Here is a 57671-nt window from a genome sequence, read left to right as displayed (position 1 = left end):
CATGAGAATCAGCACGGCGAGCGCGAGCACGATGACCGCGGGGAAGATCAGGACAGGCACGCCGACCCAGGACAGGCCCACGATGCCGAACGAGAACAGGAACGTCCACGCGTACATGAACAGCACCGAACGCCGGTGCGAGTGGCCGATGTCCATCAGCCGGTGGTGCAGGTGACCGCGGTCGGGAGCGAAGGGCGACAGGCCCTGCGACGTGCGCCGCACGACCGCGGTTATCAGGTCGACGAGCGGCAGCACCAGCACAGCCGCGGGGATCAGCATCGGGACCACCACCGGGAACTCGTTCATCTCCACGATGGCCGTGGTGTCGAGCGGCGTCACGGTGACGATCGAGGAGGCGAGCACCAGCCCGATCAGCATGGCCCCGGTGTCGCCCATGAAGATCTTCGCCGGGTGGAAGTTGTGCGGGAGGAAGCCCAGGCACGTGCCGATGAGGACGGCGGCGATGGCCGCCGTGGCGGTGATGTTACTTCCGGAGATCGTCTGCGAGATGATGATCGAATAGAGCCACGTGGCCATGCCCGAGATGCACACGATCCCGGCCGCGAGCCCGTCGAGCCCGTCGACGAAGTTGACCGCGTTGATCGTCACGACCACGACCAGGATGGTGATGATCGTGCTGAGTGTGAGGTCGACGCTGGTCGGGCCGCCCCAGGCCTCCGGCAGCGGGATGGAGGTCAGCCGCATCCCGAAGAAGACCAGCACCCCGGCCGCCGCGATCTGACCGGCGAGCTTGATGAAGGGGTCCATGCCCCACCAGTCGTCGAGGAAGCCCGTGAACGTAATGAGCCCGCCCGCGATGATCAAGGCGGGCACGGGCTTGGCACCGGTGCCCGCCAGCGCCTCGCTCGAGTGGGTGAGCTGGTCGGCCAGCAACAGGCCCACGACCAGCCCGCCGTACATGGCCAGGCCACCCAGCCTGGGCGTCGGCGTGGTGTGCACGTCCCGATCGCGAATCTCCGGCATGGCGCCGATGCGGATGGCAAAGCGGCGCACCAGCGGAACCAGCAGGTAGGTGACCGCTGCCGATATGAGCGCCATGAACAGGTATTCGCGCACGGACCTAGTTTCCCGGATCCTCCGACCTGCTGGGGCCGGAAAACAACACAGACCAGCTTAATATTCGCTGAGATATGGCTGATGGATGGCCAGAAGCGCCGAGACTCTTGCCCCGATCTCCCTGACCCGCCCCGGCTGGCGCACCGCTCTGGTCACCAGAGTCCCCACCTCTTTCAACTCCTGGGGCCCCATGCCCTGGGTGGTCACGCACGGCGTGCCGACGCGGATCCCGGACGTGATCGCCGCCGGTTCAGGATCGTACGGGATCACGTTGCGGTTGAGCGTGATCCCCGCCGCGGCGCACCTGCGCTCCGCCTCGGCGCCGGACACGTCGAGGTCACGCAGGTCGATCAGCGCCAGATGGGTGTCCGTGCCGCCGGAGACGGGCCGCATACCCTCCCCCGCCAGCGCTTCCGTCAGCGCCTGCGCGTTCGCGATCACGCGCCTGGCGTAGTCGGCGAACTCCGGTCGCATCGCCTCCGCGAACGCCACCGCCTTGGCCGCCACCACGTGCATCATCGGCCCGCCCTGGATGAACGGGTACACCGCCCGGTCGATCTTCGCGGCCAGCTCCTCCGTGCACAGGATGGCCCCGCCGCGCGGCCCGCGCAGCGCCTTGTGGGTGGTGAGCGTCACGACGTCCGCGTGCGGCACCGCCGACGGGATCACACCGCCCGCCATCAGCCCGCTCGTGTGCGCCACGTCGGCCAGCAGCCACGCCCCCACCTCGTCCGCGATGCCGCGGAAGACGGTGAAGTCGATCAGTCTCGGGTACGCCGTCGCGCCGCACACAATGAGCTTGGGCTGGTGCCGCAGTGCCAGGTCCCTGACTTCGTCGTAGTCGATGAGTTCGGTGTCGCGTCGCACGCCGTACGACACGACGTTGAACCATCTTCCCGAAAAATTCACCTTGGAGCCGTGGGTGAGATGGCCTCCGTGCGGCAGAGCCATGGCCAGCATGGTGTCGCCGGGCTGCAGGAGCGCGGCGTAGGCGGCCAGGTTCGCCGAGGCGCCGGAGTGGGGCTGGACGTTGGCGTGCTCCGCCCCGAACAGCTTGCGCGCCCGCTGCACCGCCAGCCGTTCGGCCCGGTCCACGACCTCGCAGCCGCCGTAGTAGCGCCTGCCCGGGTAACCCTCGGCGTACTTGTTGGTGAGGGTCGAGCCCATGGCGGCCAGAACGGCGGGCGAGGTGAAGTTCTCGCTCGCGACCAGCTGGAGACCGCCCCGCTGCCGGTCCAGCTCGTCGAGCAGCACCTGGGCGAGCTCCGGGTCCTGCCTCCGCAGCAACCCGAAGTCGGGGCCGTAGTAGGGTTCCTCACCCATTTCCCCACTGTACGACCTGATGTCCGTTTCTCCCAGCCGCGGGGTCCCTTTACTGGAACGCGTGCGGCGCGTTGGCCGTCGTCTGGATCCACCTGGGGGTGTCGGCCGCCTCGTCGCTGATCGCCGTCAGCACGTTGTGGCGATAGAGGGCGAGCCTGGTGCGCCACTCGCGGATGTCCTGGACGTAGCGCTCACCCACCGGCGCGTCCCACGTCTGAGGGCTCTTGGCCAGGCCGTACGCCTTGTCCAGTGCCGTTCTGAGGGCCTCCAGCTGGGGCAGGACGGTGTTCCAGGCCACGACCAGGCGTTGGTAGTCGGGGTTGAACTCCCAGGCCCTCTGCGGGTCGTCCAGGGCTCCTGAGGCGCTGACCGGCGGGGTCTCCTTGGGGTCCCTTGGCTTGGGCGCCGGGGGGTCGACGTACATCACGCGCTCCTTTCCGGCGTGCCGGGGTCGATCTCGCCCTGCGGGCCGTCCGGCCGGATGTCCCTGGGCGCCCACTCGCCCTTGCCGTACTCGCCCGGCGGGACCTCGACCGACGGCATGTCGAGAGGCTGGATGTCGCGGTGGTGCTCCACGACCGTCCTCAGCGCGTCCAGGCTGGGCGGGGCGACGTCCACGGAGACGACGTCGCTGCCGTCGCTCGCCCAGGCGTTGACGTTCGATGCCCCGCTTTCCGGGCCGTACGCGATCTGCACCTGGACGGATGGGTTGGTCGGCGGGATCGTGACGGGCGCCCCTTGGCCTCCCGCCCTCTGGTCACCCGTGCCTCCGTCCCCCTGATCACCGGCTCCCCGGCCGCCCGCGTCCTGGCCGTCACCCGCCCCTTGACCTGCGTCGCCGCCCGAGGGCCTGTCGGGTGTGACGTCCACGCCGCCCGGCGTGGTGTCGGCGCGACCCGGCGTGGTGTCGGTGCCACCGGGCCTGGTGTCCATGCCCCCTGGGGTCGTGTCGGTGCCACCGGGCCTGGTGTCGGTACCACCCGGGGTCGTGTCCGTGCCTCCGGGCCTGGTGTCCGTGCCACCCGGAGTCGTGTCCGTGCCGCCCGGCGTGGTGTCCTTGCTGGAGGCGCAGGCGTCGTCGTTCGTGCCTCCGGTGGGGGCCGTGCCGTCCCCGGGCGTGGTGTCGTAGCCGGACGTCTCTGACAGACCCGGCATGTCCAGCGGCGGGATCTCGCGGTGGCGGTCCACCACCGTCTTCAGCGCGTCCAGGTCGGGCGGGGTGGTGTCGGCGGAGACCACGTCGCTCCCGTCGTTGGCCCAGGCGTTGACGTCGGCGGCGTGGGTGGTCGCGGTGTCGGCGGGGAGCTTCGGCATGTCCGCCGGTTGCACCTTGTCGGCGTTCTCGAGCAGGTCTTCCAGTTGCTCGGCCGTGGGCGGGTCGATGGGTATCTGCAGGACCTTGACGCCGTCGACCTCCACGATCTGCGGCTTGCTCACATCCTGGCGGTCCTTGGCCGGGGTGCCGGTCGTGCCGCCGTCCGCCTCGGCGCCGCGGTCGCGCCGGCTGTCCAGGTCGTCGTCCTTGGGCTGGTCAACAGGCTGATCACCGGCCCTGCCGTCGGTCCCGGTGTCCTGGCCGTTCCCGGTGTCCTTGGCGTCGTCGCACGTCTTCCCGTCGCCGTCGGCGTCCGTCTTGCCGTCGGCGTCCGTCCTGGCCTCATCGCCGGTCTTGCCATCGGCGTCGGTCCTGGCCTCATCGCCGGTCTTGCCGTCGGCGTCGGTCCTGGCCTCATCGCCGGTCTTCCCATCGGCGTCGGTCCTGGCCTCATCGCCGGTCTTCCCATCGGCGTCGGTCCTGGCCTCATCGCCGGTCTTGCCATCGGCGTCCGTCTTGGCCCCGTCACCGGTCTTGCCGTCCGCGTCCGTCCGGGTGTCGTCGTTCTTCGGGGGAGTCTCGGCGGCCCGTGGATTGTCGTACTTGTCCTGATCCCCGCGTACGTCCTTGGGCTCGTCGTCCTGCGTGGACCCCGCCCCCGCCTCCGGGACGTCGCCCCGCGGCTGGTCGACCCGCTTCTCCAGCACCCCGAGCCGGACGTTGACGTCCTTGACCATCGCGTCGGCCGCGTCCGCGACCTGGGCGGGGCGGTGGGTGGTCACGGTGGACACCCCGGCCCGGCTCATGGCGAGCCTGACCCGGTCCTCGACCGCACGCATCTGCGTGGCCGCGTGTTTCACCTCGGTCAGCAGGTCGCGGACCAGCTTGGGATCCATGCCGTCGAACTTGCCCATGGGCCACTCCCGGACGTAATCGCCGCTCCGGGCTCACCGTAATGTCGGCCGGAGCGCGATCGCAGCCGGGATAAGCAGACGGTATACGTCAGTCGTCGGTGGCGACGTACCCGATGATGCCGCGCAGCTTCTCCACCGGGATCGCCCCGCGACGCAGCAGCCTGGGCACGGCCGTGGTGAGGTCGAGGATGGTGGAGGGCGTGTTGTCGGTGGTCTTGCCGCCGTCGAGGTAGACCGCGACCGAGTCGCCGAGCTGCTCCTCGGCCTCCTGCGCCGTGGTGGCGGCGGGGGCGCCGGAGCGGTTGGCGCTGGAGACGGCCATGGGGCCGGTCTCCTTGAGCAGGTCGAGCGCCACCGGGTGGAGCGGCATGCGTACGGCCACCGTGCCCTTGGTCTCCCCCAGGTCCCAGGAAAGGGCCCTGTTGGCCTTGCAGACGAGCGTGAGCGGCCCAGGCCAGAAGGCGTCTATCAAGTCCTGCCCGTACGGCCCGAGGTCGTCTATGAGCGCTGTGGCGGCTCTGACGGTGCCCACGAGCACGGGCGGCGGCATCTCGCGGCCCCGGCCCTTGGCGTCGAGCAGCGCGGTGACCGCCGACGACGTGAACGCGTCGGCGCCGATGCCGTAGACGGTGTCGGTCGGCAGCACCACGAGCTCGCCACGGCGCACCACGGCGGCGGCCTCCGTCAGCCCTTCGGTCCGTTGTTCCAGATCGGAGCAGTCAAAGCGTTTTGCCACGATCCTCATCACCTCGCTCGCATGGATCCTAGTCCTGGCCCAGCCGGGCCGTGACGAAGCGGTCCCGTCTGGTGAGGTCCTGGCGGAGGCGCACGTCACGCCAGCCGTTGTCCTCGGGGAACGTCAGATAGACCGCCCTGCCCTGCTCGTCCGCGTGCTCGACGGCCACCCAGCCGCCCGGCCGCAGCAGGCGGCGGGCCGTACGCTCGACCGCGCGCACCTCGCCGAGCCCGTCGTCACCGGAGCCGTACAGCGCCCTGGAGGGGTCGTAGTCGCGCACCTCGGGGTCGCGCGGGATCGCGCCAGGCGGGATGTAGGGCGGGTTGGAGATGACCAGGTCGACCTTGCCGTTGAGCTCGGGCAGCGCCTCCGCGAGGTCCTCGGGGTGCAGGTGGGTGCGGCCCTGGCCGAGCTCGGAGATGTTGCGCTTGGCCCACGTGTACGCCCCGGGGTCGACCTCCACGGCGTGGACCTCGGCCAAGGCCACCTCCTGGGCGATCGACAGCGCGATCGCGCCGGAGCCGGTGCCGAGATCGACCACGAGCGGGGCGGTCACGTCCATCGCGCGCAGGGTCTCGATGGCCCAGCCCGCCACCACCTCGGTCTCGGGCCGCGGCACGAACACGCCGGGCCCGACCGCCAACTCGAGGTAGCGGAAGTAGGCGTGGCCGGTGATGTGCTGCAGCGGCTCGCGGGCCTCGCGCCTGGCGACGCCCTCCCAGAACAGCGCGTCGAAGTCGGCGTCCTTGACCGTGTGGAGCTCGCTCCTGCGCACGCCGTGGACGAATGCCGCGATCTCCTCAGCGTCGGTGCGCGGTGAGGGAACACCTGCCTCGGCCAGCCGGGCAGTGGCTAGGGCGATCTCGTCCAGCAGAAATGTCATGAGTGTTGTGCGAGCTTCTCCGCCATCTCGGCGTCGATGAGGGCCTGGGTGACGGCGTTGAGCTCGCCGTCGAGAACCTGGTCGAGGTTATACGCCTTGAAGCCGACCCGGTGGTCGGAGATGCGGTTTTCCGGGAAGTTGTAGGTGCGTACGCGCTCGGAGCGGTCGACCGTGCGGACCTGCGACTTGCGCTCGGCCTGCGCGGCGGCCTCGGCCTGCTCCTGCGCGATGGCCAGCAGCCGGGCACGCAGGATGCGCAGGGCCGACTCCTTGTTCTGGAGCTGGCTCTTCTCGTTCTGGCACGAGACGACCACGCCGGTGGGCAGGTGGGTGATGCGGACCGCGGAGTCGGTGGTGTTGACGCTCTGGCCGCCGGGTCCGCTGGAGCGGTAGACGTCGACGCGCAGGTCGTTGGGGTCGATCTGGACGTCGACCTCCTCCGCCTCCGGGTAGACGAGCACGCCCGCGGCGCTGGTGTGGATGCGGCCCTGCGACTCGGTCACGGGCACCCGCTGCACGCGGTGGACGCCGCCTTCGTACTTGAGCCTGGACCACACGCCCTCGTCGCCCTTGGCCCTGATGCCGACCGTGACGTCTTTGTAGCCGCCCAGGTCGGAGGGCTGGCTGTCGATGACCTCGGTCTTCCAGCCGAGGCGCTCGGCGTATCTCAGGTACATCCGCAGCAGGTCGCCCGCGAACAGCGCGGACTCCTCGCCGCCCTCGCCCGCCTTGATCTCCATGATGATGTCCTTGTCATCATTGGGATCGCGCGGGATGAGCAGGTGCCTGAGCTTCTCCTCCAGCTGGGGGATGCGCTCCTCGATCTCGGCGGCCTCGGCCGCGAACGCCTCGTCCTCGCCGGCCAGCTCCTTGGCGGCGCTCAGGTCGTCGCGGGCCGCGTCGAGCTCGCGGTAGGTGCCGATGATGGGCGTGAGCTGGGAGTAGCGCCTGCCCAGCGCACGGGCCTTGCCCTGGTCGGCGTGCACGGCGGGGTCGGCGAGCTGCAGCTCCAGCTCGGAATACTCCTTGAGCAACTCGTCGAGGTTCACCGTGGGTCCTTAGTTTGGGTTTCGGCCATTTCACCAACAACGCCGACCCGGCGCACGGAAGTGCGTCCGAGCCGGCGTCGGTGAAGCTACTTGCCCGTGGCCTTCTTGCCGAAGCGCTTCTCGAAGCGAGCCACCCGGCCGCCGGTGTCGAGGATCTTCTGCTTGCCGGTGTAGAACGGGTGGCAGGCAGAGCACACGTCGGCGTGGATGACGCCGTTCTTGGCGGTGCTGCGGGTGGTGAACGTGTTGCCGCAGGAGCAGGACACCTGCGTCACGTGATATTCAGGGTGGATGTCGCGCTTCATCGCTGTCCTTTCGGGGTGCGGCCGCCGGGTCGCCTCACGCACGGCGTGAACCGGAACCGCTAAATGGTCAGCTACCAGTGTGCCAGATCGTCCAACCATCCCAGGCCATCGCGCATTCCCGTCAGCGGCCCAGGTACGTCAGAACGGCGAGCACGCGGCGATGATCCTCCGGCGCCGGGCCGAGTGCCAGTTTGGCAAAAATGCCGGAAATATGCTTCTCCACGGCGCCTTCTGTGACGACCAGCCTGGTGGCGATGGCGGTGTTGGAGCGCCCCTCGGCCATCAGGGCGAGCACCTCGCGCTCGCGGGGCGAGAGCGAGTCGAGCGGGGCGCCGCGGCGCTGGCGGCTCAGTAACTGCACGACGACCTCGGGGTCGATGACCGTGCCGCCGGCCGCCACCTGGCGCACCGCCTCCAGGAACTCGGTCACGTCGGCCACCCGCTCCTTCAGCAGGTAGCCGACGGCCTTGCCGATGAGGTCGCCCGCGTAGCGCTCCTCGACGTACTGGGAGAGGACGAGGATCGGGAAGTCGGGTATGGCCGCGCGCACCTGCAGCGCCGCCCGCAGGCCCTCGTCGGTGTGGGTCGGCGGCATGCGTACGTCGACGATCGCCAGGTCGGGCTCGTGCTCCAGCACCGCGGACACCAGCGCGGACCCGTCCGAGACGGCCGCGACGGTCTCGATGCCGCCGTCTGCGAGCAGGCGCGCGAGCCCCTCGCGCAGCAGTACGGAGTCCTCGGCGATGACCACGCGCATGGCCACATGACTACCACTCGCAGGGGAGTTCCGCACGCACGAGCGTGGGACCGCCCACGGGGCTGTGCAGGACGAGCACGCCGTCGATGGTGGCCGCCCGGTCGGCCAGCCCGGACAGGCCGCCACCCGGGCAGACGACCGCCCCGCCGATGCCGTTGTCCCACACGTCGACGACCACGCCGCGATGGTCCCTGACCACCGTGACCGACGCCTCGGTGGCGCCGGAGTGCTTGGCCATGTTGGTCAGCGTCTCGGCCACGATGAAGTACGCGATGCTCTCGACCGCGGCGGGTGGCCGCTCGCTCAGCTCGACGGAGACGTCCACGCGGATGGGCGCCCGCGCGGCCAGGCCCGACAGGGCCGCGTCCAGGCCGCGGTCGCTCAGGATGGCCGGATGAATGCCCCTGGCCAGGTTGCGCAGCTCGGCGATGGCCGCCTTCGTGCCGGCGTGGGCCTGGGCGATGAGCATCCTGGCCGCCTCGGGTTCGTTGTCGAACTTCGACTGCGCCCGTCCCAGGTCCACCGCCACCGACAGCAGCCACTGCTGCGCGCCGTCGTGCAGGTCGCGCTCGATCCTGCGCCGCTCTGCCTCTGCCGCGTCGATCCCCCTGGCCCTGCTGGCCCGCAGCCGCTCCTCCTGGCTGCCGCCGAGCAGCACCGTCGCCAGCGTCCCGTGCAGCCAGGCCATCCCCCGCACCAGGTACGCCGCCAGCACGAACAGCAGCGCCCCGAACACCGCGGCCACGAAGGCGCCCGGCCAGCTGTCGATGGTCAGCTCGGTGTGGAGTCCCGTCGCCACCCACAGCGACATCAGGATGGGCTGGATGAGCAGCATGGCCGACACCATCCACAGGGTGACGGACACGGCCGTCTCGACCAGGCCGAGCGGGAGCAGCATCAGCAGGTAGCCCAGGTCCTGCCAGGTGGCCGCGTCCGCCAGCAGCCACCGCAGATGCGCGCCGAGCCCGCGTTCCGGCCTGGGGTGGTACGGGTCGGCGATCTTGACGCCGAACGCCGCGTGCATCAGCCGCCGCTCCAGCATCGCCCCGCCGCGCCACATCAGCACCGTGGCCATCATCAGCGGCACGCCCACCCACACGACCGTCAGCGTGAGCGCGACGGGGATGGTCACGGACAGCACGAAGAACCAGCCGAGCCCGAGTGCCCCGGTGACCCCCAGGTACGGCGCCGCCCGCCACGTCATCGGGTCGACCACGATGCCCAAGGGGCCCCTGGGTCCGAAGGGGACACGGTCCTTCAACGCGACTGATCGCATGTCCCCAGAGTGCACGCGAGAAGGGCCGAGGTGAATCCGGGAGGCTCCGTCGTCGAGGTAGGGCTAACCCCGCCCCGGCACTCCGACGGGCCTCCGCCTCGCCATACGGAAAGGGGCGGCAGGGGAGAAACCCCGGCCGCCCCTTCAGTACCAGGAGCCGCTAGTCGCGGTCGTTGCTCACCGTGGTCTTCTGGACCTGCAGGAGGAACTCCGCGTTGGACTTGGTCTCCTTCATCTTCTCCAGCAGCAGCTCGAGCGCCTGCTGCATGTCCAGAGCGTGCAGCACCCGCCGCAGCTTCCAGACGATCTGGAGCTCGTCCTTGCCCATGAGGATCTCTTCCTTACGCGTGCCGGACGCGTCCACGTCCACCGCGGGGAAGATCCGCTTGTCGGCCAGGGACCGGTTGAGCTTGAGCTCGGCGTTGCCGGTGCCCTTGAACTCCTCGAAGATGACCTCGTCCATCTTGGACCCGGTCTCGACCAGGGCCGTGGCGAGGATCGTCAGCGAGCCGCCGTTCTCGATGTTGCGGGCGGCGCCGAAGAAGCGCTTGGGCGGGTAGAGCGCCGTGGAGTCGACACCACCCGACAGGATGCGCCCGGATGCCGGGGCCGCCAGGTTGTAGGCGCGGCCGAGGCGGGTGATCGAGTCGAGCAGGACGACCACGTCGTGGCCCAGCTCCACCAGGCGCTTGGCCCGCTCGATGGCGAGCTCGGCGACCGTGGTGTGGTCCTCGGCGGGACGGTCGAAGGTCGAGTGGATGACCTCGCCCTTGACCGACCGCTGCATGTCGGTGACTTCTTCCGGCCGCTCGTCCACGAGCACGACCATCAGGTGGCACTCGGGGTTGTTGCGGGTGATCGCGTTGGCGATGGCCTGCAGCACCATCGTCTTACCGGCCTTGGGCGGCGAGACGATGAGGCCGCGCTGGCCCTTGCCGATCGGCGAGACGAGGTCGATGATCCTGGTGGTCAGGATGTTCGGCTCGGTCTCGAGGCGCAGGCGCTCCTGCGGGTAGAGCGGCGTCAGCTTGTTGAAGTCGGGCCGGTTGCGGGCCTGCTCCGGGTCCATGCCGTTGACGGTGTCGAGGCGGACCAGGGCGTTGAACTTCTCGCGCCGCTCGCCGTCGCGGGGCTGCCGGACGGCGCCGGTGATGACGTCGCCCTTGCGCAGGCCGTTGCGGCGGATCTGGGCGAGCGAGACGTAGACGTCGTTGCTGCCCGGCAGGTAGCCGCTGGTCCTGACGAACGCGTAGTTGTCGAGGATGTCGAGGATGCCGGCGATCGGGATGAGCACGTCGTCGTCGCCGATGACGGGCTCGTTGCCCTCGAAGCGGTCACGGCCACGGCCGCGGTTGCGCTCCCTGAAACGGCCCCTGCGGCCGCGCCCGCGCTCGTCGTCGTCGCCGCCGCGCTGCTGGTCGCCTCGGTCGCCTCGGTCGCCTCGGTCGCCCCGCTGGTCACCCCGGTCGCCCCGCTGGTCACCCCGGCCACCGGAGTCAGCGGCGCGCTCACGCTGCTGCTCGGCGCGGCCGCCGTCGCGGCCGCTCTCTGCACGGCCGCCCTCACCGCGGTCGCTGCCCGAGCGGTCGCCACGCTCGCGGCGCTCGCCGCGGCTGCGACGCTCGCGGCGGCTCTCGCCGCGCGTCTCGCTCTGCCCGCTCTCCGCGGCCTGGGACTGCTGCTCCACGACCGGCTCTGCCGGCGCGGCAGCGGCGACCGGCTCGGGGGCCGCGGCCACGGGCTCCGCCGGCTGCGCGGCGGGCTGCGGAGCGGGCTCCTCGGCCGTCTTGGCGCGGGAACGTTCCCTGCGCGTACGGGTGGGGCGCTCGGCGGCAGGCGCCGCGTCCGCCGCGGCAGGAGCCTCGGCCGCCGGGGCGGGGGCCGGTGCGCCTTCGCCGGAACCGCCACCCTGCTTCTCCTGGATGGCCGCGATGAGCTGGCTCTTCCGCATGCGCCCGGTCCCGCTGATGCCCAGCTCAGCTGCCATCTTCTGCAGCTCGGGCAGCACCTTGGCGGACAGCCCGGTGCCGGAGCGACGCGCACGAGTGGTCTTGGCCGGTGCGCGGGTGGGGGTGTCGCCGGACGCCGGCTCTGCGCCTGATGCGTCGGAGAGGAGTTCGGTGGTGTCGCTCAACTAAAAGGTCCTTCCCAGGGGTCGGGCGCCGGTTTCGTTCTGCCGGGCGTCCCGGAGGTGCTTGCGATCCGGCGGGACAGACCGGGTCGGGGTGCACTCTGCGATCTTCGGCAGTCGCTGTGGACGGCCGCCACTCTTGGGGAGGGGCTCGTCCAAGCCGCCACAGGGCCGTGGCGCGTGGCTGACACCCCCCAGATTGCTGTCGCCAACCAGATGTCGATGTGTCTCGAACGCGCAGGTCCCCGTCGTCGCCGCCTCGTTTCGAGCCAACCGGGTGTGGGCCAACCGGAGGCAACGGATTCCGGGGAGACAGCCGCGCTGCCCACGCCTCGCGACGTGAAGCATGATGCAGCGATGTGTGGCTGACAAGCACGCACCCACCAAGGGGGCATCTGGTGCGGCTACCAGCCTAACATCACCAGCGCACACGGCTATTCCCTGAAGGTCTAAAGAGGCATCAGCGTGTCTCGGGGAACTGAACGTTCGCACCAACCGGGTCGACGTCCATTTGCTGGATGTGCCAGTCATTACCCACTTCTGGCGCGATCAAATCCTGCGTATCCGATGTCGAAAACGCAAGAACCGTGGGACCCGCTCCCGAAACGACCGCGGGCACGCCCGCAGCACGGAGACGTTCTACCAGATTCGCGGTGTCCTGCATCGCAGGCGCGCGATAGTGCTGGTGGAGTCGGTCTTCGGTGGCCGCGAGCAAGAACCCTGGCTCCGGCTGGCTGGTCAGCGCCGCGATGAGCAGCGCGGCCCGGCCGGCGTTGAACGATGCGTCCTTGTGGGGCACGTCCTTAGGCAGTAGTCCCCGTGCGGTCTCCGTGGCCAGCCGGGTCGACGGAACGACCACGACCGGGCGGATGCGCCTGTCGGGAACCAGTTTCACCATATGCGGAGTCCCCGCATGGTCGGACCAGGCCACGGTCAGCCCGCCGGCCAGGCAGGGTGCGACGTTGTCCGGATGGCCCTCCATCTCGGTGGCCAGCGCGAAAACCTCGTCGTCCGAAAGTTGTTCGCCCTCAGCCAAAGCGCGGGCGGCCAGGATGCCCGCGCAGATGGCCGCCGAGGAGGATCCCAGCCCGCGCGCGTGCGGGATCCTGTTGTGACAGCGCAGGCGTATCCCGTCGGGCTGGGCGACCCCCATGCGGTCGAACGTCGCCCGCATCGCCCTGATGACCAGGTGCGCGTCCCCGAGTGGGACCTCCCCGGCGCCCTCACCCTCCACGACCACGCGGGTCCCCGGCTCGTCGGTGAGCGTGGCCTCGACGTCGTCGTACAGGCTCAGCGCCAGCCCGAGCGCGTCGAAACCTGGCCCCAGGTTCGCCGAGGTCGCGGGCACGCGAATCTGAACGGTCTTCAATTTTGCCTCCACGTGCTCGCCGTCAGGCGAGGTTGAGCGCCGCCCCCGCGGCGTGGACGTCGATGGGGATGACGACGGGCGCGGGCGCGCCCGAGATCGCCCAGTCGGGGTCCTTGAGCCCGTTGCCCGTGACCGTGCAGACGATGCGCTGCCCCGGGTCGACGAGCCCCTGCGAGTGGGCCTGCAGGAGCCCCGCGACGCTGGCCGCGGAGGCCAGCTCGACGAAGACGCCCTCTTCCTGCGCGAGCAGTTTGTACGCCGCCGCGATCTGCCTGTCGGTCACCGCCTGGATGACGCCGCCCGAATCGTCGCGGGCCGCGGTGGCCAGCGACCAGGAGGCCGGGTTGCCGATGCGGATGGCGGTGGCGATCGTGTGCGGATGGGCGACGGGCGCGCCCTGCACGATGGGCGCCGCGCCGCTGGCCTGGAAGCCGAACATGCGCGGCCGCTTGGTCGACACCCCGTCGGCGGCGTATTCCTGGTAGCCCATCCAGTAGGCCGAGATGTTGCCCGCGTTGCCCACCGGGATGCAGTGGATGTCCGGCGCGTCACCCAGCGTGTCGACGATCTCGAACGCGGCCGTCTTCTGTCCCTGAAGCCGGAACGGGTTGACCGAGTTGACCAGCGCGATCGGGTAGCTGGACGACAGCTTGCGGGTCATCTCCAGGCAGTCGTCGAACGACCCCTCGACCTGCAGCAGCGTGGCCCCGTGGACGAGCGCCTGGGCGAGCTTGCCCATGGCGATCTTCCCCCGCGGCACCAGCACGGCGCAGGTCAGCCCGGCGCGGACGGCGTAGGCCGCGGCCGAGGCCGAGGTGTTGCCCGTGGAGGCGCAGATGACCGCCTTGGCCCCCTCCTCGACCGCCTTGCTGATGGCCATGGTCATGCCGCGGTCCTTGAAGCTGCCCGTCGGGTTGGCGCCCTCGACCTTCAGATAGACGTCGCAACCCGTGAGGGCGGACACGCGGTGCGCGGGCACCAGCGGCGTGCCGCCTTCGAGCAGCGTGATGACGGGCGTCTTCGGGCTGACGGGAAGGCGCTCGCGGTATTCCTCGATGAGGCCACGCCACGACCTGCTCATGATGGCTCCCTACCTGCGGTGTTCGGCACAGAGTGTACGGGGTGCGGCGGACGGGCGCGGAGCCCGCGTCCCCCGGCCGGACACATCCATTGGAGAGGGGCACTATTCAGGAAATTCTCAGCATCTCCCGATAAGGTCTCGGCAGGGGGTCACCACCATGAACGCGCGTCCTGCTTTGAGGCAGAACGACTATTCACCGATCGCGGCGCCGGAGCTCGGCGCCTGGTCGCCCGCCCTTTCCGTGAGCGTGGTGATACCGGCTCACGGCGGGCAGGAGAAACTCGACCTGTCGCTGGCGGCGCTGGCCGCGCAGACGTACCCGGACCATCTCATGGAGGTCCTGGTCGTCGACGACGGCAGCGAGCCGCCCATCCGGCTGCCCGAGATCCGCCCGGTCAACAGCCGCGTCGTGCGGGTGCGCGACGGCTGGGGCATCTCCAACGCCGTCAACACCGGCGCCAAGGCCGCCGACGGCGAGATCATCCAGCGGCTCGACGCCGACATGGTGGCCTGCCGCGAGCACATCGAGGCGCTGGCCCGATGGCACCACGTGACGGACTACCTGGTCACGATCGGGATGAAGAAGTTCGTGGACGCGCCGCCGGTCACGCCGCGCCAGGTCTACCAGGCGGGACACCTGGGAGAGGTGTTCGACCTGGACGGGGCCGTGTCGAGCTCCACCGAGGCGACGATCGCCAAGACGGACGGCCTGCGCAAGAGCCGCAATCCCTATCACGTGTGCACAGGGCCGACCTTCGCCCTTCCCAGGGAGGTCTTCCACGCCGTGGGCGGTCTCGACCCGACCGTGGTGCGCGGGGAGGACACCGAGTTCTCCTACCGGCTGGCCATGCACGGCGTGGTGTTCATCCCGGACATGGAGGCACAGGCCGTACACCTCGGGCTGCCCGCGCAGCACCGCGACAGGGAACGCGCCGTGCGGGCCGTGGAGCCGTACCTGGCGCACCGGATCCCGCTCCGCCGGGACCTGCGCAAGGACCAGGGGCGGCGGTGGCTGGTGCCGTACGTGGAGATCGTGCTCGACGTCACGGACACCTCGGAGTCGGTGGTGCGGCAGGCCGTGGCGGCGGCGCTGGACGGCAAGCTGCAGGACGTGGTGGTGACGCTGGTGGCCCCGTGGTCGCGGCTGAACTCCTCGCGCCGTTCCGTCCTGTCGGACCCGTGCTTCGAGATGCGGCTGATGCGTGACCTGTTCGCGCACGACGAACGCATCCGCCTGATCGACGAGGCCGCCCCGACGCCCGCGCCCACGCCGTTCCGCTACCGCGGACCTGTGGACGTGCCACTGCATCGGGTGACGCTGGAGCGCATGATCGAGTCGGTGCAGAAGGATCTCACGGGGGTGCTGATCGTCGACCTGCCCGACGGGCGCACGGCCCGCCTGGAGCGCACCTCGGCCCTCGGCCGCGCCGCCCTCCTCGCCGACCCCGGAGCCGACCCCGGAGCCGACCCCGGAGCCGACCCCGGAGCCGACATGGACGACGTCATCGCCACCACTCACGGGGTACGCCACGAGGCTCCGGCCCGCTTCTGGCCCGCCCCCAAGCAGCCCGACCCGGTGACCATCCCGGCTCCCGCCGCGACCCCTGCCCCGGCCCCGGAGCCGGTGACGGTCTCTGTGACGCCGACGGAGAAGACGCTGCTGCGCCGCCTGAAGTCCGCCCTCCGCCCCAACTGACGTTTACGGCACAATCGGCTGCCCAGACCCGCACCGCCACGCCGCTCAAAGGCACCTCGCCACACGAGGCGTGCATCCAAAAAGCCCGCCACCACACAAAGTGCGCACCACCACGAGGAGCGCGCCGCCGCACAAGGGCGCGCCACCGGACGCGCGCGCCCCGGCGGGCGGGCGGCGCAACGAAGTCGTCAGTCGCGTGGCCGTTTGCGTAAGGCGCGTTTCATCGTCGTCGACACCACGGCCCGCACGCTCTGCTGGGCGCGGTTGGCGGCGGCCAGCTGGCGGCGCAGCGTGCCGACCTCGCGCCGCAGCTCCACCGCCGACTTGCGCCAGCGCCCCGCCTCCTCCTTCCACTTGGCCACCTGCCCCCGCAGCCGCTCCGCCTCCTTGGCCAGCCGGGCCGCCTCGGCCTGGGCCTCCACCCTGGCCCGGTACGACCCCCGCCGCCCGAGCAGGGGCGCGGCCTCGGTGGTGAACCCGTACGTCTGGCCCTCCACCCAGGAAACACCGGACACCGCGTCCACCACGTCGTCGAGGTCTTCCTCCGGAGCCGCCACGAGGTGGGCCCTGGCGAAGGCGGACGTGCGTTCCAGGCGGGCCGCGACGACGCCCTGGGACGACTCGTGGAGCAGCACGTTCACCAGGCCCAGGCCCTCGTCGCGGGCCAGGTCGAGCAGGCGGGCGAGCGAGTCCTCGCCGGGGATCCAGCCGGTCGGCAGGCGCAGCACGAAGGGCACGGCCGGGTCGACGGACTCCGTGGGGTACAGGCGTACCCGTCCCTCATGCCGGTAGTGGCCGTGGACCAGCACCAGTTCGAGGTCGGGGTCCTTCAGCGGCGCGCGGCGGTCGCGCTCGAGGGAGTTCCACGGGCCGAGGAGGAGCACGGAGATGTCGGGAACGGTGCCGGCGAGCAGCGCGTCCACGGTGTCGCGCACCGCGTCGTAGCCCACCGTGCCGTCCACCACCACGGTGACGTACGGGACCTTCCACTGCCGCCCGGAATGCCCGCGCAGCCAGCGGTAGGACGGGATGCGGTCGGCCACGAACGCGTGGCTCACCCGGTCGATCCGCTGCTTGTCGCGCATCCGCATCGTGGGCCCGAGGTGGTACGCGCGCGCCGCGGGCTCGGGCACGAAGACCGCGCCCGCCTGGCTGAGCCGGTAGCCCAGCTCGGTGTCCTGGCCCAGGATCAGCTCGTCGTCCATCGGGCCCGCCGCCTCGACGAGCCGGGCGTTGACCGAGGTCGCGCCCCCGACGTGCAGGCTGAACGGGCGCTGGGGGTTGTCGGTGAGTCCGTCGGTGCGCTCGACCAGGTCGACGATCCAGGCGTGCGGCTCGGCGGGTTCGAAGTGCTTTTCCAGGTCGTCGGGGAGCTCGGCGGGCAGCTCCGCGTCGGTGAAGCGGATGTAGCCGGTCACGACGAGGTAGGGGGCGGCGTGGTGCCAGCGCATGTGGGCCTCGATCGCGCCCGGGGTGAGCACCACGTCGGAGTCGAGCCAGTGGATCACGTCGCCCGTCGCCTGGGCCAGACCCGCGTTGCGGGCGGCGGCGCGCCCCGGCTCCGCGCAGACGATCAGGCGCGTGTCCTCCGGGCGGACGGCGGGCAGGCGCAGCGGGGGTGTGCTGCCGTTGTCGACGACGATGACCTCGGTCAGCTCCGCCGGGTACGTCTGCCTGGCCAGCCCGGCCAGCACCAAGTCGAGCGCGTCCTGCCGGCCGTGCGCCGGGATGACGACGCTGACTTTGAGCTCCGGGGTGAAGTCACCGGAGATGGGCTCGATGACCCGGTAATCGTTGCCTCGCACTCTTACGGCACTCGTCGTCATGCGGCTTCCATCAGCAGGCTGGGGCGGAAGCCGCGCCACTGGTTGACGGCCACCTTGAGGAAGTGGGCGAGCGGCAGCTGCCAGGTGTGCTCGTCGCTGAGCCCTCTGCGCAGGACGTAGCCCAGCCCGTGAGTACGGTAGACGCGCGCACCGGCCTTTTGCGCCAGTTTCAGGAATTCGAGATCAACGGCCCGCGGTAACCAGGGAAATCCACCAATTTCCCAAAATTTCTCCCGAGATGCCAGGATCGTCCCGCCGGCCACGTGATCGGCCCACACCTCGCTCGGATACGCCGCCCCGCTGGCGAACGTCGTGCGCCGCACCGTGGCCCGTAACGGCTCCAAGTAGAAGAACTCCGCCGTCGTGCCCACCACATCGGCCTCTGAGTACGACAGAGCCATGAACAGATCACCCAGGTGGCGAGGCCCGTACCAGTCGTCGTCATCCCATTTCGCCAGATAGTCGCCGCTCGCGAGCGACGCCAACCGGTTGAGCACCTCGCCGAACGGCACGGACTCCGGCGCCTCGATCCATTTCACGGGCAGCGAACAGGACTCGACCGGCTCGCGTACCTCCTCGAACCCCACCCCATGCAGCCCGAGCAGCACCTCGACCTCGACGTCCCGCTGCGCCTCCATCTGGGCCAGCGCCGCCCCCACCATCCTTGACCGCCTGCTTGACATGATGATGCTGATCTTGGGCTTGGCGACGGGGTGCGCCAGGCGGCGCAGGCGTACGCTGTGCTCCTCCCTGCGCAGGTCGGCCAGCGAACGCGCGCCGCCGTCGGGCGCGTGGCAGAGCCAGTCGCGGTCGGTGAGCACCGCCGCCAGGTCGCCGGGCACCCAGGGCGCCGCCCGCTCGGCGGTCAGCGGGATCCCGGCGGCGGCCAGGCGCAGCAGACCTTCCAGGGGCACTTCGGCGGCGGGCCACTCGATCTCCAGCCCGCGCAGCGGGCGCAGCGCGGGCACGTCGGGCGCCTGACCCTCGACCGCCCAGCCGCCGTCTGCCCAGTGCAGGCGGGCCAGCCCCTTCTCCGGCGTACGCGCGAAGCCACAAGGGGTGATGGACATGGACCTCCTTGAGACTCGGTCGGCGCCTACCTTACGCCGGTTTTACTGACTGGTAGACCCCTCCGCCACATTCGGCAGGCCCTATGCCGTAGGCGAATCGGACATGATTCTCAGTTTTCCTCCAGGAACCTGTGGCACCGTAGGGACGGTTGTTTATTAAGGTGTCAATAATCCCGAGATGTCCCTGACGCCCGGTGATGTCCCGACAAGCGTTGAACTACGAAAGGTATGCGCGGATGCTTTCGCCCCGCCGACTGGCGGCGACCGCCGCAATCCTTGCAGCTCTGGCCGTCGGAGTGCTCGCGCTCCTCGTGCTCGCCGACCTGATCACGCTCGGCGCGGCCGCGACCGCGGTGGCCTTCCTGGTCACGCTGGCGGCCCTCGCGTTCCTCGTGCTCACCGTGCGCCGTGTCGACGGCAAGGCGCACCGGATCGACCTGCGGATCAAGAAGTACGAGGCGGAGCTGGCGCGGACCACCACCGCGCTCAAGAAGATCGAGACCAGGCTGGACCTGCTGGTGCAGGCGGTCGAGGACTCGGCCGCGCGGCGGGCCGACGATCTCGGCGCGATCCTGGCCTCGCTCGGGGAGGACCGGGTGAACGCCATGGCGCGGGCACGAGAGGTGGAGGAGCTGCGCGAGGAAGTCCGCGCGCTGGCCAAGGACTCCGTATGACGCGGGTCAGGCACAACGACTACGGGGTGCTGCGCCCTCCCGCCGTGGGCGCGTGGGAGCCCGCGCTGCGGGTCTCGGTGGTCATCCCGGCCTACAACAGCGCGGAGGCGCTGGAGCGCACGGTTCCGGCGCTCGCGCGGCAGACGTATCCCGCTGAGCTGATGGAAGTGGTGGTCGCGGACGACGGGAGCGAGCCGCCGCTCGACGTGCCGGGCGCCCGGGTCGTACGGGTGTCCGGCGGGTGGGGGCGCGGCGCGGCCAGGCAGGCGGGGCAGCTCGCGGCCACCGGGGACGTGATCCACTGGCTCGACTCCGACATGCTCCTCGCGGACGACCACATCGAGGCGCACATGCGCTGGCACCACCTGATCGACTACGCGGTGGTGATCGGGGACACGCGGTTCGTGGAGAAGGCGGGCGAGGAGGGCGTCCAGTCCGAGTACACGAGGAAGACCCTGGAGTCCTCCAGGCGGCTCAAGGACGCGGGCGCGAGCGCGTACCTGCTGCACACGGGCGCGTCCACGTCCGTGCGGGCCGATCTGCTCCGCGCGGCGGGCGGTGTGGACACCTCCCTGAACATGGCCGAGGACACCGAGCTCGGCTACCGGCTGGCGCAGGCGGGAGCGGTGTTCATCCCCGACGCCGAGGCCAGGGCGTGGCATGTCGGGCCCTCCACCGTGATGTTGCGGGAGAAGGAGGTGCACCGGCACAACTGGTCCTATCTCGGCGACTTCATCCCCGTCCTGCGCTGGCTGCGCAACCATCCCAGGCGTCACTGGCGGGTGCCGTACGTGCAGGTGGTCGTGGCCGCGACCACCTACGAGGAGACGCGGGCCACCGTGGACTCGGCCCTCGCGGGCACGCTCACCGACGCGGCCGTGACGATCGTCGGCCCCTGGGACAAGCTGACCGGCGAACGCCGCTCCAACCTCGACGACCCCTTCCTCGAGCTGCGCCTGCTGGACAACCTCTACGCGCACGAGCCCCGGGTGTCGTTCGCGGAGAGCGTACCCGTCTCCGCCGCGCCCGCCCCCTTCCTGCTCAGCGTGCCCACCGGGTGGGTACTGGGCGCCGACACCCTCGCCAGGCTCGTCCGTCATGCGGACCGCGACCTGCTCGGCCTGGTCAGCGTCGCGCTGTCGGAGGGCGCGTCAGGGGTCGTGGCCGCCCGCCTGGAGCGCACGGCGGCGTTCGGCCGCGCCTCCCTGCTCGACGGCGCGGCCGATGACCTGGTGGACGAGATGTTCGGGTCCGAGTGGGTCAGCGGCGGCGAGTACGGCTTCGCGACGGCGGAGGAGGCCGAGCCGCTGGCCGGAGACCCCGCGAAGTGGCGGGCCCTGGCCGGGGAGCGGCAGAAGGAGGTCAAGAAGCTGCGCGCGGAGGTGGAGCGGCTCGCGGCCGAGGTCGAGCGGCTCTCCGCCGAGCCGCCCGCCGACGACCGGGCGGGCCGTGGCGGGTTGAGCTCGCTGATCAGGCAGCTGCGGAGCGCCGGATGATCCGGGAACTGATGGCGGAGCTACGCGGCGCGCGCGTCTTCTTCGCCGGGATCGACGACGTCGCCCCGATCTACGCCGCGGCCGGCCGCGAACCCGCCGACGGCACGCGGAGGGTCGCGGACCTCGACCGGGACCTGCTGGAGCCGCCCGCCGAACCCGAGCAGGCGGCCGAGGTCCTCGTGCTGGCCAGGACGCCGGCCGACCTGCGCAGGATCGCGACGCTGCACAAGCTGTTGCCCCAGGCCGAGCGGGTGGTGGTGGCCGTGCTGGACACGCCCGCCGCCCATCCCGCGCCGGTGCCCACGCCGACGCCCGCGCACCGGTGGCGGTCTCTGACGGATCTGCGGGTGTACCAGCCCAAAAACCGGGTCTGGGTGGTCGATGCCCGGTTCTCCGCGCCCACGCCCGCGGGCCGTACCGTGGCGGCGACGGCGCGGGCGTTCGCGGGGCACCGCCTCGACGTCATCGCGGCGCCCGCGGCGGCGATCGCGGGCGTCGGGGCCGCGGACTGGCGCCCCGGCGACCCGAACGCGACACCCGCCGAGGTGGGGGGGCCGGTGCCCGAGCGGGTTGGCGCGCCGGGCAGCGACGTGGCGCTCCGCACGCTCGCGCGGACCGGCGGAGCGGCGCGGCAGAACGGCGCGGCGGAGACCGGCGACGTCCAGGCCACGGAGGCGGAGGTCATCGGTTGGGCCGGGGACGAGACGCCCATCGAGCGTCCGACGCTGGGGGCCGTGAGCTGGGAGCGCCTCGGGCGGCCGGGTATGACCGACTCGCCGCTGGCCGACCCCGACGTGCTGGGCGAGCCCTCCATGATCCCGCCCGTGGACGAACGCCTCGTGAACCCCCAGGGCTTCGTCACCACCCCCTCGCGCGGCATGGCGTCGCTGACCGAGCGGGACGGCCGGTGGTCGGTGGTGCTGGACGGGAAGGTCGTGACGTCGTTCGCCGAGTCCGGCGGGGTCACCGACGCGGACGTGGCCAGATTGCGGCAGATCCGCGGCGTCGAGGTGGACTGGCGGCACCCGCACAGCGGTCCGCTGGCCGCCGTGCGGGTGCTGGCCGGGCTGGCCGCCGCCGGGGTGCCGCTGCGCGCGGAGTCGGTGCCGCGATGGGCGGGCGCACTCGGTGACGAAATAATCGGATTGATCGAGCATTGCCCGGATATTTCGGATGATTTGCGGCGCGAGGAGCACAGCATCCGCCTGCGCCGCGCCGCACTCCGTACCCACGGTGTCGCCGCACGATGGGAGCAGCTCGGCGCTCCGGCCCCCGCTCCCCCGCTCACCTCGGTGCTGCTGGCGACCCGCCGCACCGACATGGTGTCGTTCGCGCTCGACCAGGTCGCCCGCCAGCGCGGCGCGCAGCTCGAGGTGATCCTCGCCCTGCACGGCGTCTCCCAGGACCACCCGGACGTGGCCAAGGCGATCGCGGCGTTCGAGGGCCCGCTGACGGTGTTCGAGGCCGACCCCCAGGCCGTGTTCGGCGGGGTGCTGAACGACGCCGCCGCGCGGGCCTCGGGGTCGTTCCTGCTGAAGATGGACGACGACGACTGGTACGGCCCCGACTTCCTGTCCGACCTGCTGCTGGCGCATTCGTACTCGGGCGCCCAGGTGGTCGGCACGGTGCCGGAGTTCGTGTACCTGTCGTCCATCGACGTCACCGTGCACCGCAAGCAGGTCACCGAGCAGATCACCAGCTTCATCGCCGGGGGGACGATCCTGGTGGAGCGCTCGGCGTTCCAGGCGGTGGGCGGGTTCCGGCCGCTGCGGCGCTCGGTGGACACCCAGTTCCAGGAGGCCCTGCAGGCGGCGGGCGGGCAGATCTACCGCACGCACGGGCTCGGCTACATCCTGCGCAGGGGCCCGGCGGCCAACCACACGTGGCGGGAGCCGATCGGGACGTTCCTGCAGCGCAACAGGCAGCAGTGGCGCGGCTTCCGCCCGAACGCCCTCATGGCCATGGACGGGACCCCATGACAGGCATTCCGCGCATCCGGCGCAACGACTTCGGCGTTCTCACCCCGCCCGCCCTGGGCGAATGGGAGCCCACGCTCACGGTCACGGTCGTCATCCCGGCCCACGACCGCCAGGACACGCTGGACCTCGCCCTGGCCGCCCTCGCCGCCCAGAGCTACCCCGAGCGCCTCATCGACGTCATCGTCGTGGACGACGGCAGCGCCACCCCGCTCCACCTCCCCGAGCTCGTCCCGGCGAGGACCAAGCTGATCTCCAGCCCGCCGGGCGGCTGGGGCCGGGCCTGGGCCGTGCAGGCGGGGCTGGACGCCGCGGCCGGCGAGGTCGTGTTCGTCCTGGACGCCGACATGGTCCCGCACAGGCAGCACGTGGAGGCCCAGCTCCGCTGGCACCACCTGGCCCCGTACGTGGTGGCGCTGGGCTGGATCGACTTCACCGCCGCCACCGACCTCCCGACCCAGGAGCAGGTACGCCAGGCGCTGGAGACGGGCACGGAAGGCGAGCTCTTCCCCCTCGCGCCGCACCGCCACGACTGGGCCGAGCGGATCATCCACGACCACGACGGACTGCGCACCGCCCCCAGTTCCCTGGCCACCCGCGTCCACGTGGGCGCCACGGTGTCGTACCCGGCCACGCTGCTGCGCTCGATCGGCGGCATGGACACGTCCCTGGTCCTGGCCGAGGACACGGAGCTGGGCTACCGCCTCACCCAGGCGGGCGCGGTGTTCGTGCCGGACCCGCAGTCCCGTGCGTGGCACATCGGGCTCCCGACGGCGATGCGCGACTTCGCGGCGCTGAAGCGGTACAACGACCCGTACGTCGCCGACCGGGTCCCCTACCGCCGCTACCTCCGCACCGACGCCGGCCGCCAGTGGCTGGTGCCGTACGTGGACGCCACGGTGCAGGCCGGCTCGTACGAGGACGTCCGGGCCACGGTCGACGGCCTCCTGGCGAGCTCGATCCCGGACATCAGGGTCACCGTCCCCGGCCGGTGGGACGCCTTGACCGCCGGCCGCCGCTCCCCGCTCGCCGACCCGTACCTCGACCTCCGCCTCATCCACGCGAACTTCGCCCACGACCCCCGCGTCCACCTGACCGGGCCGCTCGAGGGGACGCCCCCGTTCCGGCTCTCGGTCCCGCCCGGCTGGGTCCCCTCGAAGGACACGGTGGAACGCCTGGTGGCCCACATGGAGGAGCACGACCTGGGCGCCGTCTGCGTGGCCCTGGACGAGAGCGCGGAGGGCGTCACGCTCGCCCGCCTGGACCGTACGGCGGCCCAGTCCCGGGCCGCGCTGGTGGCGGCACCGGACGACGACTGGGACGACCTCATCGACGCCCTCTTCGGCCTGGAGTGGCTGGACGGGGAGAGCTGGGGGTTCAAGCGCCGCCCCGCGGTCTATCCGCCGCGCAAGAAGCCGGTCTCGGAGGTCGCGCGGCTCACGGCCGAGCACGACAAGGAGATCGCCCTCTACCGCAAGCGCGTGGCCGCGCTGCGGGCGGAGATGGCGCAGCTGCGGCGCGAGGCGGGCAAGAACGGCAGGGACGCGGCCCGCTGGCGCGAGAAGGCCGAGGCCTGGCGCAGAGAGGCGGTCCGCCTCGCCCGCGCCCAGAACCGCACGGTGCTCAGGAGAGCCGTCCGCAAGGTCCGCAGCCTGGCCTTCCCGGAAGGCTAGTCGTCGCCCTCGACGCGCATCACGCTGGCCACGGCGCGTACGATGTCCAGCTCCCGCAGCTCCTCCATGGTCGCCGACAGCGCCGCGTCGGTGGCGCGGTGGGTGACGATGACGAGCTGGGCGTCGTCCCCGTGCCCCTCCTGGCGCACGGTCTGGATCGACACGTCGTGCTTGGCGAACAGCTCGGCCACCCGCGCCAGCACGCCCGGCTTGTCGGCCACGTCGAGAGCCACGTGGCAGCGCGTGACCGTGTCGCCCATGGGATGGGCCGTCAGGTCCGCGTAGGTCGACTCCTCAGGCCCGCGCGTGCCCGCCAGGCGGTTTCTGGCGACGGCCACCAGGTCGCCCAGGACGGCCGAGGCGGTGGGCGCGCCGCCCGCCCCCTTGCCGTAGAACATGAGCTGCCCCGCCGACTCCGCCTCCACGAAGACCGCGTTGTACGCCTCCCGCACGCCGGCCAGCGGATGCGTCCGCGGGATCATCGCCGGGTGCACCCGCACCCCGAACGAGCGGCCGTCGTCGGAGCGGGCGCAGATGGCCAGCAGCTTGATGACGTAGCCCATGTCCTTGGCCGAGGCGACGTCGGTGGCGGTGATCTCGGTGATGCCCTCGCGGTGCACCTCGGCGGCCGTGACGCGGCTGTGGAAGGCGAGCCCGGCCAGGATGGCGGCCTTGGCGGCGGCGTCGAAGCCCTCGACGTCGGCCGTCGGGTCCGCCTCCGCATAGCCCAGGGTCTGGGCCTCCTCCAGGGCGTCGGTGAAGGACGCCCCGGTCGTGTCCATCTTGTCGAGGATGTAGTTGGTGGTGCCGTTCACGATGCCGAGCACCCGCTTGACGTGGTCGCCGGCCAGCGACTCGCGCAGGGGGCGCAGCAGCGGGATGGCCCCAGCCACGCTGGCCTCGAAGTAGAGGTCGCCGTTGCCCTTCCTGGCGGCCTCGTGCAGGGTGGCGCCGTCCTCGGCCAGCAGCGCCTTGTTGGCCGTGACCACCGACTTGCCCCTGGACAGGGCCGAGACGATCAGCGTGCGGGCGGGCTCGATGCCGCCGATGACCTCGATGACGATGTCGATGTCGTCGCGGGTGACCAGCGCCTCGGCGTCGGTGGTGAACAGCGCGGGATCCACGTCCACGTCGCGCTTGCGGCCGAGCCGGCGCACCGCGACCCCGGCCAGCTCCAGCGGGGCGCCGATGCGTGCGGCGAGGTCGCCGGCCTGCTCGTGCATGAGCCTGATGACCTGCGTGCCGACGACGCCGCAGCCCAGGAGAGCCACCTTCAGCGGTTTCACAGCTGCCCCCTCAACAGGTCGTCCTCGGTCTCGCCCTGCACGATCACCCGCGACTCGCCGCCGGAGACGGCGACCACGGCGGGCTTGGGCAGGTAGTTGTAGTTGCTGGCCAGCGAGCGGCAGTAGGCCCCCGTCGCGGCCACCGCGATCAGGTCGCCGGGCGCGAGGTCGGAGGGCAGGTGGAAGTCACGCACGATGATGTCGCCGCTCTCGCAGTGCTTGCCGACCAGGCGGCTGAGCATGGGCTCGGCGGTGCTCTCGCGGCTGGCCAGCACGGCGGTGTATTCGGCGCCGTAGAGCGCGGTGCGCACGTTGTCGCTCATGCCGCCGTCGACGCTCACGTAGGTGCGCAGGCCCTCGACGTCCTTGATCGTGCCGACCTCGTAGAGAGTGATGCCCCCGGGGCCGATGACGGTGCGCCCCGGCTCCACGGTCAGCCTGGGCACGGGCAGGCCCGCGTCCTTGCAGACCTTGGTGACGATCTCGCGCAGGCTGTCGGCCAGCTCCTTGATGTCGGGCGCCTCGTCGCCCTCGACGTAGGCGATGCCGTAGCCGCCGCCGAGGTCGAGCTCGGGCAGCACGACGCCGTGCTCCTGCTTGATCTGCACGAGCAGCGCGGTCAGGCGCCTGGCCGCCACCTCGAACCCGGCCGTGTCGACGATCTGGGACCCGATGTGCGAGTGCAGCCCGACCAGCTCGAGCTGCGGGAGGGCGAGGACGCGGCGCACGGCCTCGGCGGCGGCACCGGTGTTGAGCGACAGCCCGAACTTCTGGTCGTCGTGCGCCGTCGCGATGAACTCGTGCGTGTGCGCCTCGACCCCGGTGGTCACCCGGATCATCACCTTGGGCCGCTTGCCCAGCTGCTCGGCGAGGTAGCCGAGCCTGGCGATCTCCTCGTAGGAGTCGGCCACGATGTGCCCGACGCCGGCCTCGAGCGCCCTGGTCAGCTCGGCGGCGGACTTGTTGTTGCCGTGCATCGTGATGCGCTCGGCGGGGAACCCGACGCTGAGCGCGACCGCCAACTCGCCGCTGCTGGCCACGTCGAGCCCCAGGCCCTCGTCGTGGAGCCAGCGCACGATCTCCTTGCACAGGAACGCCTTGCCGGCGTAGTGGACCTCGGAGCCGGCGAAGGCCGTGGCGTAGTCGCGCATGCGCGAGCGCACGTCGGCCTCGTCGAGGACGTAGAGCGGCGTGCCGTGCTCGCGGGCCAGCTCGCGCACGTCCACGCCGCCGACAGTGAGCGCGCCATCGGTCCGGGTCGACGTTCGCGGCCAGATCGCGGGGTTGATCCGGTTGAGGTCGGCGGGCGCCACCGGCGGGCGCTCGTGGGGCAGCATCTCGGCATGCCGGTCCCCGGCGGGATGGACGAATCGGCTCACCCGATCGAGGCTATCGGAACAGCAAGTGAGCCATGACCCACTGCCCACGTATCGAGACGCGATCAAGCTCTACAAGGGATATTTTTACGATTTTTCGCCATTTGGCCGGATATTTTCTACTCACATTCGCTCCGGTCCCGGCAGCACGCCTCGTACGGCCTCCGCCAGGCGCACCCGCGCCGTGTGCACGGGCCCCGGCGCCTCGTCGCCGACCGGCACGGCGGGCGCGCGCTCGTGCGCGTCGTGATAGGCCAGCGCCAGCCGCACGAGGTACGTCTCCCACCCGGGCTCCCTGCTGACCATCCGCCCCGGGATCTCGGCAAGCAGCCGCAGCACCCGCCGATCGACGGGGTCGTCGAGCAGCTCGGGCCGGAACCCGGTCGCCGGCACCCCGAGCTCCCGGGCCCAGCGCCGCACGAAGCAGGCCCGCGCATGCCCGTAGCGCACCACGAACCCAGGGTTGTCCCACGTGCGGGGAAAGTCCGGCCAGGCCGGCTCCGGGATGCCGGCCGGCTCCATGGACTCCAGCAGCGCGCCTGGCACCGTCACGGTGATCCGCAGGAGGCCGTCGCCCCGCACCTCCACGCCGGCCACCCCGGGCACCGCCCGCACCCGGTCGGCGAGCACGTGCGCGGGCAGCCGCCGCCGCAGGGCCGCCGCTGAGACGTACACCGCCTCCCGCTCCCACGAACCCTCGGGCGCGGGCGGCTCCCCCAGCACGCCGGCCAGCTCCCGTGCGCTCACACGACGACTCTAGATGAGCGCGTGTGGCTCGGCGGAGCCGTACTCGACCAGCTGGGCAGCCCCCAGCAGCCAGCGGTCCTCGTCGCGCACCCGCACGTAGCCGAACCGGTCGGCCGAGAACACCTTGATCCCGTCCGTGCGGCACTGCCGCATGAGCACCTCGTCCCACCCGTCGGTGAGGTCGGCGAAGCCCAGCTCGCGCAGCGCGTTCCTGCGGGCCAGGAGGGTCGCGCCGACGATCTCGGGGACGTACGTGTACTCGGCGTCGGGCTGCTTGATCAGCGTGGCCTGAGGCTTGCGCAGGTGGGCGTAGAAGGCGGCCTTGCCCACGATGTCGGCGGTGCTGAAGAGGAAGGCCCGCCGCAGGTCCGACAGGTAGTGCGCGCCGTACACGTCGCGCGGGTCCATGACCGCCACCAGGTCGGCCTCGCACAGGTCGATGCCGGCGCCGAGCATCGCGCCCACGGTCATCTCCGGCTGCGTGCGGCGATGGACGATCTCCACGTCCGGCAGCACGTCGCGGGCCCGCTGCTCCGACTCCGGCGGCCCGATGACGATGAGCTGGTCGACCCCCGACTGCTTGGCGACCTGCGCCAGCGCGTGCTCCATCAGGTACGGGTCCGCGATCGGCAGCAGGACCGAGGTGTTGAGGGTGGCGCGGGCACTGGGCAGGCCGATCGCGTCGAGCAGTTCGTCGATGCGCTCGGTCATCGTGCCCATCTGGTACGCCCGCCGCAGCGCCACGTGCGCCCGCCGGGTGTCGGGCTCGGGACCGATGGGCGTGCCGCAGGCGGCGAGCTCGGCCAGCCGCCACTGGGGCGTCCCCGGCGGGCACTCCACGCCGGCCGGCCACCGGTAGGAGGTCAGCACGTCGGGGTACGTCAGGTGCTCGGACAGGAGCTGGTCGAGCGTGAGCACCCGGTCGATGCGCCCGCCGGACAGCGGCAGCGGGTTGTGCACCCTGGGCTGCACCCCGAACTGCAGCCGCGGCCAGGCCACCGTGAGATCGGTCGTGAACCGGTGCTCGAACAGCTCGGCCGCCGCGGCGTACGCGGCCACGTCACCCTGCGTGTGCCAGAAGACGGTGCGGATGCCGCGCTCGGCGCACCAGGCGAGCAGCGCCTTGAGCCCCTCGCCCGGCTCGCCGGTGATCTCCTCGGCCCACGGCCCCTGCGTGACGGACTCGACCACCAGCAGGTGGGGCACCTCCAGCGGGAGCACCCTGGCGAAGTCACGGGGCGTGAAGCCGGTCGTCTGCCGCCACTCGTAGCGCAGCAGCGCCTCAACGTGCGGGTCGGCGATCACCCCGGCCGTCAGGTGCGGCCGGGTGTTGGGCCCTGTCGGCACCCGGAAGGGCTTGAGCCTGAACGAGGCGCCCCCGAGCGTCCTGGTCGTGCTGGTGGCCTGGAACGCGGCCCCTGGGCGCTCATCCTTGGGCTTGACGGCCGCGGGTGGCTTGCGCTTGGGCGCGGTGGGCCGCTTGACGGGCTTGGCGGCGCCCCTGAGGCCCTTGGCCAGCCGCACCGGGTTGCTCTTGCCGCTCTTGAGAGCGTCACCGAGGCGGTTCCAGCGGGCGACCTTGATCGAGGACAGCTTCCAGTTGGCGACCTCGGCCTGGAAGCGCTGCTCGGCCAGGTCCTTGCGCAGCTTCTCCGCAGCGGCCTCCTCGACCGCGAGCCGCTCCTCGGCCTCGCTCAGCCGCTCGGCCAGCGCCTTGGCCTCCTCGACGCTCTGCTCGGCGGCGGCCAGCTTGGCCTGGGCGGCGTCCAGCAGCCTGGCCAGCTCTGCCGCGCGCTCGGCCTGCGCGACGGCATCCCGCAGGGCTTTACGCGTGCTCTCTAGCTCCGTAGACAAATGGGCCTCCGCTCCCTCAGCCCGGCAAAGGATACTCTTTTGCCGCAAGCGTCTCGAAGGGATGAGATCCGGTGCAGTTCAATGTGCGGCCCTACGTCTGCGGCGCCCTGGGCCGGATCGACACCGCCATGCTCGGCAAGCTGACCGCCGCCGGCCCGCGGGTCCTGCCGGCGCTCCAGTCGCCCGAGGCGGCGCTGTTCAGCTCCACGCCGCTGCCGCCCTACCAGCGCGCGGGAAACACGTTCGCGTTCGCCTGGGGCGAGCGCAAGCCGGCCGTCGCCGACGACTGGATTGCGGTGGCGGAGACGTACGAGACGCCCGGGCTGATCGGCGACGGCGAGCGTGTCACGCTGCACACGGGCGCCCTGGGGCTCGTGGACGTCTACTACGTGCGCCACGGCGACGCGGTCTACTTCTCGTCCCTGATCCAGCCGCTGCTCAGCCTCGTGCCGATCGAGATCGACTGGTCGGCGTGGGCCTCGATCATCCAGGTGACCTTCCCCCTGGGCGAGGCGACGCCGTACGCCGACGTCAAGCGGCTGCCGGGGTCGAGCGCGCTGGTGTGGCGGCACGGCCTGCTCGCGACCGAGCGCAGGCTGCCCCGCTGGCTGCGCACGGAGCCGTACGAGTCGTGGATCAGCCCTCGCGAGATCGTCGACCTGCTCCACGAGGTCTATGAGGACTACGACGGCCGCAAGCTGCTGGTCCCGGTCAGCGGCGGCTACGACTCCCGGCTGCTGGCCAGCGTGGCCAAGGCTCGCGGCATGGATGTCGAGTCGTGGACGACCAGCCCCGACGACGGCACCGACACCGACATCGCGTTCGCCAGATCGATCACCATGGAGCTGGGCATCCCGCACCGGGTGATCACCCAGGACGCCGCCGACTACCCCGATGACGCGGTCGAGGTGGCCCGCAGGCTCGAGTACCTCACGCCTCATCACGCCTGGTACGCGCCCTTCGCCAAGGAGGTGCACGGCGCGGGCCGGATCCTCATCGACGGCCTGGCGGGCGGGCCGCTGCTGAAGAACTTCATGGTCAGCGGGGCCGCGCTGGAGGCCAGGACGCAGGCGGAGCGCTCCGCCGCCGTCCTCGGCTCGCTGTCGCTGGGCGCGCCCTCGCAGCCGTTCCTGTCCGCTGCCGCCGCCGAGTGGATGGCGGAGACCGTACGCGAGCAGTTCGCGGCCGCCACGTCCATGCTCCACGGGCACCGGGCGGAGCTGCCGCTCTCGGTGCTGCACACCAGGACCGTGCGGGGCATCGCGCGCTCGGCGGTCAACCTGGTGGGGCCCGAGGCGTCATTCGCGGCGCCGTTCATCGACCCGCGTTTCTTCGACGCCGCCCTCTCGGTCGGCGTGGCCCGCAAGGACAAGGGCCGTTTCTACCGCGAGGTGCTCCACGCGGCCAACCCACGGGTGGCCGCACTCCCCTCGACCAATGTGGTCAAGCAGCCACTCCAGAGGGTGCCGCTACGGTCCACGGCCGCTCCCGCCCGAAATTATTCGCACCGCATGCTGGAGACTGTGGTGAGACGGGTGCCTGGGCTGCTGTCGGACGAGCTGCACGAGGTGATCGCCGGCGGGCCCGACGCTCTGACCAGGTTCAACGGCTGGAACGACCGCTTCTGGGTGCGGGGATTGGTGCTTTTCGGGCTGTGGCTGAGCGACTTCGAGAACGACCTCTCGGACGTCGCGCCACCTTTTTAGTGAACTCTGGGTAACGGGGTGATTACAGGCGGATCTCCGGGGTACTAACCCCGGCACAGCAGAAGCGGGTTCCGGAAAGCCACCGGGCTGGTAGTGTTCGGCCCGTAAGCGCCGCACAAACGGGCACCAGATCACAAATCAGGTCTCGTCAAGGGCAGTGGGGTTCGCAGGGATGACGACTCCACGCGGCGCGGTCACCAGATAAACGCCGGGGTAACCGGTGACTTCGTCCTGCCCACATCTCTTCCTGTGAGCGACATATGATCAACGCATCCCCAATGCCGGAGCCGATCTCCGAGGCGTTCGTCTCGGAGGATCCAGCCTGGTACAAGCGGGCGGTGTTCTACGAGGTTCTCGTCCGGGGGTTCAAGGACTCCAACGGCGACGGCACCGGCGACCTGCGCGGTCTCATCGAGAAGCTGGGCTACCTCGAGTGGCTCGGCGTGGACTGCCTGTGGCTGTTGCCGCTGTACGAGTCGCCGCTGCGCGACGGCGGTTACGACATCTCGGACTACATGAAGATCCTCCCTGACTTCGGTGACCTGGGGGATTTCGTGCAGCTGATCGAGAAGGCTCACGAGCGTGGCCTGCGGATCATCACCGACCTGGTGATGAACCACACAAGCGATCGCCACCCCTGGTTCCAGGCGTCCCGGCACGACCCCGAGGGTCCGTACGGCGACTTCTACGTGTGGGCCGACCACCCCACGGCCTACCCCGACGCGCCGGTGATCTTCATCGGGGCCGAGGAGTCCAACTGGACCTACGACCCGGTGCGCAAGCAGTACTACTGGCACCGCTTCTTCCACCACCAGCCGGACCTGAACTATGACAACCCGGCTGTGCAGGAGGCCATGCTTGAGGTCCTGCGGTTCTGGCTGGACCTGGGCATCGACGGCTTCCGGCTGGACGCGGTGCCCTACCTGTTCGAGCGCGAGGGCACGGCGTGCGCCGGGCTGCCGGAGACGCACGCGTACCTGAAGAAGATCAGGACCGAGGTGGACCGGCTCTACCCCGACCGGGTGCTGCTGGCCGAGGCCAACGGCTGGCCCGAGGACGTGGTGGAGTACTTCGGCGACCCCACCACGGGGGGCGACGAATGCCACATGGCCTTCCACTTCCCGCTCATGCCGCGCATCTACATGGCGGTCAAGAAGGAGACCCGCGAGCCGATCTCCGAGATCATGTCGCGCACGCCCAAGCTGCCAGAGAAGGCGCAGTGGGGCATCTTCCTGCGTAACCACGACGAGCTCACGCTCGAGACGGTGACCGAGGAAGAGCGCGACTACATGCACAACGAGTACGCCAAGGACCCGCGCATGCGGGCCTACCTGGGCATCCGCCGGCGGCTCGCCCCGCTGCTCGACAACGACCGCGACCGGATCGAGCTGTTCACGGCGCTGCTGCTGAGCCTGCCCGGCTCGCCGATCATGTACTACGGCGACGAGATCGGCATGGGCGACAACATCTGGCTGGAGGACCGCGACGCGGTCCGCACGCCGATGCAGTGGAGCCCCGACCGCAACGCCGGCTTCTCCGCGGCCGATCCCGGGCGGCTCTACCTGCCCGCGGTCATGGACCCGATCTACGGCTACCAGGCGGTCAACGTGGAGGCCCAGCAGCGCCACGAGGGCTCGCTGCTCCACTTCACCCGCAAGATGCTGGAGATCCGGCGCAAGCACCCGGTGTTCGGCGTGGGGGCGTACACGGAAATGTGGTCCTCGAACCCCGCCGTGCTCACCTACGTCCGCGAGGACCGCGACGACATCATGCTGTGCGTGAACAACCTGTCGAAGTTCCCGCAGCCGGTCGAGCTGGACCTGCGCAGGTTCGAGGGGATGATCCCGGTCGAGGCGCGGGGCGGGGTGCAGTTCCCGCCGATCGGCGAGCTGCCGTACCTGCTCACCCTGCCGGGACACGGCTTCTACTGGTTCGCGCTGAAGAAAAAGGCGGCTCTCAGCGGGAAGTGACCGGCACCTGGGCACGGGCCGCGCGGCGGGCGGGAATGAGCGCCACCGCGAGGGCCGTGCCCACGGCGACCACGACGGCGACGGCCAGCGTCAGGGCCGAGGGCGCCCGCCCGATGCCCGCGCCGACGCCGCTCGTGTGGCCCTGCAGGTCGATCAGCCCGGTCACGACGGACATGCCCGCGGCGGCGCCCGCGCCGACCCCGAGCACGACCAGCAGCCCCGTGCCCGTCACGAGCGTGGCCATGACCTGGCGCGGCGTCAGGCCCATGGCTTTCAGCACGGCCAGGTCGAAGGCGTGGTCACGCAGGCCGAGCGCGCTGGCGGTGAGCAGGTTGGCCAGGCTGATCAGCAGGAGCACGGCGATCAGCGCCACGATCACCACCCGGATGATCGACAGCCGGTCCGCCGGGTTGACCGCGGTCTGGATGTCCAGGCTCTCACCCGACTCGGCCAGCAGCCGCCCGCGCACCTCGGCCTTGTCCGCGCCCGGTTTCAGGGCCAGCGCGTAGAACTCGGGCGGCACCGAGTCCTTGGCCGCCAGGCTGTCGAGCCCCACTGAGATCACTTCGCCGTCCAGATCAGGCTCGACGGTCCTGCCGACGATCCTGACGATCAGCGGCGTGCCGCCCACGGTCAGCCGCACCCGGTCGCCGATCTTGACGCCGAGCAGGTCGAGCAGGCCCTGACCGGCCACCGCCTCGCCCTGGCGGTCGTACATGCGGCCCTCGACCACGGGGAACGGGTAGGGCTCCGTCGAACTGCCGATGGCCCGGACGCGGACCGAGCGGGCCTCGCCCGGGGCCAGGGCGTTCACGTCGGCGCCCGGGTAGACCTGGGCCACGTCCCTGTCCAGCTCGGCGAGGCGCTTGGCCTCGGCCGGCTCCAGCTGCGCCAGCCTGCCGGGCCTGACGTACAGGCTGGCGTGCTGGCCGACCTGCTCGGGGTGGTCGGCGAAGTTGTCCAGCGTGGCCCATACGCCGAGCCCGATCGTGATCATCATCATCGGCACGGCCACCCCGAACGCCGTCAGGAACGCGGGGACCCGCCGGGTGAAGGCGTCCCTGGTGCCGAGGACGAGCGCGGGCGGCAGGCGTACCAGCAGGGCCAGCCGGGCCAGCCTGGACAGGTGGCCGCGCGGCGGCAGGGCGGGCGCGTCGGGGATCGGCGGCGTGCGGCCGCCGCGCCACGCGGGCACCCCAACCGCGGCCAGCACCACCAGTGCCGTGCCCGCGACGATGGCCAGCACGGGGATGGGCGCCACGGACGTCGCGCCGAGCACCACCGCCGTCACGCCCCAGCCCACCACTGCGCCGATCGCGACGCCGAGCAGCCCCAGAGCGCCGTGCTCGACCAGGAGCAGCAGCGCGATCTGGCCCCTGGTGAAGCCCATCGACTTGAGCGTGGCCAGGTCGCGGAGCTGGCCCAGCACCCGGCCGCCGGCGGCGTTGGCCACCGCGAGCGCCGCGGCCACGAGCCCGACCACCCCGAACAGCGCCAGCAGCGTGCCCAGCAGCCGGTTGTCCAGCTCCATGGCCGCCCGGACCTCGCGCCAGGTGTAGACGCGCTGGAGGTCGTCCTCCAGCATGACGACCACCCGCTGCGAGACCACCTGCGTGGCGTCGGGGTCGGCCAGGCGCAGCCCCGTCACCCACTCGCTGCGGCTCAGCATGGGCTCGATGCGGTTGAGCATGGCGGGCAGCACGTAGGCCAGGCCAGGCGTCCACTGGGGGTAGAAGCCCTGCTCGGCGGAGTCGGCGATGCCGCGTACGTACAGGGTGTGGCGCTCACCGCTGAGCGCGATGATCGTGAAGGGCGCGCCGATCCTGAGCCGCAGCGAGGTGGCGAAAGAGCGCTCTACGACCACCCCGTCGGGCTGCGAGGAGTCCAGCCACCTGCCCTCGGCCACCACCGGGTGCGCCACCTGCGGCGGCGTGGCGGGCATCGCGCGCAGCGCAGCAGGCTCCTTCTTGCCCTCCTGCGCCACGGTCACGGGCGCCGACCGGTACGGGCCTGCGACCTGCGTCACGCCGTCGATGCCGCCCAGGGCCACCTGGGGGCTGTCGTCGGTGTAGAGCCAGACATGCGCGCCGTCGGTCTGGGCGAACAGGCTCCGCCACGGGTTGGTGCCGTCCTCGAGCAGGGTCGCCGCGGTGATCAGCGCGGCCACTATCCCGGCCACGGTCAGCACGGTCAGCACCGCCTGGGCCTTCCTGGCCCGCAGGTCGGCCCTGATCCACCGGCTCCCCGCCAAAGTGGCGCTCACAGGTCCTCCTTCGTCGGACCTGTGAGCGCTGCGCTGCTGTGTCCGATTGTTCCCTCGCTTCGCTCGCTCACCTAAGATCGATCACCTCACCGGCCGTCCCCGTGCGCCTGCGCGAGATGCGGCCGTCGTCCACGATCTCCCCGTCGAACAGGGACACCAGCCGGTCGGCCAGGCTGGCCACGCGGGCGTCGTGGGTGACCATGACGATCGTCTGTCCCTCCTTGTGGACGTCGCTGAGCAGGCGGAGCACGTCACGGGTGTTGCGGCTGTCGAGGTTGCCGGTCGGCTCGTCGGCCAGCAGCACGCTGGGCTGGTTGGCCAGCGCCCTGGCCAGCGCGACCCGCTGCTGCTCGCCGCCGGACAGCTGGGCGGGCGAGGCGTCGGCGCGGTCGGTGAGGTTGAGCGCGCCGAGCAGGCTCTCCCTGCGCTCGCGGGCCACCTTGGGCGAGGCCCCGGCCAGCAGCGCGGGCAGCTCGACGTTGTCGCCGACGGTCATGTTGGCGACGAGGTTGAAGAACTGGAAGACGAACCCGACCTTCTTGCGCCGCAGCAGCGCCCACGCGCTCTCGGAGAGCGTGTCGACCCGCTTGCCGTCGAGCCAGATCTCGCCGCTGGTCCTGGTGTCGAGCCCGCCCAGCATGTGGACGAGCGTGGACTTCCCGGAGCCGGAAGGACCCATGATCGCGACGAACTCACCCGGCTCGACCTGCAGGTCCACCCCGCGCACGGCAGGCACGGGCACCGCGCCATCCTGGTAGATTTTGACCAGATTGACCGTTTTCACAACCGCGCTCATGCCAGATCCTCCTGACAACGCTCCAGCCAGTCAAGATCCGCCTGCAGATGCAGCATGGCGCCCTCGATGAGGAGCGTCGCGACCCGGTCGGTCGGCGGTGTGCGGGCGAGGAGGTCGTTGAGATCGCTCATGAGCGACAGGTAGTGGCGGCGCTGCCGGCTGATCAGCGCCATCCGGTCGGCGATGCCGGTGAGGGGGGCGAGCACGAGCTTCATGAAGAACTCGTCGCGCACCCTGGGGCCTTCCGTGGGCTCGTCCACCCAGGTGGTGAGCACTTCGCGACCCTTGGCCGTGAGGTAGTAGACCTTCTTGTTGGGCCGGTTGGACTGCTCGACGCCCACCGCCCTGATCAGACCGTCCTTCTCCAGCCTGCCGAGCGTGACGTAGATCTGGCCGATGTTGGGGGAGGGATAGGCGCTGCCGAACGTCTGCTCCAGCGCCTGCCTGAGCTCGTAGCCGTGAGCCGGCTCTTTGGCCAGGAGCGCCAGCAGGTGAAGCCGCACTGCCGCACCTCCCCGCCGTGTTACGAATGCGTTACGTAGGTATCCGTTGACCTACAGATTACAGCTGTGCATAACATGAATGCATCTACCTAACACGTATGTAACCCCTCTGACCTTGGAGGAAACAGAGGTGCGCTCGCTGACGCTCGCCTTGGCCGTGCTCCTCGTCGCGGCCGGATGCGCGCCTGCGGGCGACGAGGACGGCGGCGACACGGGTACGGGCGGCACAGGCCCCATCACGTTCGCCACCGGACGCGACACCACGGCATACCTGCAACCGCTGCTGGACCGCTGGAACCAAGCCCACCCCGCGGAGAAGGTGACGCTGCTGGAACTGCCCGAGGCCGCCGACGAGCAGCGCGCTCAGATGGTGGCCAACCTCCAGGCCAAGAGCAGCCGGTACGACGTACTGGGGCTCGACGTGGTCTGGACCGCCGAATTCGCGGAGAACGGCTGGATCATCCCCCTGGAGCGCGGGTTGTTCCCGCTCGACAGGTTCCTGCCGCCCGTCGTGGAAACGGCGGTCTACAAGAACAAGCTCTGGGCCGTCCCGTACACGAGCAACGCGGGGCTGCTCTATTACCGGGCCGACCTGGTCAAGAAGCCGCCGCGGACGTGGGCGGAGCTTCGCGACCAGGCACGACAAATCACGAAAAAGCACGATATTGGAGGCTATGCCGGGCAGTTTCTGGCGTACGAAGGGCTCACCGTCAACTTCTCCGAGGCCCTGCAGTCCGCCGGCGGGCAGATCGTCAACCGGGACGGCACGGAGGTGACCCTCGATCCGGCCAAGGCTCAGATCGCGCTCGACTTCCTGCTCCAGGGACGGCGCGAGGGCTGGATACCCGAGAACTCGCTGAACTACAAGGAAGAGGAGTCGCGCCTGGCCTTCCAGGAGGGCCGGCTGGCCTTCGCCCGCAACTGGCCGCACGCGTACGGCCCCGCCAGGGCGAAGCTGGGCAAGAAGCTGGGCGTGACCCGGCTGCCCGGGCTCAACGGCCCCGGGTCCAGCACGCTGGGCGGCGCCAACCTGGCGATCAGCGCGTACTCCAAGCATCAGCACACGGCGCAGGAGTTCATCCGCTACTTCACGAGCCTGGAGAACGAGCGCCGCGTGCTCACCGAGGGCTCGTTCCCGCCCGTGTGGACCGAGCTCTACGACGATCCCGCCCTGATCAGGCGCTTCCCCTACCTGCCCGTGCTCAAGGAGAGCATCCTCGCGGCCAAGGCACGGCCGGTGAGCGCCAACTACAACCAGCTGAGCCTGGTGATCGCCAGTTCGGTCGCCAAGGCGCTCGGCAACCCCTCCACCGAGTCCGCCGACGACGTCGCGGCCTCCATGAAGTCAGAACTCGAAGAGATCATCAGAACCCAGTGAGGCAGCAATGCGAAAAGCCAGAGCAGCAGTCATCCTGGCCGGGCTCGCGGTAGCCGTCGCCGCCTGCGGCAACGCCCCCACGACCACCGCCCCCACCGATTCGGGTTCCGCGTCGGCTCCCGCCGGCGGCGCCAAGCCGCTCCAGGGCGTGAAGCTCGAGGTCGCCGCCAAGTGGACCGGCGACGAGCAGAAGAACTTCGAGCAGGTGCTCAAGGCCTTCACCGACAAGACCGGCGCCGAGGTCACCTACGCCTCCACCGGTGAGGACACCGGCGCCTACCTCGGCCCGCGCATCCAGGGCAAGAACCCGCCGGACGTGGCCATCCTCCCGCAGCCGGGTCTGGTGCAGCAGTACGGCAAGCAGAACGCGCTCAAGCCGCTGTCCGACGACGTCATCAAGGAGATCGACGCCAACTACACCCCGTACTGGAAGGAGCTCGGCTCCTACAACAGCCAGGTGTACGGCGTGCTGATCAAGGCGGCGCACAAGTCGCTGGTCTGGTACCGGGCGCAGGCGTACGACGACGCGGGCGTGCAGCCGGCGACCACCTGGGACGAGCTGATCAAGAACGCGCAGACCATCGCCGACTCCGGCACCGCACCGTTCTCGTTCTGCGGCGCCTCCGGCTGGACGCTGACCGACCTCTTCGAGAACATCTACCTGTCCACCGCCGGGCCCGAGAACTACGACAAGCTCTCCAAGCACGAGATCCCGTGGACGGACCCGACCGTGACCACGGCGCTGGAGAAGATCCAGCAGATCATCGGCAAGAAGGAGTTCCTGGTCGACGGCAACGCCGGCGCCCTGCAGACCGACTTCCCGACCTGCGCGACCAAGGTCTACGGCACCAAGAAGGCGGCCATGGTGATCGAGGCCGACTTCGTGGCGGTCACCGCTGTGCAGTCGAAGGCCAAGGTGGGCGAGGACGCCAAGTACTTCCCGTTCCCCAAGGCCGGTGACACGGCGCCCGTCGTCCTGGGCGGCGACGTCGCGGTCGCGATGAAGGACTCCCCTGGTGCGATGGCACTGCTGCAGTTCCTGGCCTCCAAGGAGGGCGGCGAGGTCTGGGCCAAGCTGCCCGGCTACCTGTCGCCCAACAAGAACGTCTCGCCCGACAACTACCCCGACGAGCTGACCAAGCAGCTCGGCCAGACGATCGTCTCGGCCGGCGACACCGTCCGCTACGACATGTCGGACCTGGCGCCGAGCGCGTTCGGCGGCACCGACGGCAAGGGCGAGTGGAAGGCGCTGCAGGACTTCCTGCGCAACCCGAGCGACATCAAGGGCACGCAGGCCACACTCGAAGCCGAGGCCAAGAAGGCCTGGAAGTAGAGAGGTAAGGCCGTGACCGAACGGTTGGACGGCCCGCAGCAGGTCCCGCCCGCGGAAATCGCGGGCGGGCCCGCCACCGGACCGGCTGAAACCCCCCGTACAGACCGACGCCTCGGCCCCTCGCCGGCGGTCGCCATCGCCTTCCTCCTCCCGGCGGCGCTCCTGCTGGGCATCTGGGTGGTCTATCCGATCGTCTACTCCATCTTCCGGAGCCTGTTCGACTCGGCGGGCACCGGATTCGTGGGACTGGGCAACTACGGCACCATCTTCACCGACCCCGGCACGCTCACCACGATCCGCAACAACCTCATTTGGGTCGTCGTCGCGCCGATCCTGGTCACCACGCTGGGACTGATCTTCGCGGTGCTGACCGAGCGGATCAGGTGGGCGACGGCGTTCAAGCTGATCGTGTTCATGCCCATGGCGGTCTCCCTGATGGCGGCCGGCGTGATCTTCCGCTTGGTCTACGAGCAGGACCCCGACAAGGGTCTGGCCAACGCCGTGCTCACCACCGTGCACGACACGTTCTCCTCCTCGCAGGGCTACCCGGAGGCGCGCCCGCGCGAGGGCGACCAGTCGCCCGTCGCCGCCGAGGGCGGCACGGTCGTCACCAAGCAGCCCGTCCAGGCCGGCCAGCCGGTGCTGATCCCCATCGTGGGCGTCAAGCCGGAGATCATGCCGGCCAACGCCCAGGCCGCCAAGGCCCCCGCGGCCGGCGGCGGCCTGTCGGGGACCGTGTGGTTCGACTTCACCCCAGGTGGCGGCGGCAAGAACGGCGCGGTGGACGGCTCGGAGAAGGGCCTGCCGGGCATGACCGTCGAGGCGGTGCAGAACGGCAAGGTCGCCGGGACCGCCACGACGGCCGACGACGGCTCGTTCCGCTTCGAGGGCCTGCCCGCCGGCTCCTATGTCGTACGGCTCCCGCAGTCGAACTTCCAGGCTGCCTACGGCGGCCTGAACTGGCTCGGCGAGGCACTTATCACCCCGGCGATCATCGGCGCGTTCATCTGGGTGTGGGCCGGGTTCGCCATGGTGCTGATCGCGGCGGGCCTCGCGGCGATCCCGCGTGACGCGCTGGAGGCGGCCCGCATCGACGGCGCCACGGAGTGGCAGGTGTTCCGCAAGATCACCGTGCCGCTGCTGTCGCCGGTGCTGCTCGTCGTCTTCGTGACGATGATCATCAATACGCTGAAGGTGTTCGACCTGGTCTTCATCATCGCGCCGGGCTCGGTCCAGCCCAAGGCGAATGTGATCGCGCTGGAGATGTGGCGCGTGTCGTTCGGCGGCGGGAACAACCAGGGCCTGGGCAGCGCACTGGCCATCTTCCTGCTGATTCTGGTCCTCCCCTTCATGATCATGAATATCCGCCGGTTCAGGAGGGGAGAGTCATGACCACTGCGACCGCTACCGTGCCGTCCGGGCTCGAGACGGGGGCGCCGCGCAGGAGCGTGCTGAGCAAGATCGTGGACCGGATCGGCAGCACCGCCGTACAGGTGATCATGGTGGTGCTCGGCCTGTTCTGGCTGGTGCCGACGCTGGGCCTGCTGGTCGTCTCGATGCGCACGACGGATGTCAACAACGCCGAAGGCTGGTGGACAGTCTTCACCAAGCCGGCCGAGCTGACCCTCGCCAACTACCAGGACCTGCTGGCCAGCGGCTTCACCGCGTCCTTCTGGAACACCGTGGCGATCACGGTGCCGACCACGATCCTGGTGATCGGCATCGCGGCCATGGCCGCCTACGCGTTCGCGTGGATGGAGTTCCCCGGGCGGGACCTGGGTTTCCTCATCGTGGTCGGCCTGCTGATCGTGCCCATCCAGATCGCGCTGATCCCCATCGCGTCCTTCTACGGAGGCATCGGGATCTTCGGCTCGATCCCGGGCGTGGTGCTGTTCCACACCGCGTTCGGCCTGCCGTTCGCGATCTTCCTGCTCCGCAACTTCTTCGTCGGCATCCCCGCCTCGTTGCTGGAGGCGGCCAGGATGGACGGGGCGCCGGAGTGGAAGATCTTCGTGTCGGTGGTGTTCCCGCTGGGCAAGCCCGCCATCGCCTCGCTCGGCATCTTCCAGTTCCTGTGGGTGTGGAACGACATGCTCATCGCGCTGGTCTTCGCCAACCCCGACAACCAGCCGATGACCAAGGCCCTGCAGTCTCAGATGCGGCAGTTCGGGTCGAACGTCGACATCCTCTCGTCCGGTGCGTTCCTGTCGCTGATCATTCCGCTGGTCCTGTTCTTCGCGTTCCAGCGGTACTTCGTCCAGGGCATGATGGCCGGATCTGTTAAGTAGCGGTTACGAGTGCCCGCCCGTCGGCGTGGCGGGCACCCGTAACGCCGGCTCGCGCGGTTTAGATGGTCCTTCATGAAGCGTCTTCTCGCCCTCGCCGCAGCAGCCTTCATCACCCTCCCCCTCGCCCCCGCCGTCGCGCACGACGCCCAGCCCGGCGCGCCGGGCGCGGGCGACCCCTACTTCCCCGAGCAGGGGAACGGCGGCTACGACGCCGGCCACTACGACCTCACGCTCGACTACGACCCGAGCTCCAACCGCCTGGCCGGGGTGGCGCGGATCTCGGCGCGCGCCACGCAGGCGCTGAGCCGGTTCGACCTGGACCTCGTCAGCACGCTCTCGGTGCGCTCCGTGACGGTTGACGGCCGGGCCGCCACGTTCTCCCAGAGCGGCTCGGAGCTGGTGATCACTGCCGCACTGTCCCCCGGACGGGATTTCTCCGTCGAGGTCCGGTACGACGGCAGGCCGGCGCACGTCGTCGACCCCGACGGCTCCCGGGACGGATGGATCCGGACGAGCGATGGCGTGTTCAACGCCAACGAGCCTCAGGGCGCGATGACCTGGTACCCCGGCAATCACCACATGACAGACAAGGCCACCTACCGCTTCACCGTGACCGTGCCCAGCACCCGGGTGGCCGTCGCCAATGGTGATCTGGTGGCGAAGGAGTCGAGGGGCGAGCGCACCACGTACGTATGGGACTCCCGCGAGCCGATGGCGAGTTACCTGGCCACGGTGTCGATCGGGAAATTCCAGCTCTCCGACACCCGGGTCGGCCGCTACCGCGTGATCACCGCCGTGGACCCCAAGCTCGCCGACGGCGCCCAGGGCTTCGCCGAACGGCACGCTCCCGTGCTCGACTACTTCAGCTCGCTCTTCGGCCCGTACCCGTTCTCCTCCACCGGCGGGATCGCCGACCACGCGCCGGAGGTCGGCTACGCCCTGGAGACCCAGAGCCGGCCCGTCTACCCCCGCGTGCCGAGCGAGTCATTGCTGGCCCACGAGCTGGCGCACCAGTGGTTCGGCGACTCCGTTACGCCGACGCGCTGGCGCGACATCTGGCTCAACGAGGGCTTCGCCACATACGCGCAATGGCTCTGGGCGGACAAGCAGGGCACCCGCACCGTGCAGAGCTCGTTCGACACGGCCTACGCGCGGGCCGCCGACGACGACTTCTGGCAGACGCCCCCTGCCGACCCGGGCGGCCCGGCCAACCTCTTCCACGACCCGGTCTACGACCGCGGCGCGATGACGCTGCACGTCCTGCGCCGCACGGTGGGCGACGACGCCTTCTTCACGATCCTGCGCACGTGGGCCTCTGACCACAAGTACGGCAATGCCGACACGGCCGCCTTCATCGCCCTGTCGGAGCGGGTGTCCGGCAAGCAGCTCGACGCCCTCTTCGACGCCTGGCTCTTCAAGCCGGGCAAGCCGTCGCTGTGATCATTCTGGTACGGCTTGAGCCGATGTTTCGGCAGCAAGCCGTACCAGACCTAGATAAGCTCAACGGCCATGGTCGGTCGTCCCTTGAACGAAGTCGTCGAAGCCGGATGGGCCCACGCCCTCGAGCCCGTCGGCGAGCAGATCTCCCAGATGGGCGAGTTCCTGCGTAAGGAAATCGCCGAAGGCAGGCAGTACCTGCCCGCGGGCGCGCATGTGCTGCGTGCTTTCAACCAGCCCTTCGACGAGGTCAAGGTGCTGATCGTGGGCCAGGACCCCTACCCCACACCCGGTCACCCGGTCGGCCTGTCGTTCTCGGTGGCTCCCGAGGTGCGGCCGCTGCCGGGCAGCCTGGTCAACATCTACAAGGAGATGGAGACCGACCTCGGCCTCCCCCGCCCCGCCAACGGCGACCTGACGCCATGGGCCGAGCAGGGCGTCCTGCTGCTCAACAGGGTCCTCACCGTGATGCCCGGCAAGCCCGCCTCCCACCGGGGCAAGGGCTGGGAGCAGGTCACCGAGCAGGCCATCCACGCGCTCGTGGCCCGAAACAAGCCGATGGTCGCCATCCTCTGGGGCCGCGACGCGCGCAATCTGGCGCCCATGCTGGGCGACGTCCCCCGCATCGAGTCCGCCCACCCCTCCCCGCTCTCGGCCCGCAGCGGCTTCTTCGGCTCGCGCCCGTTCAGCCGGGCCAATGAGCTGCTCATTCAGCAGGGCGCCACCCCTGTCGAGTGGAAGCTGCCCTAAAGTCGTCGCCATGAGTGATGAACCGAAATTCCTGCGCCTCACGGTCGAGCTGACCGTCGAGGTGCTCGACGTTGACGCGCTGCAGGCGGCGGCGCTGGCCGAGATCAGGCACCCCGACGCCGATCTCACCGAAGAGGAGCGCACCGAGCAGGCCGAGCTGGTCGCCTCCGACGAGACCGGCGCCTCGGCGCTGCAGTGGCTGATCGAGCCCGACCACGTGCTGCAGCTCGTCGACCACATCACCGAGATCGAGCCGCGCGAGGCCGTGCTCGGGGTGGAGCCGTCGGAGGGGCCGAGCGAGGAAGAGGAAGACGAGCACGACCACGCGTGACGTACTGCGGCGGCCACGGCGTTCGGAAACGTCGTGGCTTTCGCGAGGCTTCGTCACGGCGGGTGCGCGGGGCCTTTCGCCGGCGCGTCGGGGTCGTTCCGCATGCCGGGCCGACTCGGGACCTCGCTAAGATCGAAACCCTCCGGCAGACCGCAAGGGGGCAGCAGTGATCGTCGCATTCTCCATCACCCCGCTGGGCGTCGGCGAAGGGGTCGCCGAGCCCGTCGCCCGCGCCGTCAAGGTGGTCCGCGACAGCGGGCTGCCCAACCGGACTGATGCGATGTTCACCACGATCGAGGGCGAGTGGGACGAGGTCATGGACGTCGTCAAGCGCGCGGTGGACGCGGTGGCGGAGGTCGCGCCCCGGGTGAGCCTGGTGCTCAAGGCCGACCTCCGTGAAGGGGTCAGGGACGGGATGACCAGCAAGCTCGAGTCCCTGGAACGCCACCTCTCCCCCTGACCCCCACACCCCTGGCTCCGGGGTTGATCGTCCTCCAGGAGCCATTCACGCGCCTGTAGACGCGGAACCGCGCTCTCCCGCTGCGGCCCGCGTTGCCGTTTGGTGTGCGATCGTCCCCACCTGGGCCTCCACCATGCGCCGTCCTGAGCACCACGACGGGCCGTCCTGAGCACCGCGATGAGCCATCGCGATGAGCCAACCTGGGCACCACGACGAGCCGTCCTGCCCCACGATGAGCCGTTCGTCGGACACCAGCCCAGCCCCGCGTCGCGCCCTCCGAGCCGGTTCGCATCTCCGCCCCAATCTCCACATCCACCCCCACCCTCACCCTAAATCGAGATATGTCTTGACCCGACCTTTAGACGCGACATATCGTGTCGCTCAGCCGCAAACGCGATACTACGCGTTCCCGGAGGTGGAGAAGCATGGAACAAGAGCGGGTCCCCGTCCTCGTGGTGGGCGGTGGGTACGCGGGTCTGAGCACGGCGATGCTCCTGGCGTGGCGCGACGTACCCGTCATGCTGGTGGAGAAGCATCCGAGCACCTCGGTCCAGCCGAAGGCGTTCGGCGTCGGCCCGCGAGCCGTCGAGCTGCTGCGTCCCGTACCGGGCATAGAGCAGGAGCTCAGCGAAATCTGGCAGGGCATCGGCGAGAGCATGCGCATAGCCATCGCCAAGAGCCTCGCCGACCCGAATCCCCACATGATCATGAACGACGAGCGTGAGGACCTGGCCTTCCTGGCCGACATCACGCCCGTCGCGCAGGTGGGGGCGCCGCAGGCCGAGATCGAGCGGCTGCTGCGGTTCAAGGCCGAGGAACTGGGCGCCGACCTGCGCTTCTCGACCGAGCTGGTCTCGCTGGAGCAGGACGACGACGGCGTGACGGCGGTCATCCGCGACGAGAGCGGGGACCACCTCGTGCGGGCCGACTACGTGGTGGCCGCCGACGGGTACCGGAGCCCGCTTCGCAGCCGCCTCAACGTGCCTGTTTCAGGCAAGGGCGAGCTGGGCCAGATGTGCTCGATCATGTTCGACGCCGACCTGACCGGGCTGGTGCGCGAGCGCGAGGTCACGCTCTGGTACCTGCAGAACGACGTCTTCACCGGCGTGATCGTGACCGGCACCGGGGTGGGAGCGCACGTGCTGGGCGTCAACTACGCCGAGGGCGAGAGCGAGGCGGACTTCACCGAGGAGCGCTGCACAGACCTGGTACGGATCGCGACCGGCCGGCCGGATCTGAACGTCCGCGTGCTGGACAAGACGTCCTTCGCCATGGCGCATGTGCTGGCCGACGCATACCGCGTGGGCCGAGTCTTCTTCGCCGGGGACGCGGCTCACACCATGCCGCCCACCGGCGGACAGGGCGGCAGCACGGCACTCCAGGACGGCTGCGACCTCGCCTGGCGTCTCTGGCTGGTCGTCACGGGCCAGGCAGGGCCCGCCTTCCTCGACACGTACGACGCCGAACGCCGCCCGATCAGCACCCTGACGGCCGACGCCCAGCTCGCCAACCTCGGCGTGCGCATGCCTCCCGCGGCCCGCGCCGGTTACCCGGAACCCCTCGAGGACCCTTTGGGCGCCATCATCGGATTCCGCTATCACTCCACGGCGATCCTGGACGAACCCGGCGACGACGGCTCGATCCTGGAGGACCCCCGCGTACCGAACGGACGCCCCGGCAGCCGCGCCCCTCACGTGACCCTCGACTGGGAGGGGCAGCGCATCTCGACCATCGACCTGTTCGGCTCCGGTTTCGTGCTGCTGGCCGACAGGGAGGGGGGCCAGCTCTGGATGGACGCCGGGCGCGTGATCAAGGAACGGCTGGGGATCCAGCTCACGCGGGTGGTGGTGGATGAGGAGCTGATGGACGTGGAGGAGCGCTTCCGGGAGCGGTACGGAGTCAGCGGGGGCGGCGCCGTACTGGTCCGGCCGGACGGCTATGTGGCCTGGCGCTCCGCCGGCCCCGCCGCGGACCCGGCAGCGACCCTGGAGCACGTCCTGAGGCAGGTCCTCAGCCGCTGACGACCGACCCACCACGGGACGGCCCGGCACCGCTTCCGCCTCCGGTGCCGGGCTCGCCACAGCATCCCCACCCGGCCGCAACCGGATACGAACTCGACCTGACCCCCAGACTCAGCGCCCAGCACAGCCGAGGAGCACTTCCTCGCGGCGAGCCCGCAGCTGGTCACGTAGCCGCTCCAGCTCGCGGCAACGCTCCCCCAGCCGTTCGACCAGGTCATGGACGGCGCTCATCCCCTCCACGCCGGCCTCCATCGCGATGCCGAGCGCCGCCACCTTCCGGACGAACTCGCTCACCACCCCCTCACCACGCAGGACCGCGAACCCGGCCGCCCTGGCACATTCCCAGGCAGGCAGCTCAACATCCAACTCGGCCAGCAACCGCCCGATCTCCAGCAGCTCAGCGCCCCGGGGATCGGCCGACAGGGCCAGCCGCCGCTCCTCACGTGCCAGCAGCTCCTGGTAGAGCTCCCGCGCTGGCCCCACTTCGGCCAGCTCCTGATCCACCTCCGCGAGCACGACCCGGTACGCCCCCAGCCTCGCCTCCCCGAGGGCCACCCGCTCCTGATCCCACAGCTCGGCCGCATCGAGCTCCTGCTGGGCCTCGCGCATCAGACCGGCCACGACCGCGCGACGCTCGTGCAGCATCTCCCATCTGTGGGCCCGCCGGCGGGCCGTATGCAGATCTTCGTCGATCATCTCAAACGGGATCACGTCACTTGGACGGGCAGACGCCCCATTTTGGTTCAGGACAATCAGGCACTTTTATCAACAAATCTGGTCATAGCCGTCTCACCAGCCTCATCCGTTGCAGCACCCTCCGCCCGAACGAGACGACGTCGACGACCAGCGACCCGCCCAACCCCGGCGGTATGCCGCAGCCACCAGCAACCCATGCCGGCTCGCCGATGCCCTACGGCCGCTCAAGCAATGACTACGGCCGAGCCGGCATGGGTGCGGCGCGGACGGGCGTCCGATGAGGCGCCGCCCCAGCGCGGGCGGGCAAGCCCTCGAAAGGGCACTTTCCCAACGTCGGCGTCAGGCTGCGATAGCAGGCGTTCGTGGCGGGGTAGCGGGATGGCAGTCGATCAACGCGAGAGGGGGGTGGACCGTTGTCCGGGTCGCGCACAGCCAGTCGTTCAGGGAGCCGGGGAAGCCCGAAGGTGGGCCGACCTTGAGGCAGGTGATCTGGCCTGTGCCCGGAGGCGGGCCGATCTTCAGGCGGCGGATGGTGCCTGAGCGGCCGAGTCCGCCCAGGTCCGCGTCGTACGGCGTCAGCTGAACGCCGAACGGCAGGCCGCCGTCCGGCTGGTCCGAGGGGTGGATGTGGAGGAAGTCGTCGATCTCGCGTTCGGTGGCCTCCGGGTGGGCGGCGAGGTAGGCCAGGTGGTCTGTGACCAGGCGATGGGCCACTGCGCGCAGAAGGTTGGTCGCGCAGAGGTTGTGGGCGCAGGCGGCGCCGTCGAGGGTGATCTCCGGGAGGGCGAAGCGGCGCAGGCCCCGGGATGTGACGCGGAGGCAGTCGCACACGCCCGTGTCCGCCGGGTCCCAGGGCGGGCAGGTCGCGGCGTCGTGGACCTGGACGTCCCAGGACAGCCAGTCGTCGTTGAGGCGGAAGTCCGTGGGCTCGCCCGCGCATCTGCCGCACGTGAGGATGGTGGAGCCCGTCACAGGGTCGAGCAGCAGGCCGTCGCATTCGCGGGCCAGGGCGCGGGCGACCGCCCTCGCGACCTGGGCGCCGGAAGGGAGCTCGTGCGGGGGCGCGGTCGTGGAGACCACCACGTGTTGTCCGGTGCGCCGTAGGCGGCGTCTTTGGTCGTCTGTGAGGTTGACCGCGGTCGGTCTCCATGGGGTCCGGTGATGGGTCACCGCCAGGGCTCCGCCGCCCATGGCGCTGATCGCGGCTCTCCTGTACGGGCCGCTGATGCGCCAGGGCACGAACGACTCCACGTCGAACAGCAACTGCTCCATGGCCACGATGAAGAGGGACGTGAGCGTGCCGGGCAAAGGGAGGATGATCTTCATAGCTGAGTGCAACTCCATGCGCCGAAGAGAAGTCGGTGAGGCACTCAGGATCATCGGAGATCGGGCACCGCTTGGGTGGAGTGGAGCGGGGTTCTGTGGACGGCGCCCGGAAGTGCGATCCTGCCTGTGGACAACGGCTCTCCAATGGCCCCTCAGGGGAGGGCAGGCTGCAAGATGGCCATGGACTGGGCCGGGAGGCGCAGCTTCGCACCGTCCGCCACCACCGGGTCGTCCGACGCCAGCAGCACCGTCCCCGGCGACACCGGCACCGTGACCGACTCCTGCGCGAAGTTCACGGCCACGGCCACCGAGCCCCGCCACATCAGCAGCCACTTCTCCAGCGGATCCACCTCCACCCGGACCCGGTCCAGCCGCGGATCCGACAGCTCGGGCAGCGCCTTGCGCAGCGCGATCAGGTCGCGGTACCAGCACAGCAGCGACCAGTGCGCCTCCTCCTTGGCCTCGCTCCAGTCCAGTTTCGACCGCAGGAACGTCTCCTCGTCCGAGGGGTCCGGCGCGTCCCACGCGTACCCGAACCCCTCGAACTCGCGCTCCCTCCGCGCGCCCTCGCTGTCGCGGAGCGCGGGCTCCACATGATCGGAGAAGAACAGGAACGGTGTCCGCGCCCCCCACTCCTCCCCCATGAAGAGCATCGGCGTGAACGGCGAGCTCAGCAGCAGTCCTGCCCCCAGCTTGAGCGCGGGGATGGGCAGCCGATCGCCCTCGGGCCGGTTGCCGATCTGGTCGTGGTTCTGGACGCAGGCCACCAGCCGGTGCCCGGGCACGCCCGCGAACGAGCGGCCATGGCTGCGACCGCGGAAGGCCGAATAGCTCCCGTCGTGCAGCACGCCCGAGGTCAGCACCTTGGCCAGCGCCGGCAGCGAGGCGAAGTCCGAGTAGTAGCCGTGCGACTCCCCGCTCACCGCGCAGTGCAGGGCATGGTGTACGTCGTCGTCCCACTGCGCCGTCATGCCCAGGCCACCGGCGTCGAGGGAGCGCACCATGCGCGGGTCGTTCAGGTCGGACTCGGCGATCAGCGACAGGGGGCGGCCGACCGAGCAGGCCAGCGCGTCGATCTCCTCCGACAGCTCCGCCAGCAGGTGCCCGGCGCGGCGGTCGTGCAGCGCGTGCACGGCGTCCAGCCGCAGACCGTCGATATGGTAGTCGCGCAGCCACTGAACGGCGTTACCGACGAAGTACCGCCGCACCTCGTCGGAGTCCGGCCCGTCCAGATTGACCGCATCGCCCCAATAACTGCCCTTAAATCCGGAAAAATAAGGGCCGAATGGGTGCAGGAAGTTCCCCGACGGCCCGAGATGGTTGTAGACGACGTCCAGGATGACCCCGATCCCGGCCCGATGGCACGCGTCCACGAACGACTTGAGCCCGTCGGGCCCCCCGTACGTCTCGTTCACCGCGTACAGATCCACCCCGTCGTACCCCCAGTTACGCCCCCCGGGCACGGGCGCGACCGGCATGACCTCCACGAAGTCGACTCCGAGCTCCACGAGGTGCGGCAGCTTCTCGATGGCCGCCGAGAACGTCCCCTCCGGCGTGAACGTCCCCACGTGCAGCTCGTAGATCACGGCCCCCCGCAGGTCACGGCCCTTCCAGTCGTGGTCGGACCAGGTGAAGCGAGCATGGTCGTACACCGCGCTGGGCCCGAAGATCCCCTCCGGCTGCCGCCGTGACCGGGGATCCGGGTACGGCCCGTCGCCGTCCACCAGGTACGCGTACCGCGTGCCGTGCGAGGCCCCCGCCACCTCGACCGACCACCAACCCCCCGCCCCGCGCGACATCGCGTGGCGGACGTCCCCGACGGACAGTTCGACGGCTGCGGCCTTCGGTGCCCAGACCTCAAAGATCATGTCTCTCCAGGAGTGCGACCGGATACTGACCGAGCAGGTGCGCGAGCGGGATCCGCCCCGTGTGGAGGCCGCCGGTGAGCAGGTCCCGCCAGGTCCCAGAGGGAAGCGTCAGGGACGTGGAGCCCCATCCCGACCGGGCAAGGCGCACGGGGAGCCGGGTGGCGACCGCGACGGCCTGCGGCCGGTCGAGCCGGTTGCCCCGGGCGAAGGCGATCACGTGTTCCGCGGCGGGCCCGTCCGCCCACAGCGGCAGGTACGGCGCCGCGCCCCCGAGCCGTCGGCGCAGCCGCAGCGCCTGCGTCGTCACCAGCAGTTTGGCGGCGTCCCACGAGCTCTCCGGTTTACGGGGGTACGTCACGGGCCGCCGGTTGTCGGGATCGACGAGCGAGAAGTCGGTGGTCTCATTGCCTTGGTACACATCGGGCACTCCGGGCATCATGAGCTGCACGAGCTTGGCTCCGAGCGAGTTCGACGTCGCGAAGGGCTCGATGCGCGCGGCGAACTCACCCACCGGCAGCCGCACGGCCGCCTCCGCGAACTCCCGCAGGCCTCGCTCATAGGACGGATCCGGATTTATCCAGGAAATAGCGGTCTTGGCCTCCCGCGCCGCCTTGAGCAGGTAGTCGGTGAACCGCTCGACCGAGATCGGCCAGGCGGCCATGAGGTTCTGCCAGGCCAGGTAGTCGAGATGGGGATCGAAGCGCACCGAGGACGACCACGACGACACCGCGGCGGCCCACTCCTCGGGCATCTCCGACAACACCGACAGCCGGGCGCGCACGTCCTCCGACCGCTTCGTGTCGTGCGTGGACAGCGTGGTCATCGTGTACGGCCGCATCTCCGCGCAGAAGTCGTGAAACTCCTCCACCGACACCCCGAACGCGTCCGGCTCCCCGCCCACCTCGTTGAGGCAGGCCAGCGGATACCACCGATAGAGCGCCGTGTCCTCCACGCCCTTGGCCATGACCGGACCGCACGCCTGCTGGAAGCGCACGATCGCCTCGGCGGAGCCGTACAGGACCTCGCGGGCGAGCGGCAGCACGGCGGGCGAGCACGCCTCGGCGGCCAGCTCGACGATCTCGACGGACTCGGGCGGCGGCGGCTCGCCCGGCACCACGTACGCGCGATAGACCGGCATCGCGGCGAGCAGCTCGCGCACGGCGGCGGGGTCCTGGCAGGCGGCGTCGGCCAACCGCTCGACCTCGGCACCGAAGAACAGGTCGAGCACCTCCCGCTTGGCCTGCGCCATCACGGGCCGGTACTCGGAGGGCTGCCCGGTCATGTCCGCAAAAAGCTGGACAAGCGGAGTTTTCCCGGCGGGATCCACGAAGAGGCCGTTGACGCGGTTGAGCACGTCGTAGCCGGTGGTGCCGTCGCAGGCCCAGTCACCCGGCAACCGCTCCGGCCCGATGAGGATCTTCTCGACCACGGTCCAGGTCTCGCCCGCCCTGGCGCGCAGCCGTTCGAGGTAGCCCCGCGGGTCGGCCAGCCCGTCGGGGTGATCGACGCGCAGGCCGTCCACCAGCCCCTCGTCGAGCAGCCAGAAGATCACCTCGTGCGTGGCGAACAGCACGGAGGGATCCTCGACCCGTAGCCCGATCAACGACGAAACGTCGAAGAAGCGCCGGTAACCGGGCCCCTCGCGCCAGCCGGCCAGCCGGTAGTGGCCGGGGTAGGGGTAGGCGTGCTCGTGGTAACGCAGCACGTCGCCGTCCACGTACGGCTCCGTGTCGTCCCAGAGAACGGGCAGGGCGACCTTCCCCTCGGACCAGTCGATGTCGAACCACTTCGCGTACGGCGAGGCGGCCCCGTCCTGGAGCACCGACCAGAACTGCGCGTTGACGGTGTTCATGTGGTTCGGCACGATGTCCACCACGATGCCGAGGTCGTGCGCGGCGAGCTGCTGCGCCATCTCCCTGAACCCCGTCGCCCCGCCGAACTCCTCCCTGATCCTGGAGTGGTCGGTGACGTCGTAGCCGTGGCGCGACTCGGGCGTGGACTGCAGGATCGGCGACAGGTAGACGTGGCTGACGCCGAGGTCGCGCAGGTAGCCGGCGATCTCGGCCACCTGGGCGAAGCCGAAGTCGGGGGTCAGCTGGACCCGGTAGGTGGAGGAGGGCCTAGACACGGCGCAGCACCTGCACGCTGCGGCCGGGCACCGCGATGGCCTCGCCGCCGCGGCACGTCCGCGCGTCGAGCTTGATCGGCATGGCGGTGTCGATCTCGGTCTGCCACATCTCGCCGTAATCCTTGGGGATCGTGAACTTGATGGTGTCGTAGTGGGCGTTGAACAGCAGCAGGAACGAGTCGTCCCTGATCGGGCGGCCGCGGCGGTCCGGCTCGGTGATGGCGTCGCCGTTGAGGAACACGGCCAGCGACTTGGCGTATCCGACGGTCCAGTCGCTGTCGGTCATCTCCTCCCCTGACGGGGTGAGCCACGCGATGTCGTTCAGGCCGCGTACCGGCTTGCCGTAGAAGAAGCGCCTGCGGCGGAAGACCGGGTGTTTCTTGCGCAGCGCGGCCAGGCTCTGGGTGAACTCCAGCAGCAGCCAGTTCTCCCGGACGTCGGACCAGTCGACCCAGGTCAGCTCGTTGTCCTGGCAGTAGCCGTTGTTGTTGCCCTTCTGGGTGCGGCCCAGCTCGTCGCCGTGGGAGAGCATCGGCACGCCCTGCGACAGGAAGAGCGTGGTGAGGAAGTTGCGTTTCTGCTGCTCGCGCAGCGACTCCACCGCGTCGCCCGCCGGGCCCTCCTCGCCGCAGTTCCAGGACCTGTTGTCGTCGGTGCCGTCGCGGTTGCCCTCTTTGTTCGCCTCGTTGTGCTTGACGTTGTACGACACGAGGTCCTGCAGGGTGAAGCCGTCGTGGCAGGTGACGAAGTTGATCGAGGCGGCGGGGCGGCGGCTGTCGTCCTGGTAGAGGTCGCTCGACCCGGTGAACCTGGAGCCGAACTCCGGCAGCGTGGCCGCCTGCCCGCGCCACAGGTCGCGGATCGTGTCGCGGTAGCGCCCGTTCCACTCCGTCCACCGGGACGGGAAGTTCCCGACCTGGTATCCGCCCGGCCCCACGTCCCACGGCTCGGCGATCAGCTTGACCTGTGAGAGCACCGGGTCCTGCTGCACCAGGTCGAAGAACGAGCTCAGCCGGTCGACCTCGTGCAGCTCCCTGGCCAGGGTCGAGGCCAGGTCGAAGCGGAACCCGTCGACGTGCATCTCGATGACCCAGTAGCGGAGCGAGTCCATGATCATTTGCAGGACGTGCGGCGAGCGCATGAGCAGGCTGTTGCCCGTGCCCGTGGTGTCCACGTAGTACCGCTTGTCGTTCTCGAGCAGCCGGTAGTAGTTGAGGTTGTCGATCCCCCTCAACCCCAGCGTCGGCCCGAGGTGGTTGCCCTCGGCGGTGTGGTTGTAGACGACGTCGAGGATGACCTCGATGCCGGCCTCGTGCAGCGCCCTGACCATGGCCTTGAACTCGAGCACCTGCCCGCCGCGCTGCCCCTGGCTGGAGTAGCGGTTGTGCGGCGCGAAGAACCCGATCGAGTTGTAGCCCCAGTAGTTGGACAGCCCGCGCTGCTCCAGGATGTGGTCGGTGACGAACTGGTGCACCGGCATGAGCTCCAGCGCCGTCACCCCGAGCTTGGTGAGGTGGTCGAGGATCTCGGGGTGGCCGAGCGCCGCGTACGTGCCGCGCAGGTGCTTGGGGATCTTTGGATGGCTGATCGTCAGGCCCCGCACGTGGGCCTCGTAGATCACGGTGTCGTGGTACGGCGTCGCGGGCGGCCGGTCGTGCCCCCAGCCGAAGAACGGGTTGATCACGATGGAGCGCGGCACGTACGGGGCCGAGTCAACGTCGTTGCGCGTGTCGGGCTGGCCGAACCGGTAGCCGTAGACCGCCTCGTTCCAGGTCACGCCGCCCTCGATGGCCATGGCGTACGGGTCGAGCAGCAGCTTGCTCGCGTTGCACCGCAGGCCGCTCGCCGGGTCGTAGGGCCCGTGGATCCGGTAGCCGTAGCGCTGGCCCGGCCCGATCCCCGGCAGGTAGCCGTGCCAGATGAACCCGTCGACCTCCGTGAGCGGCACCCTCGACTCGACGTTGTCCTCGTCGAACAGGCACAGCTCGACCGCGTCCGCGACTTCGGTGTAAAGCGAGAAGTTCGTGCCCGCGCCGTCATAGGTCGCCCCGAGGGGATAGGGGTCACCCGGCCAGATCTCGATCATCGAGGCTCCCTTGCGGTGTCTCTCCCCATGTTCCGTTCCCCCGCTCAACCCGACAAGCCGCTTTGTTCCTTCCACCGTCGCCACGTCGTTACTCCAGCTGAACAGGGTGAGCCGCCCCCGACGGCGCGGTATCGGCGGCGGCCCACGCACCCCAGCATGGGTTTGCCGCCGCCGATCCTGGCTACGTGCTGGGCCATGAGCGGCTTCAAAAGCTTCTTATTGCGCGGCAACATCGTCGAGCTCGCCGTGGCGGTGATCGTCGGCGCCACGTTCAGCGGTCTGGTGCAGGCGCTCGTCACCGATCTCATCACCCCGCTGATCGGCGCCGTCACCGGCGGCAGGCAGCCGAACTTCGCCGACTACTCCTTCACGATCAACGGCAGCGTGTTCAGGTACGGCGACTTCCTCAACCACCTGGTCACCTTCCTGGTGGTCTCCGCGGTCGTCTACTGGCTGGTCGTGGCCCCGATGACCCGGCTGATCAGGCTGTTCGACCGGGACAAGCAGGCCGCGACCAAGCAGTGCCCAGAATGCCTCACCGACATCCCGGCAGAAGCCCGGCGGTGCGCCGCCTGCACGGCCGAGCTGGTGCCGGATTCGGAGAAGCCCAGGTAGGCAGGTTTGCCAAGATGATGCGATGCCGGTTTCCGGCACTTGGGCGCAGTGGTGCGCGGGCGGGGTGCCGGTCCGCCAAGATGGACCGATGAGCGTTGAGTTGATGGTGTGGGACGAGCCGGTGCCGATCAGCCGGGACCAGGCCCGCGCCACCTATCTGGCGGTGAAGCGCACGTCCCCGGTGGACGGGGACGTTCCCGACGTCGCCAAGGAGCTGCCCGGGGAGGTCACGCTCTATCCGGGCCACGTGCTCGTGTCGATGGACCTGGACACGATGGACGAGACGTCCGCCCAGGTCTTCACGGTCGCGCGGGCGCACGGGCTGGTCTGCTACGACCCTCAGCGCGACCTGGTGCACAACGTGGCGCCGCTCGGCGTGTACGAAGGCATGCAGCTCCACACGGGCGACGGCATGGTCGTCAACGACCCGGACCTCGGCCTCGTCCACGACGTGCTGGCCACGTTGTCCGCACAGAACCCCTTCGTGGCCCTGGTGAACTTCGGGCGCCACTTCCTGCAGGTCTCCCCCGGCTACGAGCTGGAGTACAAGGAGGGCACCCTGATCAGGACCATGGTGCCCGAGCTGGAGGAGGTGCAGGCGGCCTTCAACGAGTACGCCACGGGCGACCGCTCGTTCCTGAGCCGCCACGAGTGGAGCTAGATCACCTGCCTGAGCAGCTCGGGATCGACGTTCCCCCCGGACAGCACGACCACCGTGCGCCCGGCCGGCGCCCGGCCGGACAGGAGCGCCGCCGTGGTGACCGCCCCGCTGGGCTCGGCCACGAGCCGCGCCGACCGCGCCAGGTGGCCCATGGCGGCCTTGATCTCGTCCTCCGACACGGTGACGATCCCGTCGAGCCGCCGGCTGAGGTGCGCGTAGGTCAGCTCGGACAGCCCTGTCCGCAGCCCGTCGGCGATCGTCCTGAACGTCCGGGCCGATCCCCACTCCACCGGGTGCCCGGCGGCCAGGCTCTCCGCGGCGTCGGCGGCCAGCTCCGGCTCGACCCCGATCACCTTGACCTCGGGCCGCAGCGCCTTGATCGCCGTGCCGACCCCGGAGGCCAGCCCGCCCCCGCCCACCGGCACGAGCACCACCTCGACGTCGGGCAGGTCCTCGACGATCTCCAGCCCGACGGTCCCCTGCCCCGCGATCACTATCGGATGGTCGTAGGGCGGCACCAGCGTCAGCCCCCGATCCCGCGCCAGCTTGTCGGCGACGATCTCCCGCTCCTCAGGAGGCACGATCACGGTCTCGGCGCCCCATCCTTCGATGGCGGCCAGTTTCACCTTGGACGCCCCCTCGGGCACGACCACCACGCAGGGCACCCCGAGCTCCTTGGCCGCGTAGGCCAGGGCCTGCCCGTGATTGCCGGAGGAGTGGGTGACCACGCCGTCGGGCCGCAACGAGGCCACGGCGTTGTACGCGCCCCGGATCTTGAAGGCCCCGATGGGCTGCAGGCTCTCCGGCTTCACCCATGCCTCGCCCATCCGCACGAGCGGCGTGCGCACCGCCACTGCCTTGATTCGGTCTGCCGCGGCGCGGATGTCGTCGATGGTCACGAGCTTCATGCGAGCATCCTACGGACCGGCAAATGAGGCAGGATCGGGGACCATGAGAACGCTGTACCCGCCCATCGAACCGTACGAGTCGGGCCTGCTGGATGTGGGCGACGGCAACCAGATCTACTGGGAGGTCTGCGGCAATCCCGCCGGCAAGCCCGCCGTGATGCTGCACGGCGGACCCGGCGGCGGGTGCTCGGCCAAGCACAGGCGCCAGTGGGACCCGGAGCGGTACCGGATCGTCCTGTTCGACCAGCGAAACTGCG

47 protein-coding genes (2 of these 47 cut by a window edge) are annotated in these 57671 nt (G+C 70.2%); 19 read left to right on the top strand and 28 right to left on the bottom strand.

Features of this window, described 5'->3' with window-relative positions:
• The 13 genes from ACIBVN_RS38045 to thrC all read right to left on the bottom strand — a co-directional run.
• On the bottom strand, nt 1-1077 hold the 5' portion of the coding sequence (locus ACIBVN_RS38045; protein WP_397144979.1) for a glycosyltransferase family 4 protein. The gene continues 213 nt to the left of window position 1, outside the view; only the first 1077 of its 1290 coding nucleotides appear in the window; it begins with the start codon at nt 1075-1077; its stop codon lies off the left edge, out of view.
• Nucleotides 1078-1134: 57 nt separating this feature from the next.
• Complete coding sequence (glyA, locus tag ACIBVN_RS38040) at nt 1135-2400, bottom strand: serine hydroxymethyltransferase (protein WP_397144977.1); 1266 nt, start codon at nt 2398-2400, stop codon at nt 1135-1137.
• Between the two features lie 49 nt (nt 2401-2449).
• Nucleotides 2450-2824, bottom strand: a complete 375-nt coding sequence (locus ACIBVN_RS38035) for a hypothetical protein (RefSeq protein WP_397144975.1) — start codon at nt 2822-2824, stop codon at nt 2450-2452.
• Nucleotides 2824-4629, bottom strand: a complete 1806-nt coding sequence (locus tag ACIBVN_RS38030) for a hypothetical protein (RefSeq protein WP_397144973.1) — start codon at nt 4627-4629, stop codon at nt 2824-2826. Before ACIBVN_RS38030 ends, ACIBVN_RS38035 begins: the two co-directional genes overlap by 1 nt.
• A gap of 88 nt (nt 4630-4717) precedes the next feature.
• The gene (locus ACIBVN_RS38025; protein WP_397144972.1) at nt 4718-5374 is read right to left on the bottom strand and encodes an L-threonylcarbamoyladenylate synthase; all 657 of its coding nucleotides are present in this window, start codon (nt 5372-5374) and stop codon (nt 4718-4720) included.
• A 19-nt stretch (nt 5375-5393) separates the two neighbouring features.
• A complete protein-coding gene (gene prmC / locus ACIBVN_RS38020) occupies nt 5394-6248 on the bottom strand; it encodes a peptide chain release factor N(5)-glutamine methyltransferase (RefSeq protein WP_349450512.1) in 855 nt (284 codons plus the stop codon).
• Nucleotides 6245-7297 (bottom strand): peptide chain release factor 1, encoded by a 1053-nt coding sequence (gene prfA / locus ACIBVN_RS38015; protein ID WP_397144969.1) that lies wholly within the window; start codon nt 7295-7297, stop codon nt 6245-6247. The genes prmC and prfA overlap by 4 nt, the downstream gene beginning before the upstream one ends.
• Before the next feature lie 86 nt (nt 7298-7383).
• Entirely contained in the window at nt 7384-7602 is a 219-nt protein-coding gene (gene rpmE, locus ACIBVN_RS38010) for a 50S ribosomal protein L31 (protein ID WP_225272110.1), read from the bottom strand.
• A gap of 121 nt (nt 7603-7723) precedes the next feature.
• Nucleotides 7724-8359, bottom strand: coding sequence for a response regulator (locus ACIBVN_RS38005; RefSeq protein ID WP_397144967.1), 636 nt, complete (start codon nt 8357-8359; stop codon nt 7724-7726).
• 10 nt (nt 8360-8369) lie between these two features.
• Nucleotides 8370-9635: a sensor histidine kinase gene (locus tag ACIBVN_RS38000; protein ID WP_397144965.1), complete on the bottom strand. Its 1266-nt coding sequence runs from the start codon at nt 9633-9635 to the stop codon at nt 8370-8372.
• Between the two features lie 160 nt (nt 9636-9795).
• Nucleotides 9796-11769, bottom strand: coding sequence for a transcription termination factor Rho (gene rho / locus ACIBVN_RS37995; protein WP_397144963.1), 1974 nt, complete (start codon nt 11767-11769; stop codon nt 9796-9798).
• 457 nt (nt 11770-12226) lie between these two features.
• Complete coding sequence (gene thrB, locus ACIBVN_RS37990) at nt 12227-13135, bottom strand: homoserine kinase (RefSeq protein WP_397144961.1); 909 nt, start codon at nt 13133-13135, stop codon at nt 12227-12229.
• A 22-nt stretch (nt 13136-13157) separates the two neighbouring features.
• Nucleotides 13158-14216, bottom strand: coding sequence for a threonine synthase (thrC, locus tag ACIBVN_RS37985; RefSeq protein WP_397144959.1), 1059 nt, complete (start codon nt 14214-14216; stop codon nt 13158-13160).
• Between the two features lie 157 nt (nt 14217-14373).
• Here thrC and ACIBVN_RS37980 point away from each other — a divergent pair, with 157 nt between their 5' ends.
• Nucleotides 14374-15912: a glycosyltransferase gene (locus tag ACIBVN_RS37980; protein ID WP_397144957.1), complete on the top strand. Its 1539-nt coding sequence runs from the start codon at nt 14374-14376 to the stop codon at nt 15910-15912.
• 188 nt (nt 15913-16100) lie between these two features.
• Here the strand turns inward: ACIBVN_RS37980 and ACIBVN_RS37975 are convergent, their stop codons facing one another.
• Entirely contained in the window at nt 16101-17738 is a 1638-nt protein-coding gene (locus ACIBVN_RS37975) for a glycosyltransferase family 2 protein (RefSeq protein ID WP_397144955.1), read from the bottom strand.
• Entirely contained in the window at nt 17735-18808 is a 1074-nt protein-coding gene (locus ACIBVN_RS37970) for a glycosyltransferase family 2 protein (protein WP_397144953.1), read from the bottom strand. The genes ACIBVN_RS37975 and ACIBVN_RS37970 overlap by 4 nt, the downstream gene beginning before the upstream one ends.
• Before the next feature lie 236 nt (nt 18809-19044).
• Here ACIBVN_RS37970 and ACIBVN_RS37965 point away from each other — a divergent pair, with 236 nt between their 5' ends.
• From ACIBVN_RS37965 to ACIBVN_RS37950, 4 genes are read left to right on the top strand one after another with little or no spacing between them, the layout of a single operon-like run.
• Nucleotides 19045-19482 carry a hypothetical protein gene (locus ACIBVN_RS37965; protein ID WP_349450521.1) on the top strand — a complete coding sequence of 146 codons (438 nt, stop codon included), beginning with the start codon at nt 19045-19047 and terminating at the stop codon, nt 19480-19482.
• The gene (locus ACIBVN_RS37960) at nt 19479-20978 is read left to right on the top strand and encodes a glycosyltransferase (protein ID WP_397144951.1); all 1500 of its coding nucleotides are present in this window, start codon (nt 19479-19481) and stop codon (nt 20976-20978) included. The genes ACIBVN_RS37965 and ACIBVN_RS37960 overlap by 4 nt, the downstream gene beginning before the upstream one ends.
• Entirely contained in the window at nt 20975-22957 is a 1983-nt protein-coding gene (locus ACIBVN_RS37955; protein WP_397144949.1) for a glycosyltransferase, read from the top strand. Before ACIBVN_RS37960 ends, ACIBVN_RS37955 begins: the two co-directional genes overlap by 4 nt.
• Nucleotides 22954-24627 carry a glycosyltransferase gene (locus ACIBVN_RS37950; RefSeq protein WP_397144947.1) on the top strand — a complete coding sequence of 558 codons (1674 nt, stop codon included), beginning with the start codon at nt 22954-22956 and terminating at the stop codon, nt 24625-24627. The genes ACIBVN_RS37955 and ACIBVN_RS37950 overlap by 4 nt, the downstream gene beginning before the upstream one ends.
• On the opposite strand, the gene ACIBVN_RS37945 is transcribed toward ACIBVN_RS37950, so the two are convergent.
• The 4 genes from ACIBVN_RS37945 to ACIBVN_RS37930 form a co-directional block, all read right to left on the bottom strand.
• Entirely contained in the window at nt 24624-25913 is a 1290-nt protein-coding gene (locus ACIBVN_RS37945; RefSeq protein ID WP_397144945.1) for a homoserine dehydrogenase, read from the bottom strand. The two genes, ACIBVN_RS37950 and ACIBVN_RS37945, sit on opposite strands and share 4 nt — an antisense overlap.
• On the bottom strand, nt 25910-27292 hold the full coding sequence (gene lysA, locus ACIBVN_RS37940; RefSeq protein WP_397144943.1) for a diaminopimelate decarboxylase: 1383 nt from the start codon (nt 27290-27292) through the stop codon (nt 25910-25912). Before lysA ends, ACIBVN_RS37945 begins: the two co-directional genes overlap by 4 nt.
• A gap of 120 nt (nt 27293-27412) precedes the next feature.
• Nucleotides 27413-28036: an anticodon-binding protein gene (locus ACIBVN_RS37935; RefSeq protein WP_397144941.1), complete on the bottom strand. Its 624-nt coding sequence runs from the start codon at nt 28034-28036 to the stop codon at nt 27413-27415.
• Nucleotides 28037-28045: 9 nt separating this feature from the next.
• Nucleotides 28046-29890: a hypothetical protein gene (locus ACIBVN_RS37930; RefSeq protein ID WP_397144939.1), complete on the bottom strand. Its 1845-nt coding sequence runs from the start codon at nt 29888-29890 to the stop codon at nt 28046-28048.
• 71 nt (nt 29891-29961) lie between these two features.
• On the opposite strand from ACIBVN_RS37930, the gene ACIBVN_RS37925 reads away from it, so the two are divergent.
• Both ACIBVN_RS37925 and treS read left to right on the top strand, forming a co-directional pair.
• Nucleotides 29962-31596 (top strand): asparagine synthetase B family protein, encoded by a 1635-nt coding sequence (locus ACIBVN_RS37925; RefSeq protein ID WP_397144937.1) that lies wholly within the window; start codon nt 29962-29964, stop codon nt 31594-31596.
• A gap of 278 nt (nt 31597-31874) precedes the next feature.
• The gene (gene treS / locus ACIBVN_RS37920; RefSeq protein WP_397144935.1) at nt 31875-33566 is read left to right on the top strand and encodes a maltose alpha-D-glucosyltransferase; all 1692 of its coding nucleotides are present in this window, start codon (nt 31875-31877) and stop codon (nt 33564-33566) included.
• On the opposite strand, the gene ACIBVN_RS37915 is transcribed toward treS, so the two are convergent.
• From ACIBVN_RS37915 to ACIBVN_RS37905, 3 genes are all read right to left on the bottom strand, one after another.
• A complete protein-coding gene (locus ACIBVN_RS37915; protein WP_397144933.1) occupies nt 33553-35829 on the bottom strand; it encodes an FtsX-like permease family protein in 2277 nt (758 codons plus the stop codon). The two genes, treS and ACIBVN_RS37915, sit on opposite strands and share 14 nt — an antisense overlap.
• 67 nt (nt 35830-35896) lie before the next feature.
• Entirely contained in the window at nt 35897-36625 is a 729-nt protein-coding gene (locus ACIBVN_RS37910; protein ID WP_397144931.1) for an ABC transporter ATP-binding protein, read from the bottom strand.
• Nucleotides 36622-37128 (bottom strand): PadR family transcriptional regulator, encoded by a 507-nt coding sequence (locus tag ACIBVN_RS37905; protein WP_397144929.1) that lies wholly within the window; start codon nt 37126-37128, stop codon nt 36622-36624. Before ACIBVN_RS37905 ends, ACIBVN_RS37910 begins: the two co-directional genes overlap by 4 nt.
• Before the next feature lie 130 nt (nt 37129-37258).
• Here ACIBVN_RS37905 and ACIBVN_RS37900 point away from each other — a divergent pair, with 130 nt between their 5' ends.
• The 9 genes from ACIBVN_RS37900 (at nt 37259) to ACIBVN_RS37860 (ending at nt 47126) form a co-directional block, all read left to right on the top strand.
• Nucleotides 37259-38506, top strand: a complete 1248-nt coding sequence (locus ACIBVN_RS37900; protein ID WP_397144927.1) for an ABC transporter substrate-binding protein — start codon at nt 37259-37261, stop codon at nt 38504-38506.
• Between the two features lie 7 nt (nt 38507-38513).
• Nucleotides 38514-39839: an ABC transporter substrate-binding protein gene (locus ACIBVN_RS37895; RefSeq protein ID WP_397144925.1), complete on the top strand. Its 1326-nt coding sequence runs from the start codon at nt 38514-38516 to the stop codon at nt 39837-39839.
• A gap of 12 nt (nt 39840-39851) precedes the next feature.
• Complete coding sequence (locus ACIBVN_RS37890; RefSeq protein WP_397144923.1) at nt 39852-41231, top strand: ABC transporter permease subunit; 1380 nt, start codon at nt 39852-39854, stop codon at nt 41229-41231.
• Nucleotides 41228-42127 (top strand): carbohydrate ABC transporter permease, encoded by a 900-nt coding sequence (locus tag ACIBVN_RS37885; protein ID WP_397144921.1) that lies wholly within the window; start codon nt 41228-41230, stop codon nt 42125-42127. The genes ACIBVN_RS37890 and ACIBVN_RS37885 overlap by 4 nt, the downstream gene beginning before the upstream one ends.
• 72 nt (nt 42128-42199) lie before the next feature.
• Nucleotides 42200-43567 (top strand): M1 family metallopeptidase, encoded by a 1368-nt coding sequence (locus ACIBVN_RS37880; RefSeq protein ID WP_397144919.1) that lies wholly within the window; start codon nt 42200-42202, stop codon nt 43565-43567.
• A gap of 69 nt (nt 43568-43636) precedes the next feature.
• Nucleotides 43637-44314, top strand: a complete 678-nt coding sequence (locus ACIBVN_RS37875) for a uracil-DNA glycosylase (RefSeq protein ID WP_397144917.1) — start codon at nt 43637-43639, stop codon at nt 44312-44314.
• Between the two features lie 10 nt (nt 44315-44324).
• Nucleotides 44325-44645: a hypothetical protein gene (locus tag ACIBVN_RS37870; protein ID WP_349450539.1), complete on the top strand. Its 321-nt coding sequence runs from the start codon at nt 44325-44327 to the stop codon at nt 44643-44645.
• A gap of 166 nt (nt 44646-44811) precedes the next feature.
• Complete coding sequence (locus ACIBVN_RS37865) at nt 44812-45105, top strand: MTH1187 family thiamine-binding protein (protein WP_397144914.1); 294 nt, start codon at nt 44812-44814, stop codon at nt 45103-45105.
• 425 nt (nt 45106-45530) lie between these two features.
• Entirely contained in the window at nt 45531-47126 is a 1596-nt protein-coding gene (locus tag ACIBVN_RS37860; protein ID WP_397144912.1) for an FAD-dependent monooxygenase, read from the top strand.
• 111 nt (nt 47127-47237) lie between these two features.
• On the opposite strand, the gene ACIBVN_RS37855 is transcribed toward ACIBVN_RS37860, so the two are convergent.
• The 5 genes from ACIBVN_RS37855 to glgX form a co-directional block, all read right to left on the bottom strand.
• Nucleotides 47238-47822: a hypothetical protein gene (locus tag ACIBVN_RS37855; protein ID WP_397144910.1), complete on the bottom strand. Its 585-nt coding sequence runs from the start codon at nt 47820-47822 to the stop codon at nt 47238-47240.
• Between the two features lie 339 nt (nt 47823-48161).
• Nucleotides 48162-49148 (bottom strand): hypothetical protein, encoded by a 987-nt coding sequence (locus tag ACIBVN_RS37850; protein WP_397144908.1) that lies wholly within the window; start codon nt 49146-49148, stop codon nt 48162-48164.
• Nucleotides 49149-49300: 152 nt separating this feature from the next.
• On the bottom strand, nt 49301-51016 hold the full coding sequence (gene treZ, locus ACIBVN_RS37845) for a malto-oligosyltrehalose trehalohydrolase (protein ID WP_397144906.1): 1716 nt from the start codon (nt 51014-51016) through the stop codon (nt 49301-49303).
• On the bottom strand, nt 51006-53144 hold the full coding sequence (gene treY / locus ACIBVN_RS37840) for a malto-oligosyltrehalose synthase (protein ID WP_397144904.1): 2139 nt from the start codon (nt 53142-53144) through the stop codon (nt 51006-51008). Before treY ends, treZ begins: the two co-directional genes overlap by 11 nt.
• Nucleotides 53137-55230 carry a glycogen debranching protein GlgX gene (glgX, locus tag ACIBVN_RS37835; RefSeq protein ID WP_397144902.1) on the bottom strand — a complete coding sequence of 698 codons (2094 nt, stop codon included), beginning with the start codon at nt 55228-55230 and terminating at the stop codon, nt 53137-53139. Before glgX ends, treY begins: the two co-directional genes overlap by 8 nt.
• Before the next feature lie 195 nt (nt 55231-55425).
• On the opposite strand from glgX, the gene mscL reads away from it, so the two are divergent.
• Both mscL and ACIBVN_RS37825 read left to right on the top strand, forming a co-directional pair.
• A complete protein-coding gene (gene mscL, locus ACIBVN_RS37830; RefSeq protein WP_397144900.1) occupies nt 55426-55845 on the top strand; it encodes a large conductance mechanosensitive channel protein MscL in 420 nt (139 codons plus the stop codon).
• 88 nt (nt 55846-55933) lie between these two features.
• The gene (locus ACIBVN_RS37825; protein WP_397144898.1) at nt 55934-56506 is read left to right on the top strand and encodes a hypothetical protein; all 573 of its coding nucleotides are present in this window, start codon (nt 55934-55936) and stop codon (nt 56504-56506) included.
• On the opposite strand, the gene ACIBVN_RS37820 is transcribed toward ACIBVN_RS37825, so the two are convergent.
• Entirely contained in the window at nt 56503-57414 is a 912-nt protein-coding gene (locus ACIBVN_RS37820) for a threonine/serine dehydratase (protein ID WP_397144896.1), read from the bottom strand. The genes ACIBVN_RS37825 and ACIBVN_RS37820 overlap by 4 nt on opposite strands.
• Before the next feature lie 43 nt (nt 57415-57457).
• Here ACIBVN_RS37820 and pip point away from each other — a divergent pair, with 43 nt between their 5' ends.
• A protein-coding gene (gene pip, locus ACIBVN_RS37815; protein ID WP_397144894.1) for a prolyl aminopeptidase crosses the window boundary here: on the top strand, nt 57458-57671 show its 5' end (the start). 758 nt of this gene lie beyond the right edge of the window; 214 of the gene's 972 nt are visible here — the first part of the coding sequence; the start codon lies at nt 57458-57460; the stop codon falls past the right edge of the window.

It is taken from the genome of Nonomuraea sp. NPDC049400, assembly GCF_044466425.1.
GTDB lineage: Bacteria > Actinomycetota > Actinomycetes > Streptosporangiales > Streptosporangiaceae > Nonomuraea.
This window is presented reverse-complemented; position numbering and strand designations above follow the sequence as displayed.

Excerpts from the sequence above, each read along its gene's own strand:
- ACIBVN_RS37980 (WP_397144957.1), top strand. The coding sequence starts at position 14,374 with ATGAACGCGCGTCCTGCTTTGAGGCAGAACGACTATTCACCGATCGCG.
- ACIBVN_RS37965 (WP_349450521.1), top strand. The coding sequence starts at position 19,045 with ATGCTTTCGCCCCGCCGACTGGCGGCGACCGCCGCAATCCTTGCAGCT.
- ACIBVN_RS37970 (WP_397144953.1), bottom strand. The coding sequence starts at position 18,808 with ATGTCCATCACCCCTTGTGGCTTCGCGCGTACGCCGGAGAAGGGGCTG.
- ACIBVN_RS37880 (WP_397144919.1), top strand. The coding sequence starts at position 42,200 with ATGAAGCGTCTTCTCGCCCTCGCCGCAGCAGCCTTCATCACCCTCCCC.
- ACIBVN_RS37950 (WP_397144947.1), top strand. The coding sequence starts at position 22,954 with ATGACAGGCATTCCGCGCATCCGGCGCAACGACTTCGGCGTTCTCACC.
- ACIBVN_RS37870 (WP_349450539.1), top strand. The coding sequence starts at position 44,325 with ATGAGTGATGAACCGAAATTCCTGCGCCTCACGGTCGAGCTGACCGTC.
- ACIBVN_RS38030 (WP_397144973.1), bottom strand. The coding sequence starts at position 4,629 with ATGGGCAAGTTCGACGGCATGGATCCCAAGCTGGTCCGCGACCTGCTG.
- ACIBVN_RS38025 (WP_397144972.1), bottom strand. The coding sequence starts at position 5,374 with ATGAGGATCGTGGCAAAACGCTTTGACTGCTCCGATCTGGAACAACGG.
- ACIBVN_RS37825 (WP_397144898.1), top strand. The coding sequence starts at position 55,934 with ATGAGCGTTGAGTTGATGGTGTGGGACGAGCCGGTGCCGATCAGCCGG.
- ACIBVN_RS37860 (WP_397144912.1), top strand. The coding sequence starts at position 45,531 with ATGGAACAAGAGCGGGTCCCCGTCCTCGTGGTGGGCGGTGGGTACGCG.
- mscL (WP_397144900.1), top strand. The coding sequence starts at position 55,426 with ATGAGCGGCTTCAAAAGCTTCTTATTGCGCGGCAACATCGTCGAGCTC.
- treZ (WP_397144906.1), bottom strand. The coding sequence starts at position 51,016 with ATGATCTTTGAGGTCTGGGCACCGAAGGCCGCAGCCGTCGAACTGTCC.
- glyA (WP_397144977.1), bottom strand. The coding sequence starts at position 2,400 with ATGGGTGAGGAACCCTACTACGGCCCCGACTTCGGGTTGCTGCGGAGG.
- ACIBVN_RS38005 (WP_397144967.1), bottom strand. The coding sequence starts at position 8,359 with ATGCGCGTGGTCATCGCCGAGGACTCCGTACTGCTGCGCGAGGGGCTC.
- ACIBVN_RS37820 (WP_397144896.1), bottom strand. The coding sequence starts at position 57,414 with ATGAAGCTCGTGACCATCGACGACATCCGCGCCGCGGCAGACCGAATC.
- ACIBVN_RS38035 (WP_397144975.1), bottom strand. The coding sequence starts at position 2,824 with ATGTACGTCGACCCCCCGGCGCCCAAGCCAAGGGACCCCAAGGAGACC.
- ACIBVN_RS37910 (WP_397144931.1), bottom strand. The coding sequence starts at position 36,625 with ATGAGCGCGGTTGTGAAAACGGTCAATCTGGTCAAAATCTACCAGGAT.
- ACIBVN_RS37955 (WP_397144949.1), top strand. The coding sequence starts at position 20,975 with ATGATCCGGGAACTGATGGCGGAGCTACGCGGCGCGCGCGTCTTCTTC.
- ACIBVN_RS37885 (WP_397144921.1), top strand. The coding sequence starts at position 41,228 with ATGACCACTGCGACCGCTACCGTGCCGTCCGGGCTCGAGACGGGGGCG.
- ACIBVN_RS37960 (WP_397144951.1), top strand. The coding sequence starts at position 19,479 with ATGACGCGGGTCAGGCACAACGACTACGGGGTGCTGCGCCCTCCCGCC.
- ACIBVN_RS37855 (WP_397144910.1), bottom strand. The coding sequence starts at position 47,822 with ATGATCGACGAAGATCTGCATACGGCCCGCCGGCGGGCCCACAGATGG.
- thrC (WP_397144959.1), bottom strand. The coding sequence starts at position 14,216 with ATGAGCAGGTCGTGGCGTGGCCTCATCGAGGAATACCGCGAGCGCCTT.
- ACIBVN_RS38000 (WP_397144965.1), bottom strand. The coding sequence starts at position 9,635 with ATGCGATCAGTCGCGTTGAAGGACCGTGTCCCCTTCGGACCCAGGGGC.
- glgX (WP_397144902.1), bottom strand. The coding sequence starts at position 55,230 with ATGATCGAGATCTGGCCGGGTGACCCCTATCCCCTCGGGGCGACCTAT.
- treS (WP_397144935.1), top strand. The coding sequence starts at position 31,875 with ATGCCGGAGCCGATCTCCGAGGCGTTCGTCTCGGAGGATCCAGCCTGG.
- prmC (WP_349450512.1), bottom strand. The coding sequence starts at position 6,248 with ATGACATTTCTGCTGGACGAGATCGCCCTAGCCACTGCCCGGCTGGCC.
- rpmE (WP_225272110.1), bottom strand. The coding sequence starts at position 7,602 with ATGAAGCGCGACATCCACCCTGAATATCACGTGACGCAGGTGTCCTGC.
- ACIBVN_RS37895 (WP_397144925.1), top strand. The coding sequence starts at position 38,514 with ATGCGAAAAGCCAGAGCAGCAGTCATCCTGGCCGGGCTCGCGGTAGCC.
- ACIBVN_RS37850 (WP_397144908.1), bottom strand. The coding sequence starts at position 49,148 with ATGAAGATCATCCTCCCTTTGCCCGGCACGCTCACGTCCCTCTTCATC.
- ACIBVN_RS37875 (WP_397144917.1), top strand. The coding sequence starts at position 43,637 with ATGGTCGGTCGTCCCTTGAACGAAGTCGTCGAAGCCGGATGGGCCCAC.
- ACIBVN_RS37975 (WP_397144955.1), bottom strand. The coding sequence starts at position 17,738 with ATGACGACGAGTGCCGTAAGAGTGCGAGGCAACGATTACCGGGTCATC.